Source organism: Priestia endophytica DSM 13796 (assembly GCF_900115845.1).
GTDB classification, from domain to species: Bacteria; Bacillota; Bacilli; order Bacillales; family Bacillaceae_H; genus Bacillus_I; species Bacillus_I endophytica.
This window is the reverse complement of record NZ_FOXX01000003.1, coordinates 1-57,671: the sequence shown is the minus strand read 5'-3', so window position 1 is coordinate 57,671 and position 57,671 is coordinate 1. Positions and strand designations below refer to the sequence as shown.

Annotated in this window: 59 protein-coding genes and 4 pseudogenes (1 of these 63 running past the window's edge); 28 read left to right on the top strand and 35 right to left on the bottom strand. The window is 35.5% G+C overall.

Annotated features, from left to right (window positions below; all coding sequences use genetic code 11):
• Positions 1-1,569, top strand: the 3' portion of a protein-coding gene (locus BM012_RS07110) for a TnsA endonuclease N-terminal domain-containing protein (RefSeq protein WP_061802781.1). Its footprint begins 1,050 nt before the window's first position; the window shows 1,569 of its 2,619 coding nt (coding positions 1,051-2,619); the start codon falls outside the window, past its left edge; the stop codon is at positions 1,567-1,569.
• 85 nt (positions 1,570-1,654) lie between these two features.
• Here BM012_RS07110 and BM012_RS07105 read toward each other — a convergent pair whose 3' ends face one another.
• Positions 1,655-3,148, bottom strand: coding sequence for an SIR2 family protein (locus BM012_RS07105; RefSeq protein ID WP_061802782.1), 1,494 nt, complete (start codon positions 3,146-3,148; stop codon positions 1,655-1,657).
• A 183-nt stretch (positions 3,149-3,331) separates the two neighbouring features.
• Positions 3,332-3,893 (bottom strand): annotated as a pseudogene (locus tag BM012_RS26740) (recombinase family protein).
• A gap of 474 nt (positions 3,894-4,367) precedes the next feature.
• On the opposite strand from BM012_RS26740, the gene BM012_RS07095 reads away from it, so the two are divergent.
• The gene (locus BM012_RS07095; protein WP_061802783.1) at positions 4,368-4,637 is read left to right on the top strand and encodes a SunI/YnzG family protein; all 270 of its coding nucleotides are present in this window, start codon (positions 4,368-4,370) and stop codon (positions 4,635-4,637) included.
• Between the two features lie 90 nt (positions 4,638-4,727).
• On the opposite strand, the gene BM012_RS07090 is transcribed toward BM012_RS07095, so the two are convergent.
• A complete protein-coding gene (locus tag BM012_RS07090; protein ID WP_061802784.1) occupies positions 4,728-5,417 on the bottom strand; it encodes an ArsR/SmtB family transcription factor in 690 nt (229 codons plus the stop codon).
• A gap of 95 nt (positions 5,418-5,512) precedes the next feature.
• Here BM012_RS07090 and BM012_RS07085 point away from each other — a divergent pair, with 95 nt between their 5' ends.
• Both BM012_RS07085 and BM012_RS26330 read left to right on the top strand, forming a co-directional pair.
• Positions 5,513-6,133, top strand: coding sequence for a flavin reductase family protein (locus BM012_RS07085; RefSeq protein ID WP_061802785.1), 621 nt, complete (start codon positions 5,513-5,515; stop codon positions 6,131-6,133).
• A gap of 395 nt (positions 6,134-6,528) precedes the next feature.
• Entirely contained in the window at positions 6,529-6,693 is a 165-nt protein-coding gene (locus BM012_RS26330; RefSeq protein ID WP_167360136.1) for a hypothetical protein, read from the top strand.
• Between the two features lie 195 nt (positions 6,694-6,888).
• On the opposite strand, the gene BM012_RS07080 is transcribed toward BM012_RS26330, so the two are convergent.
• The 4 genes from BM012_RS07080 to BM012_RS07065 all read right to left on the bottom strand — a co-directional run bounded on the left by BM012_RS07080 (position 6,889) and on the right by BM012_RS07065 (position 11,342).
• Entirely contained in the window at positions 6,889-8,349 is a 1,461-nt protein-coding gene (locus BM012_RS07080; RefSeq protein WP_061802786.1) for a DHA2 family efflux MFS transporter permease subunit, read from the bottom strand.
• Positions 8,350-8,364: 15 nt separating this feature from the next.
• On the bottom strand, positions 8,365-9,105 hold the full coding sequence (gene nfsA, locus BM012_RS07075; RefSeq protein ID WP_061802787.1) for an oxygen-insensitive NADPH nitroreductase: 741 nt from the start codon (positions 9,103-9,105) through the stop codon (positions 8,365-8,367).
• Positions 9,106-9,131: 26 nt separating this feature from the next.
• A complete protein-coding gene (locus BM012_RS07070) occupies positions 9,132-10,466 on the bottom strand; it encodes an NtaA/DmoA family FMN-dependent monooxygenase (protein WP_061802788.1) in 1,335 nt (444 codons plus the stop codon).
• A 450-nt stretch (positions 10,467-10,916) separates the two neighbouring features.
• A complete protein-coding gene (locus BM012_RS07065; RefSeq protein WP_061802789.1) occupies positions 10,917-11,342 on the bottom strand; it encodes a MarR family winged helix-turn-helix transcriptional regulator in 426 nt (141 codons plus the stop codon).
• Positions 11,343-11,676: 334 nt separating this feature from the next.
• On the opposite strand from BM012_RS07065, the gene BM012_RS07060 reads away from it, so the two are divergent.
• Complete coding sequence (locus BM012_RS07060; RefSeq protein ID WP_407719610.1) at positions 11,677-11,865, top strand: DMT family transporter; 189 nt, start codon at positions 11,677-11,679, stop codon at positions 11,863-11,865.
• A 145-nt stretch (positions 11,866-12,010) separates the two neighbouring features.
• On the opposite strand, the gene BM012_RS07055 is transcribed toward BM012_RS07060, so the two are convergent.
• A complete protein-coding gene (locus BM012_RS07055) occupies positions 12,011-12,370 on the bottom strand; it encodes a winged helix-turn-helix transcriptional regulator (RefSeq protein ID WP_061802790.1) in 360 nt (119 codons plus the stop codon).
• 225 nt (positions 12,371-12,595) lie between these two features.
• Here BM012_RS07055 and BM012_RS07050 point away from each other — a divergent pair, with 225 nt between their 5' ends.
• Positions 12,596-13,330 (top strand): NADPH-dependent F420 reductase, encoded by a 735-nt coding sequence (locus BM012_RS07050; protein ID WP_061802791.1) that lies wholly within the window; start codon positions 12,596-12,598, stop codon positions 13,328-13,330.
• Between the two features lie 129 nt (positions 13,331-13,459).
• Positions 13,460-14,356 carry a DMT family transporter gene (locus BM012_RS07045; protein ID WP_061802792.1) on the top strand — a complete coding sequence of 299 codons (897 nt, stop codon included), beginning with the start codon at positions 13,460-13,462 and terminating at the stop codon, positions 14,354-14,356.
• Between the two features lie 522 nt (positions 14,357-14,878).
• On the opposite strand, the gene BM012_RS07040 is transcribed toward BM012_RS07045, so the two are convergent.
• The 3 genes from BM012_RS07040 to BM012_RS07030 all read right to left on the bottom strand — a co-directional run bounded on the left by BM012_RS07040 (position 14,879) and on the right by BM012_RS07030 (position 16,678).
• Entirely contained in the window at positions 14,879-15,061 is a 183-nt protein-coding gene (locus BM012_RS07040; RefSeq protein ID WP_061802793.1) for a hypothetical protein, read from the bottom strand.
• Between the two features lie 306 nt (positions 15,062-15,367).
• Complete coding sequence (locus tag BM012_RS07035; RefSeq protein ID WP_061802794.1) at positions 15,368-15,658, bottom strand: hypothetical protein; 291 nt, start codon at positions 15,656-15,658, stop codon at positions 15,368-15,370.
• Between the two features lie 237 nt (positions 15,659-15,895).
• Positions 15,896-16,678, bottom strand: a complete 783-nt coding sequence (locus tag BM012_RS07030) for a hypothetical protein (RefSeq protein WP_061802795.1) — start codon at positions 16,676-16,678, stop codon at positions 15,896-15,898.
• Between the two features lie 199 nt (positions 16,679-16,877).
• Between BM012_RS07030 and BM012_RS26325 the strand changes: the two genes are divergently transcribed.
• The 3 genes from BM012_RS26325 (at position 16,878) to BM012_RS07020 (ending at position 18,868) form a co-directional block, all read left to right on the top strand.
• Entirely contained in the window at positions 16,878-17,042 is a 165-nt protein-coding gene (locus BM012_RS26325; RefSeq protein ID WP_167360135.1) for a hypothetical protein, read from the top strand.
• Between the two features lie 210 nt (positions 17,043-17,252).
• Entirely contained in the window at positions 17,253-18,518 is a 1,266-nt protein-coding gene (locus BM012_RS07025; RefSeq protein ID WP_061802796.1) for a Y-family DNA polymerase, read from the top strand.
• A gap of 14 nt (positions 18,519-18,532) precedes the next feature.
• Positions 18,533-18,868, top strand: coding sequence for a YolD-like family protein (locus BM012_RS07020; protein WP_061802797.1), 336 nt, complete (start codon positions 18,533-18,535; stop codon positions 18,866-18,868).
• Between the two features lie 142 nt (positions 18,869-19,010).
• Here BM012_RS07020 and BM012_RS07015 read toward each other — a convergent pair whose 3' ends face one another.
• Complete coding sequence (locus BM012_RS07015; RefSeq protein ID WP_061802798.1) at positions 19,011-19,562, bottom strand: TetR/AcrR family transcriptional regulator; 552 nt, start codon at positions 19,560-19,562, stop codon at positions 19,011-19,013.
• A 204-nt stretch (positions 19,563-19,766) separates the two neighbouring features.
• Here BM012_RS07015 and BM012_RS07010 point away from each other — a divergent pair, with 204 nt between their 5' ends.
• Positions 19,767-20,735: a poly(ethylene terephthalate) hydrolase family protein gene (locus BM012_RS07010; RefSeq protein ID WP_061802799.1), complete on the top strand. Its 969-nt coding sequence runs from the start codon at positions 19,767-19,769 to the stop codon at positions 20,733-20,735.
• A gap of 330 nt (positions 20,736-21,065) precedes the next feature.
• On the opposite strand, the pseudogene BM012_RS26320 reads toward BM012_RS07010, so the two are convergent.
• Positions 21,066-21,308: pseudogene (locus BM012_RS26320) on the bottom strand (hypothetical protein); the annotation flags it as partial.
• Between the two features lie 81 nt (positions 21,309-21,389).
• On the opposite strand from BM012_RS26320, the gene BM012_RS07000 reads away from it, so the two are divergent.
• Positions 21,390-21,857, top strand: a complete 468-nt coding sequence (locus tag BM012_RS07000; RefSeq protein ID WP_061802801.1) for a hypothetical protein — start codon at positions 21,390-21,392, stop codon at positions 21,855-21,857.
• Between the two features lie 126 nt (positions 21,858-21,983).
• Here the strand turns inward: BM012_RS07000 and BM012_RS25825 are convergent.
• The 7 genes and pseudogenes from BM012_RS25825 to BM012_RS06960 all read right to left on the bottom strand — a co-directional run bounded on the left by BM012_RS25825 (position 21,984) and on the right by BM012_RS06960 (position 26,813).
• Positions 21,984-23,332 (bottom strand): IS3 family transposase gene (locus tag BM012_RS25825; RefSeq protein ID WP_139210312.1). Its coding sequence is split into 2 segments (ribosomal slippage): positions 21,984-22,873 and positions 22,873-23,332, totalling 1,350 coding nucleotides; the frame shifts between segments, so codons are not numbered across the junction.
• Between the two features lie 286 nt (positions 23,333-23,618).
• The gene (locus tag BM012_RS06985; protein ID WP_061802804.1) at positions 23,619-23,957 is read right to left on the bottom strand and encodes a hypothetical protein; all 339 of its coding nucleotides are present in this window, start codon (positions 23,955-23,957) and stop codon (positions 23,619-23,621) included.
• Between the two features lie 29 nt (positions 23,958-23,986).
• Positions 23,987-24,250, bottom strand: a pseudogene (locus BM012_RS06980) (HPr family phosphocarrier protein).
• Between the two features lie 163 nt (positions 24,251-24,413).
• A complete protein-coding gene (locus BM012_RS06975; protein WP_061802805.1) occupies positions 24,414-24,782 on the bottom strand; it encodes a PTS glucitol/sorbitol transporter subunit IIA in 369 nt (122 codons plus the stop codon).
• A gap of 23 nt (positions 24,783-24,805) precedes the next feature.
• On the bottom strand, positions 24,806-25,849 hold the full coding sequence (gene srlE / locus BM012_RS06970; RefSeq protein WP_061802806.1) for a PTS glucitol/sorbitol transporter subunit IIB: 1,044 nt from the start codon (positions 25,847-25,849) through the stop codon (positions 24,806-24,808).
• A 27-nt stretch (positions 25,850-25,876) separates the two neighbouring features.
• Entirely contained in the window at positions 25,877-26,413 is a 537-nt protein-coding gene (srlA, locus tag BM012_RS06965; RefSeq protein WP_061802807.1) for a PTS glucitol/sorbitol transporter subunit IIC, read from the bottom strand.
• 16 nt (positions 26,414-26,429) lie between these two features.
• The gene (locus BM012_RS06960; protein WP_061802808.1) at positions 26,430-26,813 is read right to left on the bottom strand and encodes a transcriptional regulator GutM; all 384 of its coding nucleotides are present in this window, start codon (positions 26,811-26,813) and stop codon (positions 26,430-26,432) included.
• A 252-nt stretch (positions 26,814-27,065) separates the two neighbouring features.
• On the opposite strand from BM012_RS06960, the gene BM012_RS06955 reads away from it, so the two are divergent.
• The 9 genes from BM012_RS06955 to BM012_RS06910 all read left to right on the top strand — a co-directional run bounded on the left by BM012_RS06955 (position 27,066) and on the right by BM012_RS06910 (position 40,092).
• On the top strand, positions 27,066-28,049 hold the full coding sequence (locus tag BM012_RS06955; protein WP_061802809.1) for a thiamine pyrophosphate-dependent dehydrogenase E1 component subunit alpha: 984 nt from the start codon (positions 27,066-27,068) through the stop codon (positions 28,047-28,049).
• Positions 28,050-28,066: 17 nt separating this feature from the next.
• Positions 28,067-29,065, top strand: coding sequence for an alpha-ketoacid dehydrogenase subunit beta (locus BM012_RS06950; protein ID WP_061802810.1), 999 nt, complete (start codon positions 28,067-28,069; stop codon positions 29,063-29,065).
• 13 nt (positions 29,066-29,078) lie between these two features.
• Positions 29,079-30,434, top strand: coding sequence for a dihydrolipoamide acetyltransferase family protein (locus BM012_RS06945; protein WP_061802811.1), 1,356 nt, complete (start codon positions 29,079-29,081; stop codon positions 30,432-30,434).
• 12 nt (positions 30,435-30,446) lie between these two features.
• A complete protein-coding gene (gene lpdA / locus BM012_RS06940) occupies positions 30,447-31,844 on the top strand; it encodes a dihydrolipoyl dehydrogenase (protein WP_061802812.1) in 1,398 nt (465 codons plus the stop codon).
• 52 nt (positions 31,845-31,896) lie between these two features.
• A complete protein-coding gene (locus tag BM012_RS06935) occupies positions 31,897-32,850 on the top strand; it encodes a sugar-binding transcriptional regulator (protein WP_061802813.1) in 954 nt (317 codons plus the stop codon).
• A 155-nt stretch (positions 32,851-33,005) separates the two neighbouring features.
• Positions 33,006-34,286: an MFS transporter gene (locus BM012_RS06930; protein ID WP_061802814.1), complete on the top strand. Its 1,281-nt coding sequence runs from the start codon at positions 33,006-33,008 to the stop codon at positions 34,284-34,286.
• A 299-nt stretch (positions 34,287-34,585) separates the two neighbouring features.
• Positions 34,586-35,539: a sugar-binding transcriptional regulator gene (locus tag BM012_RS06925; protein WP_061802815.1), complete on the top strand. Its 954-nt coding sequence runs from the start codon at positions 34,586-34,588 to the stop codon at positions 35,537-35,539.
• A gap of 1,290 nt (positions 35,540-36,829) precedes the next feature.
• A complete protein-coding gene (locus tag BM012_RS06915) occupies positions 36,830-38,170 on the top strand; it encodes an NAD(P)H-dependent oxidoreductase (protein ID WP_061802817.1) in 1,341 nt (446 codons plus the stop codon).
• 341 nt (positions 38,171-38,511) lie between these two features.
• Positions 38,512-40,092, top strand: a complete 1,581-nt coding sequence (locus BM012_RS06910; protein ID WP_061802818.1) for an FGGY-family carbohydrate kinase — start codon at positions 38,512-38,514, stop codon at positions 40,090-40,092.
• A 285-nt stretch (positions 40,093-40,377) separates the two neighbouring features.
• Here BM012_RS06910 and fsa read toward each other — a convergent pair whose 3' ends face one another.
• The 12 genes from fsa to BM012_RS06850 all read right to left on the bottom strand — a co-directional run bounded on the left by fsa (position 40,378) and on the right by BM012_RS06850 (position 51,211).
• Positions 40,378-41,046, bottom strand: coding sequence for a fructose-6-phosphate aldolase (fsa, locus tag BM012_RS06905; RefSeq protein ID WP_061802819.1), 669 nt, complete (start codon positions 41,044-41,046; stop codon positions 40,378-40,380).
• A 70-nt stretch (positions 41,047-41,116) separates the two neighbouring features.
• Complete coding sequence (locus tag BM012_RS06900) at positions 41,117-41,623, bottom strand: hypothetical protein (protein WP_061802820.1); 507 nt, start codon at positions 41,621-41,623, stop codon at positions 41,117-41,119.
• A 117-nt stretch (positions 41,624-41,740) separates the two neighbouring features.
• Positions 41,741-42,187, bottom strand: coding sequence for a ribose 5-phosphate isomerase B (gene rpiB, locus BM012_RS06895; protein ID WP_061802821.1), 447 nt, complete (start codon positions 42,185-42,187; stop codon positions 41,741-41,743).
• Between the two features lie 23 nt (positions 42,188-42,210).
• Positions 42,211-43,923, bottom strand: a complete 1,713-nt coding sequence (ptsP, locus tag BM012_RS06890; protein ID WP_061802837.1) for a phosphoenolpyruvate--protein phosphotransferase — start codon at positions 43,921-43,923, stop codon at positions 42,211-42,213.
• A gap of 121 nt (positions 43,924-44,044) precedes the next feature.
• Positions 44,045-44,311: a phosphocarrier protein HPr gene (locus BM012_RS06885; RefSeq protein ID WP_061802822.1), complete on the bottom strand. Its 267-nt coding sequence runs from the start codon at positions 44,309-44,311 to the stop codon at positions 44,045-44,047.
• 36 nt (positions 44,312-44,347) lie between these two features.
• On the bottom strand, positions 44,348-46,351 hold the full coding sequence (gene tkt / locus BM012_RS06880) for a transketolase (RefSeq protein ID WP_061802823.1): 2,004 nt from the start codon (positions 46,349-46,351) through the stop codon (positions 44,348-44,350).
• 76 nt (positions 46,352-46,427) lie between these two features.
• A complete protein-coding gene (locus BM012_RS06875) occupies positions 46,428-47,366 on the bottom strand; it encodes a sugar-binding transcriptional regulator (RefSeq protein ID WP_139210311.1) in 939 nt (312 codons plus the stop codon).
• A 55-nt stretch (positions 47,367-47,421) separates the two neighbouring features.
• Complete coding sequence (locus BM012_RS06870) at positions 47,422-47,781, bottom strand: PTS glucitol/sorbitol transporter subunit IIA (RefSeq protein ID WP_061802824.1); 360 nt, start codon at positions 47,779-47,781, stop codon at positions 47,422-47,424.
• A gap of 36 nt (positions 47,782-47,817) precedes the next feature.
• Positions 47,818-48,822, bottom strand: coding sequence for a PTS glucitol/sorbitol transporter subunit IIB (gene srlE, locus BM012_RS06865; protein ID WP_074842804.1), 1,005 nt, complete (start codon positions 48,820-48,822; stop codon positions 47,818-47,820).
• 38 nt (positions 48,823-48,860) lie between these two features.
• The gene (gene srlA, locus BM012_RS06860; protein WP_061802825.1) at positions 48,861-49,388 is read right to left on the bottom strand and encodes a PTS glucitol/sorbitol transporter subunit IIC; all 528 of its coding nucleotides are present in this window, start codon (positions 49,386-49,388) and stop codon (positions 48,861-48,863) included.
• Positions 49,389-49,409: 21 nt separating this feature from the next.
• The gene (locus BM012_RS06855; RefSeq protein ID WP_061802826.1) at positions 49,410-49,832 is read right to left on the bottom strand and encodes a transcriptional regulator GutM; all 423 of its coding nucleotides are present in this window, start codon (positions 49,830-49,832) and stop codon (positions 49,410-49,412) included.
• Between the two features lie 95 nt (positions 49,833-49,927).
• The gene (locus tag BM012_RS06850; protein ID WP_061802827.1) at positions 49,928-51,211 is read right to left on the bottom strand and encodes an NAD(P)H-dependent oxidoreductase; all 1,284 of its coding nucleotides are present in this window, start codon (positions 51,209-51,211) and stop codon (positions 49,928-49,930) included.
• Positions 51,212-51,477: 266 nt separating this feature from the next.
• Between BM012_RS06850 and BM012_RS06845 the strand changes: the two genes are divergently transcribed.
• From BM012_RS06845 to BM012_RS06835, 3 genes are all read left to right on the top strand, one after another.
• Positions 51,478-51,948 carry an NUDIX domain-containing protein gene (locus tag BM012_RS06845; protein ID WP_061802828.1) on the top strand — a complete coding sequence of 157 codons (471 nt, stop codon included), beginning with the start codon at positions 51,478-51,480 and terminating at the stop codon, positions 51,946-51,948.
• Between the two features lie 85 nt (positions 51,949-52,033).
• Positions 52,034-52,363, top strand: a complete 330-nt coding sequence (locus tag BM012_RS06840; protein WP_061802829.1) for a hypothetical protein — start codon at positions 52,034-52,036, stop codon at positions 52,361-52,363.
• A 145-nt stretch (positions 52,364-52,508) separates the two neighbouring features.
• Positions 52,509-52,625 (top strand): HAD hydrolase family protein, encoded by a 117-nt coding sequence (locus BM012_RS06835; RefSeq protein WP_082802487.1) that lies wholly within the window; start codon positions 52,509-52,511, stop codon positions 52,623-52,625.
• A 281-nt stretch (positions 52,626-52,906) separates the two neighbouring features.
• Here the strand turns inward: BM012_RS06835 and BM012_RS06830 are convergent, their stop codons facing one another.
• The 3 genes from BM012_RS06830 to BM012_RS06820 form a co-directional block, all read right to left on the bottom strand.
• Positions 52,907-53,416, bottom strand: coding sequence for a GNAT family N-acetyltransferase (locus tag BM012_RS06830; protein ID WP_061802830.1), 510 nt, complete (start codon positions 53,414-53,416; stop codon positions 52,907-52,909).
• 709 nt (positions 53,417-54,125) lie between these two features.
• On the bottom strand, positions 54,126-54,323 hold the full coding sequence (locus BM012_RS06825) for an IDEAL domain-containing protein (RefSeq protein WP_061802831.1): 198 nt from the start codon (positions 54,321-54,323) through the stop codon (positions 54,126-54,128).
• A gap of 254 nt (positions 54,324-54,577) precedes the next feature.
• Positions 54,578-54,790, bottom strand: coding sequence for a helix-turn-helix transcriptional regulator (locus tag BM012_RS06820; RefSeq protein WP_061802832.1), 213 nt, complete (start codon positions 54,788-54,790; stop codon positions 54,578-54,580).
• A gap of 164 nt (positions 54,791-54,954) precedes the next feature.
• Between BM012_RS06820 and BM012_RS26315 the strand changes: the two genes are divergently transcribed.
• From BM012_RS26315 to BM012_RS06805, 4 genes and pseudogenes are all read left to right on the top strand, one after another.
• Complete coding sequence (locus tag BM012_RS26315; RefSeq protein WP_167360134.1) at positions 54,955-55,131, top strand: hypothetical protein; 177 nt, start codon at positions 54,955-54,957, stop codon at positions 55,129-55,131.
• A gap of 348 nt (positions 55,132-55,479) precedes the next feature.
• Positions 55,480-56,418 carry an FtsK/SpoIIIE domain-containing protein gene (locus tag BM012_RS06815; RefSeq protein WP_235606112.1) on the top strand — a complete coding sequence of 313 codons (939 nt, stop codon included), beginning with the start codon at positions 55,480-55,482 and terminating at the stop codon, positions 56,416-56,418.
• Entirely contained in the window at positions 56,402-56,974 is a 573-nt protein-coding gene (locus BM012_RS06810; protein ID WP_061802834.1) for a replication-relaxation family protein, read from the top strand. The genes BM012_RS06815 and BM012_RS06810 overlap by 17 nt, the downstream gene beginning before the upstream one ends.
• Before the next feature lie 458 nt (positions 56,975-57,432).
• Positions 57,433-57,671: pseudogene (locus tag BM012_RS06805) on the top strand (hypothetical protein); the annotation flags it as partial.

Sequence of the window (57,671 nt, the reverse complement as noted above, 5' to 3'; positions counted from 1 at the left end):
GGTACTCCTTATATTGGAAAAGAGGTATTCCCAGAAGTTGTTTATGCTTATGGATTAAAAGATGCTATAGAAAAGAAATACCTCAAGAATGTGACGGTAAATGGTTATTCTAATCCAAAGTCAAGAGAATTTCTAAATTTGGCTGTAAGAAATTTTTGGGATAAGTATAAAGATAATCGTTATGAAGGAATGCTTCCTAAACTCGCAATTTTCGCCAGTACTATAGAAGAACTTCAAAATGATTTAAAACCTGCCCTAGAAGAAATCTTAAATGATTTAAATATTCCAATTGATAAAATTCTAGTAAACGTGGGAGATAATAAGTTATCAACTAACGATGATATTAGGGAATTTAATCGTCTAGATACACCTACATCTGATAAACAATTTATTCTTCTTGTTAATAAAGGACGTGAAGGCTGGAATTGTAGATCTTTATTTGGCGTAGCATTATTTAGAAAACCTAAGTCTAAGATATTTGTATTACAGGCAACCATGAGATGTCTAAGAGCTATTGGTAATTTTCAAGAAAGAGCTAATGTATATCTTTCTGAAGAAAATATGGAGATACTTGAAGAGGAACTAGAACACAATTTTCGAATGAGTATCAACGATTTATCTCAAAATAAGAACCAGAGTGAAGAATATAATATTCACCTTGTACCACCCCCAGTCACAATTAGGGTTAATCGACGTAAGAAACTATATGAATTAAATGAAAAGCAATTGTCTAAGGATATTGATTTTGAATTTGATAAAGCAAATTTAGAAAAATATAAACTAGTTCATACAGAACAATCAGGATTAATAGCTGGTAAAGTAAACAGGAAGATTAGTGAAGATTTAACTGAGTTTCGCGATAAGCGAACATTCAGTTCACTTACATTAGTAGCTGAGATTTCTAGATATCTAAACCGTTCATGTGTAGAATTGAACAATATTCTTTCTAACTCTATACAAGGGTATAAAACAATCTTAGAGTATGTAAATACCTATAATGAACTCCTATATGATTGGATTATTCCAAAGTTATTTAATGAGATATATACTTTAGAAAGCTATGAAAAGAAAGAAACTAAAGAAATAAATCTAGTTAAGAAACCGAAGGAAGGTTATTATCAGGTTAATGCAAATCCAAAACTGACAGTAGAAATTAACGATGTGGCATTCAAAACTTTTATCGGTAAAAGTTTCCATTTAGATACCTACTGTTTTGACTCTACTCCCGAAAAAAGATTCTTTGAAGAAATTGTTAGACTCCAAGATATACGAAAAGTTTATTTTACAGGGATGCTAACTCATGGTCAATCTGATTTTTACATTCAGTATATTGATCCGAATTCAAACACCGTGAGAAGTTATTATCCAGACTTCTTAATTGAAAAAAATGACGGTAAGATGCTTATCGTAGAAGTTAAAGGTGATAACAAAATTGATGATCCAATAGTAAAAGCTAAAGAAAAGGCCGCAAAAGAGATTGCAATCGCAAGTGAAATGGGCTACCGAATTATAACTGGTAATCAAGTAATGAAAGGTCAATCAAAGTTAGTTTTAAATGAGGATAATTAAATAATAAAAAAGAGTCAGATTTTCTGACTCTTTTTTATTAAAAACTCGCTCTGAGTTTATGTTTACCTTGAAATCTAAAGCTATATTATTCAATTACATACTTCTTATAATCATATACGCATAATAATTTTTTATAATCAGTGCTTCGTTTATTATCATAATCTTTTAAATACCTTTCTACGTCTTCTAAATTAATTCTTCTAGAAAGAATACCTTTTACTATGGCCAAGGTTTTATTAGTATTTGCAATCCCCTCGTCTTCTAATATATTATCTATGCTGTAATGATTTGTAGCTAAGTCAGGTAAATTTTTCAGGTTGTTAATTTTCTTCATTTGTATGTCTTGTAACCTTTCGGAATTGGAAATATTCGGTTGGACCCTAATGAAACCAAATATAGGAAAAAATTGATTACTCTGGATTCTATGTTTTTCAATTAATCTTAGTAACTGATGGTTAGATTCCTCAATTAGTTTAAAATAATTAACCATCATTTCCTCAGCAGTATGATATTCATATTTTATAGTTTTTAACGAGCCGATTGCTAATACTTTTTCACCATTCTTTAAGCTATCAATATCTTCTGTAATACTAACTTTAATGTTTCCCCCAGCATAGATCTCTTTTACAACATTTTGGACTTTTCTAACATCCATTGCGGATACTGGCAGACTTAATGTTCCTAGATGCTCATATAATTTAATGAAATTATCAGTCTTAATTTTATTAATTCTAATAGTAGACATACCGTCTATATCAATGTCATGCTCCACTACTTCCAGGTTACCTGAATTTTCCTCATATTCAACTAATAAGAAATTACTTCTAATTTTTTCAGCTGTTTCTGAAGAAGGGTCCACATATGTAAATATTGTCTTTAAAATACTTTTTATATTTTTATCACCTAAGTTGTATCCTAAAAAGATAATAGGATTATGAATGAATAGTGATAATAATTGGGCTCTAATTAATTCGTATTTATTTTCAAATTGCTTATAGTCATAATTGGTGATTATTATTTTATCTGGGTGTTGTACACATCCATGTATCTTATATGCGGACCCATAGGGATTGCTTAATAGTATTTCATTACCAATTAAAGAATTAAACTCAAATATATCTTCTATAAAAGTATCATAGTTAGTTGTAATCACTGATCCAATATTTTTCCTTACTTTTTGTAATTCAGCTATTTCATCCTTTTTTTCTGGTTTTATCGAGTAATTACTTAATAATTCTGTAATAAATAATTTAAATCTACTTATACTAATATTATTTCCTATATTTTTATAGAATAGATCGTTTATTCTCTTGAATTTTCCATTTCTATCCTCTTGTAAAATTACATCAAATTCAGCTTCGAGCTCACTTGCAATCTGGGGATAATCATACTCTCCATTAGTTTGATACTTATATTTTAAATCAAAGTAAAATTCATTATTACCTTTTAATTCATAAGAAATATAGGATAATAAACCGTCCCAAGTAAATGTATTTTCTATATATCTCAAACTAATGCCTGTACCAATGAATAGTACGGGATGGTTATCAAATTTAGCTATAAACTCATTGATCCTCATATTAAAATCCACTCATTTCTTTTTAGTTGAATATAGTAATGTTAATTTTAAACTAACTAGAATATTTTTTACAATTAAATCATAAGTATGAAATAAATTCTTAAACATAATCAATCTTTATATCGGAAAATTGACTCAACTATATTAGTCTAAAATAGAAAGTAATTAGAATTACCTAATCTATTATTTATGATAATAACTGTATAATTCTTTACTATCTTCATATTTCTTTACTAACTTATAAAATGTTGTCTTTTTCACATTGGCTGTTTTCATAGCTTGTATAGCTATAATCTTCTTATTTCTCCACTAATTATAGGCTTCACTTCAATAAACTCCTCACTAATCTGAGCTTTAGGACGGACAAACGATATACCATTCTTCGGGGCAGAATCAATACCCTCCTGCTGACGTTTCCAAGTACAATTCCGTTCCTCTTGTGCAATCCAAGAGAGAATTTAAAGAACTAAGTCAGCAATAGAATTATTTAAACTATCCTTATATTGGATTGTATCCAATAAAGGTATATTCGTCACTACGATGTGCGCCTTAACCTCTTTTGAGATATTACTCTATTAATGTAAAATATCTTCTTTATTACGACCTAAGCGATCTAAGAAATGAATATAAAGAATATCTCCTTTACGGATCATCTGTTTCATCAATTGATCCTGTTCTTTATTGAAATTTTTCCGTTTTACTTATCGATGAAAATGTCTCGAAAGAAATTTCTAAATTCATCCATTGATTAAAGTTGATGACCTTCATTTTGATTTTGACTACTTACTCGTATCCAAATTTTATATTTTCCATTTTTATCGCTATTTTGTATTTTTATTCCTATTATTCTATTAAAAACGTCCGTAAAAGTGTATGTATTTCAGAGGACGTTCGTAATTAAATTTTAAACTTAAACGAACAATAAAAATGCTAGATTTCTTATAAAAAAGAATCGTCCGTAAAAGTAAACTTTTACAGACGTTCACTTTGCGAACTATTTGGGTGTGTTCACTTTTTATGAAGTGGAAAGGGAATTAATGGATGTGTGAATTATGCTCGTTCGTAATGAAAAAAAGTTTTAACTCGCTTTTATTAAACAGGTTTGCGCTTTTTACTATATTTAACATATTTTGTATAATCTGAAATCTTATGTAGTATCCAGAATGAAAAAGTATAATTTTTGTTAAAATGTAATTACGAGGTAAAAGGGGTAGGTAAGATGTTTACAGTGGAAATCGATGTAAAAAGAACAAAAGAAGAATTAATTGTTAAATGGCAGCTTGCTAAATTTAATATTGCATTAGAGGATATTATTGAAGTTACAGACGATGATACATATGGAGGTAAAGATATTGATGCAATTCGTATAGGATCACCATATGGAACAACTGATCGAATCTTTATTAAAACTAAGAAAGAAAACTACATACTTTTTACTACAAACAAATCAACTCTATTAAAAGAGATAAATTCATACTTTCAAGTATGAATAAAGCCTTTGCTCATCAGCGAAGGCTTTATTTTTCTTCGATAATCAACATTATGGTAACTAAATTTGAATCTAATGCCTGAAAGTTTTTTAACTAATATCAATAGAAAATATTTCTTTTAACCCTCTTTTTCCCTCAGAAGTAATTTTTATAGCTCTTGTGTTAGGTAAACGTTGAATCCAATTTAGCTCTAACAGCCTTTCTAAAATTACATTTCCTAAGGATCCTGCAAGATGATGACGCCTTTCACTCCAATCTAAACATTTAGGTGAAAAAGAACGACGTTTTTTTCTGGCCTTTCCCATATCAATTTGAAGTTTCTTGAAGAATTCATGCCCTTCTTCAGTGACCAGAAACTCATTTTGTTCTTCTAATAAAAAGCCTCTTTCAATTAAAGAATCTTTTAGTTGTATACCTAAATTTCCTGCAAGATGATCATAGCATGTCCTTGCGAAACGAATTTGTTTATCCTCGGTAGCTTGTTTTAGGGACCTTACTTCGACTGGTGGAGCTAAAGATAAAAGGGATTCCATAACTTGGGCTACTTCTTCATTAAGAATCCCATAGTATCGGTGTCTCCCTTGTTTTTCAACGGCAACTACATTGGCATTCATCATTTTAGTTAAATGAAAACTAGCTGTTTGAGGCTTTATTCCAGCCATATAAGCAAGTTCATTGACCGGATGAAATCGACCGTCCAGTAAGACGGTTAAGATGGCTGCACGTGAAGATTCGCTTACAAGAGTAGCAATCTTTGCTACATTAGGATTTACGTTCATTTTTACTCCTCCCCTATGTAATCCACATTTCGATGAGGATTGAGATGTTTATATTTTACAATAAAAAAGAGCCTACAAATAGAGGAGAGATAAAGATGAACGGCATAAATCAACTTCCATCTACTAAAATAATCAAACCTAAAGTCTTATATTATGGGACTTCCGTTATTTTACTCACTACACTAAATGAAGATCAAACCGTCAATATAAGCCCTCTGTCATCTTCTTGGGCATTAGGAAATTACATTATATTAGGAATTGCAGCAGGAGGAAAAGCGCTAGAGAATTTGCAACGACATCCTGAATGTGTCATTAATATTCCCAACGCTTCGCTATGGGGAAACGTTGAGAAAATAGCTTCTTATACAGGAAAAGATCCTGTTCCGGACTATAAAGAAAAACTAGGGTTTACCTATCAAAAGGAAAAGTACCTCCATAGTGAATTAACGCCTATTCCATCACAATCCATTAAGCCTACACGTATTGCAGAGTGTCCACTTCAAATTGAAGCTAAGGTGAAACAAGTTAGAATCCCTGACTATTCAACCCATTTTGCCATTGTAGAGACAGAAGCTATACATGTTCATGCTCATAAAGACATGATTATAGGAGAGAATCATATTGATCCAAACCAATGGAATCCATTAATTTATAATTTCCGTCATTATTTTGGTCTTGGTAAGGAGTTAGGAAAAACCTATCGTTCAGAAATCTAAACCTTTTATACATCTTTAAGATTTATAAACTTTGATTTAAAAAGCCCTCTTTTTTAATAAAAAAGAGCTTTCTTAGTTTCCTTATAACCTGTTTGGTATTGATGAATCCTATTTGAATAGTCTTTACACATAAGAAAATTCTTTGCTCAGTACTAGCAAAGAGTTTTCTTATAGGTATAGATAGGGGAATACATTAATAGCTTGTCCAGTTTTATAGACTCATATACATATATAGCATAAAAATTCCTCTGAGTAGTTTATGTCCGATAATGTGTGTTATGTAAACTAGTGATTGTTAAATAAAAAGAAACCCTTTGTTTAATATTAACAAAGGGTTTTTACATATAGGATAATATATTAATGGAAGAAACTTTTGAAAAAGAGGAGTAAATCCTATGACCCTGTATCAAGAATATACATTACCTGATGGAAAGATAAAGATTAGAAAAGTAGTAAAGGGTCGCTATATACAGGAAGAAATGAAATTGTTATATACTTCAGAGCGAGATATTCTTTCTATTCAATTGTTAGATAAAAATTTCTTACAAAAACCTAAATAAACAAAGAATAAAACAGCCCTTACCTATATTAGGTAAGGGCTGTTCGTATAGCTATCCTATATATTTTGGGATAACCTATAAGAGGTCCTGCCGACAAAATGCGGATATTATAAGCTAAGCAAATTTTAACCTGGAAAGTCGAATTCCTCTAAGGTGCTTTGGCTTGTTAAGCTAAAGCACCTTGCTGGCAAAACATTAATGAGGCATATTCATCACCTTGTGGTTGACGATGACACGGCGGATGAAGAACGCTATGACCAAGCCAATCAGTGCTATGATCATCGTGAACAGGAACACGTTTTGTGATCCAGCTGTCATCGCGTTTGCAATTTCGGCCTGTTTGGCCGGAGTGGAGGAGCGATGCAAGTATTCCTCCATACCGCCCGTAAGGATACTGATTGCGACCGCCGTTCCAATCGCACCCATCACCTGCTGAAGTGTATTCATGACTGCCGTGCCGTGCGGGTATAACTCCGGCGGTAATTGATTTAACCCGTTCGTTTGGGCAGGCATCCATATCATCCCTACCCCAACCATGAGCCCGATATGCAAAGCCACGATAAAGGCCACTGATGAAGCAGGAGACAGGGTTGTAAAGAACCATAACATGACTGCCACGATTACGAGACCAGGAATAACGAGCCATTTCGGCCCATATTTATCGAACAAGCTCCCCATACGTGGAGAGAGGATACCGTTCAGCGCGCTACCCGGCAAAAGCATGAGTCCTGCAGTGAACACAGACAATCCTGCACCCGTCTGCAAAAACATCGGTAGGATAATCATGCTCGACATAATGATCAACGTACACGACATTACCAGGAGCAGCCCAACGACGTACATTGGGTACTTGAAAACGCTCAGATTCATCATCGGATCGCGTTTAGAGTTCTGCCGCAGTATGAACAGTACCAGCGCGACGAGCCCAACAATGATTGAAGTGCCCACAACTGCGCTTCCCCATCCTTCAGCTCCTTCGCCTGCCTTACTGAAGCCGAAGACAACTCCTCCAAAGCCGATCGTTGACAATGCGACAGACAGCATATCGATTTGGGGCTTCGTGACATCGGTGACATTTTCCAAATACTTCAGCCCTATCAACAATCCAATAACCAAGAACGGCAGTGAAAACCAGAAGATATAATGCCATGTTAAATACTCGATTAATAGACCGCCTATGGTCGGTCCGGTTGCTGGCGCAAACATGATAACAAGTCCAACGAAGCCCATCGCCGCCCCTCGCTTTTCCGGCGGGTATATGACAAGAACCGTATTGAACATGAGTGGCAGCAATAATGCCATGCCTGCTGCCTGTAAAACTCGAGCAACCATCAACATCTCAAAATTAAACGCGAGCGCCGCAATGAGGGTACCTATGATTAAGCTCATGAGAGAACCTGTGAACAGCTGTCTCGTTGTAAATCTCTGCAACAGCAGGCCGCTTATCGGCATTAAAATGCCAAGAGTCAGCAGGAAACCGGTTGTTAACCACTGTGCGGTTGCGGCTGAAATTTGGAACACTTCCATTAAATTAGTCATTGCTATATTTAGAGCCGTCTCGCTAAACATGCCTACAAAACCGCACATAAGCAGCGATGCCAAGATGACACGCGTATTGTATTGCTTCTTCATTTCTATATCTCCTTGTAAATCCATTTAATTAGTAACAGTTTATTTTTTAGCAAATCCTTGTTTGTTTAAATACTCAAGCATGAAGGGTAATTTGCTTCTTTCAAGATGATCCTCAATATGATCTTTCCATCCCTTTACTTTCTTTACTGTGAAAGGAGCTTTAACAGGACGATCTTGGTAATACTCACGCATCTGTTGGTCATAGGTTGCTAATTTTTCTTCATCTAGTGCTTGATACTGATTATTAAACATGACCATTGATTGAGGTAAACGTGGTTTTAGTCCAGGTTTCTCTCCAGCAGGGTGGCCTATGCATAGCCCCACTAAAGGAACCACATGCTCTGGCAAATTTAATACCTCAGTTAATTCTGTAATATTAAGTCTTACTCCACCGATATATACACCACCGAGTCCCATTGATTCAGCTGCCGTTAAAGCATTCTGAGCCATGAGCCCCGCATCGAATGTACCGATTAAAAGGTATTCAATATAGTCAAGGTCTACCTTGGGGGCAATTTGATGATTTCGGTTAAAATCTGCACAAAAAATCCAAAACTCTGCTGCCTCTTCAATATAAGGCTGATTCGCAGAAAGCTGCATTACTTTTTTGCGAAGATCTGAATCTGTAATTCTAATGATAGAAACGGCCTGTAAAAGGCTGAAAGATGAAGTCTGATTAGCAGCCTGAAAGATTGCCTCTCGTTGTTCCTCTGTTAATGGTTGATTTGTATAAGAACGAATGGACGTATGATTATGAAGTAATTTAAGGGTATTATTCATTTGAATTCTCTCCTCTATTAATTATTTTAATATTTTAGTCTTCTGTATTGATAAGGAACTCCCATATTCTCGCGCAGTGTTTTTCCTTCATATTCCCTGTGGAACAAACCGCGCTCCTGCAAAATGGGGACAACCAGATTCACAAAGTCAGCAACTCCATCATAGGCTATATCCGGAACAACCGAGAAGCCGTCACATGCACCAGCTAAAAACCATTCTTCCAAGAAGTCAGCAACTTGTACGGGGGTACCTGCAACTACTGGATGATAGTTAATGACCCCATGGGCAAGAACATCTCGAATGGATAGCCCTTTTTTCAACAGCTCTAAAGCTCTGGGGGAACGTGGATCCATTGGGTTGGCATATGCCTTTTTCAACATATCAGCTGCTAATGGTTGATCAATATCTACCGAATTCACCGATAGTGGTAAACCAACCATGGAACCAAGGTAACTTACCCTTCCTGGAATCTCCTCAGGATTAAAACTCATAAGCTGTCTTCGTCGTTCTAAACCTTCTTCTTCAGTTGAACCTATGGAAAACATAAAACCTGCATACATCTTGATATCATCGGGATTTCGGCCAAAACGAGCTGCACTTTGTCGAAGCGCTTGTCTATGTTCACGAGCAGACTCAATGTCGTAAGGGTTAGCATAGACACCAGAAGCGTACCTCCCTGCTAATTCCAATCCTTCTTCCCCTCCGCCTGCTTGGAAAATAACTGGCTGACCTTGCTCAGAAGGGGGGATTGGTAAAGGACCACGAGATGCGTAATACTGCCCTTCAAGGTTGATAGGCTGAATTTTGTCCATGTCCGCAAATTTTCCTCCATCTACATCTAACGTCCAAGCGTCTGGTTCCCAACTCCCCCATAATGCTTGAACGATTTGTATACTCTCATGTGCCTTACCATATCTTTCTTTGCGATTGGCAACCCGAGCACCAAAATTTGCTGCTGCTAATGGATGGGATGAGGTGACCGCATTCCATCCTACACGTCCATGACTTATAACATCTAGTGCTTTGAACTGACGTGCTATGTTATATGGATAATTGAATGTCGTTGATAGGGTAGCAACAAGCCCAATATGTTTCGTTTCTCTAGCTACAGCCATTAGCGCTAACATAGGATCCATAGGGAACATAGGAGTCTGAGGACCTAAGTCATTGTATAATGCAGGAGTATCCGCGATGAAGATCATTTGAAATTTTCCTTTTTCAGCTAATTTAGCTCGCTCCACATAACTATCCGTATTTGTGTAGGCTGCTGGGTCGGTACCAGGCATTCTCCAAGCGCTAAATTCGGCTCCATATCCAGAAACCATTTGTAGTGCTAGTTGCATTTCTTTTCTTTTTTTCATATATCTCTTCTCCTTAGTGAATTATTTCCAATCAAGTTTTAGTAGCTCGGAGAAAATTCAATATTATTTAGCTTGCTAACTAATCTACTGGTTATTCCCCAGCAAAGACAAGACTTCTTTTGACTTCCTTACTGAATTGTAACGTATAATACTCATATCCCTTGGGTTTGAGTACGTCATAGTTGTAAAAGGCTGGTGCAATGATTCATCAAAATGCTGGGTCCCACACTTCCAAAAAAAAGCTTCCCTGTTGAGAAAGGCTATTATTCAATGTACGTCTTTAAAAATATATTCTCCTATGAAATTAAGCCAAAGCATTTTAGAAAGTACGGATATCATTGTTTTTGGCTAGACGCATCCTCTTCAGTGGATCCATAACCTTTTTGTTAGTAAATAAACGATATAGAACTGTTAAATATTTAGCATGCTAAATATCAATATAGAGAAAACTTAGAACAAGTTTCTCTCCATTCGCTTCATAAGTTGCCTTAATAGTAAGCGTTCTTCCGGTAAGATTGAATGGAGTAACTTTTCTTGCTGCTGTTTCCATTTGAACTCAACCGGTTTCTCTAATTCTTTGCCTTTGTCCGTTAGATAAATTCGCATAACCCTTGCATCTTGTTCATCACGTTTACGGTATATAAATCCGTTTTGCTCCAATGATTTAACCATATTTGTTACCGTAGGCGGTTCACATTTTAAATGTTCACATAGTTGCCTTTGTGTTACCCCATCGCCTAACCACAACCGAGAGAGTAAATTATCTTGGCCAACATAAAGATTAAGTTCTCTTAGACTCTCATTATAATCTCGACGCATTTGAAATGAAATTTTATCTAATGACTGACGAATATCGCAATCAACATTATCGTTCATAGATATGCCTCCACTACCACACTATATTTAGCAAGCTAACTATACCACGATGAAAATTTAGTTGTCAATTTATCCTAAGGGACCTACTCACATTTTATCGGGCTATGGAGGGCAAAAGTATGGATCCAACCATAAGATAGAACCCATGATCCACATCAGCTGTTTCACACTCAAATGTCCAAATTCTGTTTATTACACCGTTTGCCTATCAACTTGTTGTATGGAGTAATTTTGTTACATATCCTAGAATAAAACCAATTCTCATTTTTTAAAAGAGGGCAATAAAAATTGCCATAGTACATTTTTTTGTACTTAATAACAAAAAGCTGGAGTTATTGCAACCCATATTACCATGATCATTGGTCAGCTTGTAATCGGCATTGTTATTGACAATCTCGGCTGGTTCAATAGTTTAGTCATTCATTTAGATATAAAACGTTATTCTGCATTACTATTTATGATAGTTGCTTTTTATCTTATCTATAAAGAAAATAAACACCCTAGTGAAGAAATATCTGCATAATATAGTAAAATAATTCAAAACGCTGCAATCTAATTTTAACGATTGCAGCGTTTTGAATTAGATAGAATAACCCTATTGAACTAAACCCGTTAGTACAATACTTCACAAATTCGGTCCAATTGATAAAAAATATCATTTTATTATTTCACTCAGGTTTCTCTCCGAATTTTTTGCCGAAATTCTCCATCATATCAAGTATGGGGATAAATTCACATCCTTTAGTTGTTAATGAATATTCAACACGTGGAGGTACCTCAGGAAAAACCTCTCGCTTAATTAATCCATCTGCTTCTAATTCTCTCAACTGTTTTGTAAGAGAACCCTGTGAAATGTCCCATAAAAAAGCTTTAATTTCGCTATAACGACGTTCTTTGGTTTTTAAAAACCAAAGAATAATATACTTCCAGCGTCCTGAAAGCATATTCTGGGTATAGGCAATACCATATACTTCTCTTTGTTCCTTTATACACTCTGGGTCAAATCCATCCTTACATATTCTAGACACCTTTTCACCTGCTTTCTATTGTTAAGTACAAAAAAATGTACTATGGCAATTTTAATTGCCTACTTCAAAAAGATGAGAAATGATTTTATTCTAGTATATGTAACAGAAGTATTCAATACGTTTTTTATATCTAATGAATATATGTTTACGGTTTGATAAATATATGATGGTGTAACTTTAAGCAGAATAATGCTTTTATATACAAATTCTTGAGGAGGAACAATCATGAGATTTGGAATTATAGGTGCAGGACCAATTGGGTCAATTATTTCTAAAAAATTAGTTAAGAATGGGCATGACGTCAAAGTTGCAGATGCAAGGGGAATTGAACATTTAGAAGGAAAAGAGCTTGCTGGAACAGTTGTGCGCGTAGAGGATGTAATGGAAAATATTGAAGTTCTTATAATATCTCTCCCTACTAAAGCAATGCAAAGCATTCGGAACATTATCGATCAAGTCGGGGAGGAAGTAATCATTGTAGATACTTCAAATTATTATCCTTTTAGAGACGACAAAATTGAAGAAATCGAGAACGGGATGGTTGAAAGTGTTTGGGTTTCAAAACAATTAGGCAGACCTGTCATTAAAGCTTTCAACAACTTATTAGCCTATACGTTAGAAAATGAAGGAACATCTGAAGAATCTAGTGGACGAATTGCGATGGCGGTTGCTGGTAATGATCCATCACAAAAACAAGTAGTCATGGACATAGTATACGAGCTAGGCTTTGATGCAGTAGACAGTGGTTCTTTAAGTGACTCTTGGAGACAACAACCAGGAACTCCTGCTTACTGCACAGAGCTAACAAAAGATGAACTTACGGAAGCGTTGAAAAAGGCAAATAAAGAAAAAGCACCATTACTACGGGATAAGGTGATCGAAAGGTTTACAGAAAAAAAGGAAGTTGAATTTTCACATAAGGATGTTGTGAATCTAAACAGAAAAATATACAATTCATAAAAACAAAAGGTGCACTCAGTTAGAGCGCACCTTTTGTTATATAAAACACATCATAATCGTCTACTTTCTGGAAAATGACTATTTAAATTAACTTTTTATCTAGTAAGTATTTGAAGGAGGGAAAAGGAAATGTTTTTTGGCATTTTATTTACGATTCTATGGGCATCTGGGGCGGTTTCTGTTAAATTTGGTCTTTTATCGGCCCCACCATTGATAATGGGGACTATTCGCTTCCTTTTAGCTGGGAGCTTATTGTTATTATATATTTATTTATTTAGGAAAGGTAAATACCGCATGCCCAAAAAATATGAGTGGAAACCCCTGATACTATTAGGTTTATTTAATACTTCTCTGTATCTTGGTTGTGGTTTTTGGGCACTAAAAACAGTATCATCTGGCTTTTTTAATTTAGCAGTCGTTGTTAATCCTTTTCTTGTTGCAATTCTATCCTCCATTTTCATGAATCGTTTCATTCAAAAGAAAGAGTGGATAGGGATGCTTGTTTCAGCCATTGGCTTAGTAATTGCTACATATCCTTTATTACAAGATGGACATTCTACATGGAGTGGAATTATCTTGCTACTAATGGGCATGATATCCATGGCAGTTGGCAGCGTTTATTTTCAAAAACAAAAGTTGCAACTACCAAGCCTAGTAATTAATGCCTGGCAGGTTTTATTCGGGGGGATTATTTTAATTATACCTTCTATTCTTTTAGAATTAGATGAACCTGTTGTATTGGATATAAATCTGATCCTATATCTCGTGTGGTCGGTTTTAGGTGTTTCAATCTTTGCCATGATTTTATGGTTTTATTTACTTAAACAAGATGCTGTTAAAGCAAATATCTGGCTATTCCTAACCCCCATCGCAGGTTACCTTTTAGCCTCTATCTTATTAGGTGAAAAGATTACAATATACGATGCCATTGCTTCCCTTTTTGTTTTTACTGGGTTATATTTATCAGGTAATTTACGACTGAATAAAACACCTAAACCTCCATTAGAGAAAAAGGTAGAAGCCTAAGAAAACCCTTGACTTTATCCCTTTAAGGTTTTAAAACAGAAACAAATAACCGTCCGTCCCGACTAAACTAATTTAGTTCTAAATTCCTTTTAATAAAAAAGAAGCCTTTGCTCAGTACTAGCAAAAGCTTTTCACATATGGGGGAATACATTAATATTATGAACAGTTTTGTAGATTAATATACACGTATGTTTATATATCTTATTCTTTATTCAAGGTACGACAAGGGGGCTTATGGTAGGTGTGGGGGTGTTTTCCTTTTAGAAAGAAGGTTTCAAAATAAATAAAAGCTTTCTTTTGATATGAGAGAGAAGTAAATGATCAACAAGGGGATTTGTGGCAGATGTAGGGAATACTTCCACAAGCATTAGTTGTTATATTGAAAAAAATGGGGATGAAAATGTAACGATTATTTTAGGAAATTTATTTAAACGAAATACAGGCCCGAATTTTGCATTTATCTTTTAGTTGTTGGGTAATCCCCCACTAAATAAAAATGAAGCACTAGTGATGGGTGAGCCACTAGTGCTTCATTGTTTCATGTTCAGAGTAAAGAAGGAGAGCCGTATCACGCCATTGATCTAACTTTTGGTAAAAAAACTTTTTTCTCTCAATGTTTTGTTTTCCTGTGACAAGCTTCTCTATAAGGGCATCTAGATAAAGTTCTCTCTCATTGCGGAAATATATAAATTCTTCTTGAGTCACAATTTATCATCCTCAACTTTCCTTAATATGTAGATCTATATGCTACCACAAGATCTAAAAATTGGGTTGTCTTACAAATGACATTTATAGGTGTTTTAGAGAAGACTAAAAGAGGATTTTAAATATGCGAAGTAAGTATATCTCCTTGAAAGAACTCTAATCAAATTGTGTTTAAGGATATTCTGTGTATTAAAAAGACGTCCGTAAAAGTGCACTTTTGTGAACGTACACTTTACGAACCGTCTGGTTGTGCTCACTTTTTATAGAGTAAAAAAGCAACGAAGTTTAAATATCGTTGCTTCTGGTTTATGGTATAGGATTCGAAAACCAAAAAATGAGCGTTATGATTGGTATTACAAAAGTTAATATGATAATTAAAAGATTCCCATAGATACCTACATACTTTAAAAATCCTCTCTCGCTGAAAAAAGAAGCAAGAAAACCAAGGAAAGGTAGTACATAGTTTAAAAAGATTGCAACAAATACACCACCATACGGAATCCATCCACCCATTGTCGCATAGCGTCCAATTGTAAGAATGAAGGAAACGATGAAGCAAACAACTGAGATAATACCTATTATCTTTTTTCTTTCCACTTTACATTTCTCCTTATCCTAACCTTATAGCATGTTAGACGAGGAATAAGATAGGTATGTTTGGCATTATCATATTAAATAGGATATGTAGATTCCACGGGACGGGCTTGTCTTTTATCTCCTATGACGTACATTATGTCTATCCTTCGTTAATTTTCCGAGGATAAGAGTAAAATACATTATTAAACTCTTATCAAGCAAATCAATGGTTTTTCTTTTGGTAACAATCATTTATCTTTATTCTTCTTTTTTTTTCTGTAATTCAGCTTTCAATTGATTAAATAGTTGCTCCTTTAAATCTTGAATATCTTTTTTCAATTGCTTATTCTTTTTGTCCATTTTAGGAATGTAATCTGGATCCCTTGTAGGAACCTCCTCTGGAGAGTAATTTATCCAAAGCTCACGAATAACATCCAACAATTTCTGGGATATTGAGCTAACTGTATCAGAAAAGAACAAGATATTTAATAGACGGAAATTATTTGCTTCTAAGTATGAGATTTCTGCTTCATTGTATTCGATCTTTCTCAATCTATTCTCCAAGATATTTATTGCTTTTTGTCTATTATCCTTCCAATTCTCTTCAATCAGTTTTCGATCCAAGTTCGTAAAGTTTTTGAATTCCATAAGTGACTTGATATCTTCTATATCAGCATTCGTGTAAATGGGACTCTTTCGGGATCCTCTTAGACCTGTTATCTTTCCTATGCTTACTAAGATTTGTTTGTATAACTCAGGATAATACTCATGCCTTTTAGTAACGTATAGCTCATAATCTTTCAAAAGTATATTCTGTCGGTATTTTAATTCTTCAAGCTTCTCGCTCAGTTCAGCTTTTTGCTTATTAATTTCTTTTTGAAAAGTGGTTTTAACTTCCTCCTGCTTCTTAGTAATTTCTCCAATATCCGTTTTAGTAGCAAGATTTCTTCCCTTTTGCCTAAAAAAACCTGCTATAAAAAAGGTAAGTACAGAGAGAGCTACATTGATTAGAGTAATAAATAAGTAATCCATTCCATTCATTAAAACTCTTCCCTTCCCTTGTTAATAGCTATATCTAAATTATGCTACTAAATTATACATCAATAATTAGAAAAATTTTCATTAAAGAGTTTAAATAAAATATTTTGTATATCCAGAAATCAGGTTGTGTATCAGTTCCCTTTTTTTTATAAAAGTTATGATATTATAGAAACAATCTTAAATTAGAGGAGTAAGTTGTATGACAATGTATCAAGAATATACATTAAGAGATGGAACCATCAAGGCTATAAAAGTAGTAGAAGGTCGCTCTCATAAAGAAGAAATGAAGTTGTTAGGGATCACAGAACGAGACATTTTTTCTATGCAGTTATTAGATAAGAAATCACTACAAAAACCAAAGTAAGCGTTCATACAAAAAGCGTTGTCGGATAGCGACAACGCTTTTTTGTGTAAATCGGGGCATTCATATCATTCATCGTAGTCTTTCTTTTTATTCTTAATTAATTACTTATCTTCAAATATTATGGAATACGTCCATTTTTAATATATTGAATAAAGAACATTAGTTCGTATATAATAGAACAAACGTTCTTTTTTTAGAGAGGTTATTTCAATGGATTATGAGCAGCTTCCAAACCGAATCGTTATGTGTATAGATATGAAATCTTTTTTCGCTTCGGTTTCAAGTGTAATAAGAAGACTAGATCCCTTAAAAGTAAGGCTTGCGGTTGTAGGGGATACCACACGGCCAGGATCGGTCGTATTGGCTGCTACGCCCTTATTAAAGAAAGAAGGGATCAAGACCGGAAGTCGACTTTTTGAGATTCCAAAAAGAAAAGATATTTACATCGTAAACCCTTCTATGGAGCGATATGTGAAAGCGTCTAATTATGTTTCAAGCCTGATGTTACAGTACGTAGCTCCTGAAGATTTTCATGCCTATAGTATTGATGAATTTTTCATTGATGCCACAGCTTCTTTACATTTATTTGCTCAAACACCAGAAGCATTAGCTCATAAAATCATTCATGAAATTTATCAAAAAACAAGACTGACAGCAACAATAGGAATGGGTCCTAACCTTTTAATGGCTAAAGTTAGTTTAGATCATGAAGCAAAACATAGCTCAGCAGGAGTCGCTTATTGGCACTATGAAGATGTACCTCATAAATTATGGTCGATCTACCCTATGAGAGATTTCTGGGGAATTTCATCAGCTACGGAAAGGCGATTAAATGGCTTGGGGATACACTCTCTTAAAGAATTAGCCCTATCATCTAAAGAGCTATTACAAAAAGAATTTGGTGTCTTAGGTAACGAGCTTCATCAACATGCGAATGGCATTGATTATAGCCGTATTTCGGATGTATATATTCCCGACTCTCGCTCATTTGGGAAAAGTCAAATTCTCCTTCGAGACTACACGAGCCGAAAAGAAATTGAATTATTACTATTAGAATTATTAGATGATATTTGCTTTCGGTTACGCATGCATCAAGTGGTTGCTCAAACGGTCCATTTATCCATTGGATATAGCAAACAAACCGGTAAAGGATTTTCTAGACAAAAGAAAATGATTCGAGCCTCCAACTTAAGTCAAGATATCTTTCCTTATTGTTTAACCATCTTACATACGCATGACAACGGAATGCCTATTCGTTCCATAGGCATTTCTCTATCAAATACAACCATTCAAGAGGAGGAACAAATGAGCCTGTTTGAAGATATTGATCGACGTGAAAAAGCCTATACACTTGTAAAGACGATAGATGAGATTCGTCTTCGCTATGGGAAGAATAGTCTTCTTCGGGCTTCAAGCGCTCTCGATTATTCCACAGCTCGTTATCGAAATGGCTTAATGGGAGGCCATAAATCGTAAAGGAGGATGATGATATGCAAGAAGATAGAGGAATGAAAAAATGGAGGGCTTTTGTTACCATGCCGGAGCAATACATAGGATTACAGAAAATCATAAACAAACAATTAGAAATATCAAAGTCCCATTTAACAGAAGAGCAAATGGAACAAATGAATTACATATTACTAGAAGCTTTACATATGCTTAAAACCGTACATATAACCTACTATAAGCAGGGCAGACATATCACCGAAACAGGTGTGATTGAGTTCGTTGATTCCTCTAAAGATGTATTTGTTTTTATAAATGAAGCAGAAGAAGAAATAAGTAAGGTAAGGCTAAGCGACCTGATTGACGTTTCCTTTATTTAAAAATAAAAGCTACTCTTTAGTTATATTTAGAGTAGCTCAGATATAAATACATTTATATTGTTAGACCTATTATAGATTCTTAGTCAATCCACAAGTGGTGCATTTACGTAAATATTGACCATCCTTTTCTGCAGTTTCGACTTTAACAATCAGGACTAGCAGGATTTGAATTGGCGTTCTGATTTTTCATCCCTAACGAAAACGTATCAAAAATATGCTTTTGCACCTGCTCAGGTGTCTCATCAAAATTGTATTTTATCCATTGATAGATAATACCAAAATACCCATAGGAAAAAAAGGATATTAGATAAGAGTGGCTTTTGTCGTAGGGTTCGCCAGCAGGTATCAGCTTTTCAAATACCCGCATAATTGTCACAACCAATCCGTTGTTATTTAACATAGTAAACAGTCGTCTGTTTTCGTAAATATAGTTTAACATGGCAAAGCCCTTGTCTTTCTTTACATCCTCCTCGTGCTTCTGGGCATAACACTCCCACTCGTAATTGAGCTTAAAAATTAATAATTCATCTTTGCTATTTTTGCGACCGAGGTGTCTGTAAAAGGTTGTTCTTCCAACTCCCGCCAAATTGCAGATCACATTCACATTGATCGTATCATAGTCCTGCGATTCCATAAGTTTTATAAGAGCGTCTGCTAGACATAATTTTAGAAATACCGTTTGATTCTTTTTCATAGAGGTACAAATTCTCCTTTTTGTTCCGCATAACGTGTTTGCAACAAGTTTCAAGCTGTTTGGTATTGCTAATCAAGAACTCAACTGTTATAAATATAATGCGATTGAAACAGATGTACCGAATTAGGGCATTTGTTTCCTGTTGACTTTATTCTAATATAAGTCATTTCTTTGTCAACGGAAAGGAAAACGGAGGGTGGAAATATGAAAAAGGTGCTAAAAGTAATTGGGATTACGGTTTTAAGTTTTATCGCTTTAATCATAATCTTGTTATCATTTTTACTAATCAAGAATTACTTGGATTCTAAAAAGCCGATTATCGAGGATACCTATTATAAGAATTTTCAATCTGACGCTACATTAGAGAAAAAGTATGCGGGATTGGGGAGTTATGAAGTATCGCTCGTTAAATTGAAATCAGAGGATGATACGATAAAGGAGTACAAAATTTGGTATCCTACAGAACTCAAAAGCAAAAGTCAAGCGTATCCACTCATCGTCGTGACAAATGCAAGCAACACAGCTGCTTCCGTTTATGAGTCGTTTTTTGAAAGACTTGCTTCATGGGGATTTATTGTGGTAGGCAATGAGGACAAGCAGGCGGGGACAGGTTTAACGACTTCAAAAACACTGGATTATGTATTGGAACTGAATAGCGATTCCGACAGTATATTCTACGGGAAGGTAAGTCAGGACAATATCGGCGTTATCGGCTATTCTCAGGGAGGCGCAGGAGCGATAAGAGCCGTCACGGAATATGATAACAGTAATAAATATAAAACGATATTTACCGGAAGCGCCGCATATTCGCTGCTTGCCAAAAATATGGGTTGGGAATATGATATTTCAAAAGTTGCGATACCTTATTTTATGTCAGCAGGAACAGGCAGCTCTGACGACTCAGGTGAAGATTCGAAAACCAGTTTTGGAGGCGTCGCACCGCTTTCATCCCTAATTGTTAACTATGACGGAATCAGGAATGACGTGTTTAAGGTCCGTGCAAGAATCAACGGAGCAGAACACGGGGATATGCTTACAAGAGCAGATGGATATATGACTGCTTGGATGTTATATCAGCTACAAAATGATGAAGAAGCGAGGTTGGTGTTTATTGGAAAGTCGGCGGAAATACTAAGTAATTCTAACTGGCAGGATATTGAAAAGAACAACTAATACGAGTTTGGAGAAGTTACAATTTAATTTAAGAGAAAGCAGAAACGGCTCAGAAACGCTATCTGAACCGTATCTCATTTGTTTCAGAAGCCCACGTATTTACCTAACTCTAGGAATTTTGTTGGTAATGGTGTCAGCAGGAATAATCATTAAAAAGATAATAAAAACAAAACCTTTAAGAGAAATCACTGGTATTTAACCAGTGATTTTTTTATTAATTTAGTTTTCCTTTTTCCACGAACCTGTCCCGATAGTTTAAGTGAATTTTTTCACAACCTTTAAATTGTTGTTCAACAATCTGGCCCTATTCTTGAATAGTCAACTAAAACTTTATCCTAAAAACTCATGTGCTTGTTTTAGAACTTGTTTATGATCTTCATACTTAAATAAGTTTAATGCATCGGTAAATGTAACCCATTTATACACTGCAATTTCACTTTTTTGAATGGTCACAGAGTTACTCGTGGGTGTCCCTAAGAATAAAATTACTTGTTTTCTATTATTTGTTTCTGAAATTGTATATTCCATACTTGTCTTGAAACCTTCATGAATTAGAACATCTAGACCTGTCTCTTCTTTAACTTCGTGGTACTCTTTTCTTTTACAATAAAATAATAGTTAACTTGTAATGAAAGATAAGAAAGGGGAAAGCGTATGAAAAAGTTAAAACTAATAACTGTCTGTCTTGTTTTAATAGGCATAGGTTCATTGTCTTATTATATATTTGGTCAAGAACATAGGTATGCTAAGAGATACGCACATCAACTCTTTGATTATCCGTTACCTCCAAAAACAAAAATAATGGAACAGGATTTTGATCATGGAGTTTTATACGGTGGAGGGCCTTCAGGAAGTGGAGGGTATCCAACTGTTGCAGCATACATGAAATTATCCTCTGAATTAAGTGAAAAAGAGATATTCGATTATTATCATAAGAAACATTTTGAGATATACTTTGAGGGCGATGAAACAATGGAGAAGGATAGTAAAGGACGAATATGGTATGAAGGTAAAAATGCAGTGAAAGAAAATCTGAGTATCGAAAATAATAAAGGAAGACCCATCAAATTCATTATTCAAAGTAAAAAAGAATTTAGTTATCCATTCTTTATAAGTTTTTAATAAAGTTCGTATGCCCTTTTACTACCTAGAATCAACATTATGCGAACTAAAAATAAGTATCTTATACAGCGTAAAAATAGAAAAAACTACTGATTGTGAAGTGAACCCAAAAAGTTAGACATTTATTTAAGCAGTTAATGAGGATTGATTTCTGTATTCTACAGGAGTCAATCCTTTTAATTTGGTTTTAATTCTTTTGTGATTGTAATAGAAAATATAAGACTCTAACTCTTGTTTAAAGTGCTCTATACTATTAAACTCTTGAAGATAAAATAACTCTGATTTTAATAAACCGAAGAAATTTTCTATCACCGCGTTATCTAAACAATTACCCTTACGGGACATACTTTGGGTAATGTTATGCTCCTTCAATAAATGCTGATATCGTGTCATTTGATAATGCCAACCTTGATCGGAATGTAGAATAGGGTGATCTCCTTCATTCAAGTGTTCAAATGCTTCATTTAACATCGTTGTCACGAGTGAGAAAGCAGGTCGTTTATCAATATGATAGGAGATGATTTCTCCATTAAACAGGTCCAGAATTGGGGATAAATAAAGCTTTTCTCCACATAAATGAAACTCTGTGACATCCGTTACCCACTTTTCATTTGGTTTAGTAGCTTTAAAATCACGTTTAAGAATATTTGGAGCGATTCTCCCTGCTTTTCCACGATAAGAACGATACTTTTTAAGTCTTACAAGGCATTTTAAACCTAATTCCTGCATTAACCGATAGACGGTCTTGTGGTTAATCAGGTAGCCTAGACGGCGTAACTCGATTGTAACACGACGATAACCATATCTACCTTTGTGTTCATGAAAGATACGCTTAATCATTTGTTTTATTTCTTTATATTTATCGGGACGTTTAAAGGTTTTCATCCAATAATAGTACGTACTACGGGCGATTCCAGCTACCTTGATAAGATCGGCGACCTTATACTTATGCTTTAATTCAACGATTACTTGAGCTTTTTCTCGTTCTTTGATTCCCTTGATGTCTGAACTAAGGCGTTTAACTTTTTTAGATAAACATTTTCCATTCGCAAACGTTCGATTTCTTTTACTAACTCTTCATTTGTTTTCCTGGCATCCTTCTTCTGATTTAAATTCTTTTTCACTTCTGGAGTCCTCCTGCTTTTAGGATACAAACCATCCAGGCCCTGTTCTTGGAAATTCCTTCTCCATTTTACAACGGTTGAGTAGGAAGGAATATTAAATACAGAAGAGGCTTCACGAATAGACGCCCCCGTTTTTTCAATATAGATTAATACCTCCATTTTAAACTCGACAGAGTACTTTGTATATGTTGACTCTAAGCCTGCTTCTCCATGTTTTCTAAATAAAGCTACCCATTGAATCACATCTGATCTATTCGCCCCAACTAGCTCAGCTGCTTCTTTATAGGAATACTGTTTATGAATATAAAAATCTATAGCTGTTAATTTTGTTTTAAGTGTGTGTTTTGACATAAAAAAACTGCACCTCCGATTGTTAGATTGTGTCTAACAATCGGGGTGCAGTTCAGAACGGGTTTGCGCTTTTTTTACTTCCTAGAATAAATTTTATATAAACTAAGTTTATATAAAATTTGTTAGAGGTAGTGTTTATAAAAACTATATATCATAGTTTTACACTTAAAGTATTAGTAAAGAGAACTTACAAATAGAGATAAAAAACACAAGCAATCCCTTTTGACAAAGAATTGGCAAAAGGGATTGCTTGTTAAGAGTTCAGGTTCTTTTGTTTTCACCTTATTTATCTTTCTTCCCTTTTAAATCGTCTAATAACTTTACGTGACTCGTTTAAATCATTCATAATTCGATAAGGTTTGCTAATCATACGAATTGGAACCTTATATAAAAATCCACTTAGATCTTCTTTATATTCTTTTGTAATTCTTGATGGTTTCGTTGAGATACGATTATAAACTTCCTTATAAAATTCTTTCATAATATCTCTTCGTATTTTCATTCCACGTTTACAATCTTCACATTGAACACTTTCAATTTTATGATTAATGTAAGTAATTAAGTGAGGGGTTTCTTCATTACAAGTAATACAGTATAAATTAGCTTCCATTTTAGAACTTTTCATGTTGTTCCTCTCCTTAACATAGTTGTTATCTAATTGTTTAGTTTATGTTCAATAAAGTTAACCAAGGCGTCTATGGCCTGTTGTTCATCAGGTCCCTCTGCTTCTATTTTAATTGTCATTCCCTTTGGAATAGCCAGACTCATAAGCCCCATAATGCTTTTACCACTAACTTTTCAATCACCTTTTATGACTGAAATCTCAGAGTGGAATTTATCAAGTACTTTTATAAATTGCGTTGCATGTCTTGCGTGTAATCCACTTGTATTCATAATTCTTATTTCAACAGAATTCATGAAAAGTCCTCCAGCTTCCTTTTAAAGTACTTTATTAGTTAGCTCTTGGTTACTTAAATAAAGAGGTGATTGCAACTTAATAATTCTCGTCTACCTTTGCAGTCTATAATCAATTTTCGAATCCTCATTGTTCATAGTCTAATATCAACACATAATTGGCTTTCTAAGATAACTGTCTAAACATAAGTTGGGATGAGGATGTAATGGTTGGAATCTCTTTTTCTTCTACACAAATCATTCCAGGCATTTCGGATTTCGAGGAACCATCAAAAGTGATAGTTGAATGTCCTAAATCTCTCATTGTTTCATTCACTTTGTTTCCAACAAAGGTGACTTTAAAAGATTGGTTGTCTATTACTAATTCATCACCTATTTTAATATCTTCTTCTAATGAACAACGCTTATGCACAACAGAAATATCTCGTAAATCATCTGGGGCAGAATCATTAAATAAAATAATCATTTTTTCCTGTAAGAATAGTTCTACTTGTGAACCTACTTCGGTAACAATAGATTGATAAATTGTCTTCATAATGATCATCCTCCAGTTATTTGTTATTCGTATAAACCAAAACTAAATACATAAGCAATAGCTACAGATAGTGGACCTGTAATTAATCTTGACATTAGTACAGCTGGTACACCTACTTCAACTGTCTCAGAATCAGCTTCACCAAGGGTTAGTCCTACTGGAACAAAATCACATCCAGCTTGAGGATTGATTGCAAATAAAGCTGGTAAAGCTAAGTTTGGTGGAATATTTCCTCTACCAATCTCCACGCCAATTAATACGCCTACAACCTGAGCAATAACAGCTCCAGGACCTAGTAGTGGCGATAAGAGGGGCACTGCACAAATAACTGATAGAAGTAGAAGTCCTAAAATATTTCCAGCCAGTGGAGATACAAATTTAGCGATTAAATCTCCAATTCCTGTATATAAAATAATGCCAATAATGGTACTAACTAGGGCCATAAAAGGCAATATATTTTTAATAACCTGTTCAACAGTCTCACGTGCAGCTTGATAGAATATGCCGACTATTCCACCCATACTTCTCCCAAGTCTTTCAATAAGTGATGTCTTACCTGTCTCTTTTGAGGTGTACTGAGCAGCTTTTTTCTTAGCTTCTTCTTTTAGTAGTTGAGGTGTTTGAGTAGCTGTCTGTTGTTCTACTTGAATCGGGACAGTATCTTTAGATTCTCCTGAGAGGAATTCAATATTATCTTCCTTAACACCTGATACAAAGTTATGTTCTTTAATAAAATTCATTAAGGGTCCTGACGGAGACGTGGGCATTAAATTAATTGTCATTACTCCCATTTTGGGATAGACACCACAGCGAGCAGTTCCTCCACAATCTATAATGACACAAGCCATTTGGTTACTCTCAATAGATGTTTTGAACCCATCTATAGCTATGCCACCTGTTAAATCGGCAATTCGTTGGGCGGTGGGGTGTATCCCACCGCCAGTGACTGATACAATATATTTTCGTACTTCATTCGGTTTAATAAATAACGGGCCTCCCCATCCACCATTTCCTTTGGATATTTTAACTTTCTTAAATGAAGTTAGAACAGCCTGACTTTGACTCATAAATTTTCCTCCTTTCTTTAAATTTGATTAGTTAGACGCCGTTTTTAGTTCCTTGTTTTTCATCATTTTTATCGTAATCTTTTCTGTTATAATCCCTCTAATTAAAATTACGATCATCCCAACAATAAAGAAACGAATCGCTAATGGACCCAAGGATAGATTTAATTGAATAATCCCTGCTGATATACCAGTATAAACAAATAATTCAGCTGCATTTGCATGTGGAAATAGTCCAGTTATTGGATGGACTAGAGAAACAGCTGAATCATAAAATGCAGGTTTTTGTTTTTCAGGTAGAAACTTTCCGAACGTGTAGGCCATTGGGTTTGTTAAGAAAAAAACAGCTAATAGGGGAAACAAAGTGTATCTTAAAATAATATTTTTAGTGCATTTTAGTGCAAACCTCTGAATTCTATTTTCACCAACCAACTTAATAAGGGCATTAACAGCCGTAATTAAACATAGGAGGGTGGGAACAATTCCTGTTAACATTCCAACAAATGTTTCTCCCCCTTTTTCAAACATACCTATAAACCCTTCTGCCAATTTTACAAACCACTCCATCATTTTCCCTCCCTTTTCATAACATAGGAACTGTTTCTTTCATTTGTTGATATATTTTTTCAATTGCCATTTTTAAAGAGGATTGGTACTTAGCTTCGTAATCTAAAATATTTATATCTAAAATATCAAGATCTTTAAAACGCTTACATTTTTTGAATCTTGCAAAGACTGTAACTCCCGACATCATTCTACAATCAACAATAATCCCTTCTGAATTGGTTACCACTATTAAAACAGTTCCAATCCCTAGTCTTTTTTTATCAACTCCTACTCCTAGATAACCAGAAAATCGATTGCTCATTTCCTTTATGGTTTGATGGTAGTGCTTTAATTGCTTCCTTGTCATAAAAGATTGTAATAGCCAAAGAGTTATAAAGATTACAATGAATATCCCCCACATACTCACACTCCTTAACAAAGGTTCATTAATATTACTTTTGTTAAGTATAATTTCCCTTCTGTTAGGTTGTCAATAAAATTAATCTGAATAGTCAAAAAACTATTTATGTAACCTTGATTTAAATGTAATTTTTATTGTTTATTCAATTGATATATTGAAAAGAAGTTTTTGTACTTGACGAATTGTCTGAAAATAAATATGATGTTAACAAAGGTAACTTAATTGAACAAATGTAAATAAGGAGGAAAAATCATGCTCAGCACATTAAAATTGCCTTCTCATATAACAGAGAAGAAACTTAAAAATCTTTATAAAGAAATGTGGCTCATTCGATACTTTGATGAAAAAGTCGATCAATTTTTTGCAAAGGGAATGATTCATGGTACTACTCACCTTTGTGTAGGACAGGAGGCATCAGCGTCTGGATCAATTGCAGCGCTTCAAAGCAAGGATAAAATTATCAGTACTCACCGAGGTCATGGACACTGCATTGCAAAAGAAGGTGATGTTAATAAAATGATGGCTGAATTGTTTGGTAGGGTAACAGGCTATTGTAAGGGAAAAGGCGGTTCAATGCACATTGCAGATGTCGAAAAAGGGAATCTGGGGGCAAATGGAATTGTAGGTGGAGGGATTCCACTTGCTGTAGGTGCTGCATTAACATCTAAAATGAAAAATCAAGGTTATGTAGTCTTATGCTTTTTCGGGGATGGTGCTTCTAATGAAGGGAGTTTCCATGAAGCATTAAACTTAGCAGCTATTTGGGAGTTACCAGTGGTGTTCATCTGTGAGAACAATCAATATGGAATGTCCGGTCCTGTAAAGGAAATGACAAAAATTGAAAATATCGCAGATCGTGCAATTGCTTACGGAATTCCTGGAGAAGTGGTAGATGGAAATGACATGATTGAAATCATGAATACTGTCCACGGTGCAGTAGAGAAGGCGCGTGATGGTAAGGGACCAGCTTTAATTGAAATGAAAACCTATCGTTGGAAAGGTCATTCTAAAAGTGATGCGAAAAAATATCGTACGCGTGAAGAAGAAAAAGAGTGGAGAAAGAAAGATGGTATTAAACGATTTAAGGATTTATTGATAGGAGAGAAAATATTGACTGAAAATGAAGCAAATAAATTACAAGAAACAGCAAAGCACGAAATTGAAGAAGCTGTGAAGTTTGCTGAAAATAGTCCAGAACCACCGTTAGAGAGTCTCTTAGAAGATGTTTATGCTTAAAGTTGGGAGGAATTAATATGACGGAAATTAAAACAAGAGAAATTACGTATTTAGAAGCAGTTAGGGAATCTATGAGTCAAGAAATGCGCCAAAATGAAGATGTATTTATACTAGGAGAAGATATTGGGGTATATGGCGGAGCATTTGGTGTGACGCGCGGAATGATTGAGGAATTTGGACCAGAACGAGTTCGTAATACCCCTATTTCAGAAGCAGCCATTGCAGGTGGGGCGGTTGGAGCTGCTCTTACTGGTATGAGACCAATCTTAGAATTGCAATTTTCAGATTTTATCACTATTGCAATGGATCAACTAGTAAACCAGGCAGCTAAAACACGTTACATGTTTGGTGGAAAGGGAAAAGTTCCGATGGTTGTAAGGACACCTGCTGGTTCTGGTACCGGAGCAGCAGCACAACATTCGCAAAGTTTAGAAGCTTGGATGGCTCACATTCCTGGTTTGAAAGTTGTTCAGCCCTCTACTGCCTACGATGCTAAAGGTTTATTAAAGGCTGCAATGGATGATGACAATCCAGTTATTTTTTATGAACATAAATTATTATATCGGACACAGTGCGACGTACCGGAGGAACAGTACTCTATTCCATTAGGAAAAGCAGATATTAAACGTGAAGGAAAAGATGTCACGATTGTAGCTACAGCAATTATGGTACATAAAGCATTAGAAGCAGCAGCAGAATTGGAGAAAGAAGGTATTGAAGTAGAAATCATTGATCCTCGCACAATTGTCCCTTTAGATGAAGAAACTATTATAGAATCTGTAAAAAAGACTGGCCGTCTTATTGTCGTCCATGAGGCAGTTAAACGTGGGGGCTTTGGTGGTGAGATTGCTAGTATGATTGCTGAAAGTGAAGCATTTGATTATTTAGATTCTCCAATCAAACGATTAGGAGGATTAGCAGTGCCGATTCCTTATAATCCAACATTAGAGAAGGCTGTGGTTCCTCAAGTACCAGATATTATTGAAGCAGTCAAAGAAACAGTTCGTTTTAAATAAGGAGAGTGAAAATATGGCAAAAGAGATTTTTATGCCGAAATTAAGTAGTACGATGGAGACTGGTACCCTCCTTGAGTGGTTTAAAGAAGAAGGAGATAGGGTTGAAATAGGAGAACCACTTTTTGAAATCCTAACAGATAAGATTAACATTGAAGTTGAAGCATATGACGATGGTGTTTTATTGAAAAAGTATTTTGATACTGACGATCAAATTCCGGTTAATCATGTAATTGGTTATATTGGTCAAGCAGATGAACAAGTACCTGAGGAATCGCCAGGTGAGTCGGGTGAGTCAAATGAATCAAATGAATCAAGTGAGCAATCAGTTCAAGAAGAAACGGAAACTGAGAAGGACGAAAAACGATTAGTAGCCACCTCAGTTATTTCTAGCACAAAACCACGTGCTACTCCAGCAGCAAAAAGGATAGCAAAAACAAAGCAAGTGGACTTAACAAACGTAGCCGGAAGTGGTCCAAATGGAAGAGTTCATGTAAAAGACGTTAATCAGTATGTAGAGGAAGGTCAAGTGCATTCGAAAATCACACCACTTGCTAATAAAATAGCTCAACAAGAGAACATAGATGTAACTACAATTTCAGGAAGTGGCCTGAACGGAAAGATTGTTAAACAAGATATATCTACAGCTATTCAAGAAAAAGGTATAAAAGAATCAGATTCCTCTAAGAAACGAAGAAAAATTGGTGGCATGCGTAAAATCATTTCAGATCGTATGTCTCAGAGTGCTTTTACAGCGCCTCATGTTACGTTAACGAGTGAGGTTGATATGACGAAGGTAAAAGAATTACGCACTCAACTTTTACCTATTATTGAAAAGCAAACAAGCCTGCGTCTATCATATACAGAAGTAATCATCAAAGCAGTAGGATTAGTATTATCACGTTTTCCAGCAGTTAATGCATCTTTTATAGATGATGAAATTATATACAATGACACTGTTCATATTGGTTTGGCGGTTGCTGTTCCAGATGGATTGATGGTACCTGTTCTTAAAGATGTAAACCAAAAGGGCCTAGCAGACTTAACGATGGAGGCAAAAGATATTGGGAAACGTGCAAGAGAACAAAAATTATTACCTGATCAATTAAAAGGTTCCACATTTACAATTAGTAACCTTGGTATGTATGCAATAGATGTATTTACACCAATTATTAATCAACCAGAAACAGCTATTTTAGGAGTAGGGAGAATGCTAGAAAAACCGGTTGTTGTAAACGATAATATTAAAATTCGTCCGATGATGACATTAAGTATGTCGTTTGATCATCGTGTAATTGATGGTGCTCCAGCAGCAGAATTTTTAACGGAACTTAAACGTGTCCTAGAAAATCCGTTTGAATTGCTAGTATAAGAGGTGAAAAGTATGGTAAATGTTTATGAAGTTGTAGTGATAGGTGGAGGACCAGGTGGATATGTAGCCGCATTACACGCGGCAGAGCTTGGAAAAAAAGTTGCTTTAATTGAGGCTGACTTCTTAGGTGGTACGTGCTTAAATAGAGGTTGCATTCCTTCTAAAACATTATTGAAACATGCTGAGATAATTGAATCTATTGAGAAAGCACAATCATGGGGAATTGAAACAGGGGAACTCTCTTTCTCATTAGGCAAAATGAAAAAACGCAAAGATGATGTTATTCAGCGTTTGCGTCAAGGAATTTCTTATTTACTAAGTCAAGGAAAGATAGATGTCTACGAAGGTTTTGGCAAGATTGAAGAAGGAAAAGTGATTAAAATTGAGTCAAAAGAGAAAGAAGAACGAATTCAAGCTGAACGTATTATTATAGCTACAGGATCATCCCCTATTGTCCCACCAATAGAAGGCTTATCCTCTGTTGATTTTGATACAAGTGATACAATCTTTGATATTCAAGAGATCCCTAAATCAGTTGTTATTATTGGTGGGGGTGTCATTGGAGTAGAGTTTGCCTGTATTTTTGCTAGTTTGAAAGCAGAAGTAACAGTGATTGAAGCAGCAGATCGTATTATTCCAAGTGAAGATATAGACGCTTCTAAGATATTGAACAAACTCCTTAAGAAAAAAGGAATTCGTTTTTATACAAGTACGAAAGTAACCAAAGTCCAAGAACAAAACACGCAAAAAGTTGTGACATGTATAGATGCAAAAGGGAAAGAACATCTCTTTGAAGCAGAGACTCTTATTTTGAGTGTAGGGCGAAAACCTAATCTTTCAGCTATTCAGAATCTAAATGTTGGAATGGAAGGACCGTTTATCAAAGTAAATGAAAAAATGGAAACAAGTGTTCCTTCAATTTATGCAGTTGGTGATGTGGTTGGAGGTTATCAATTAGCGCATGTTGCGAGTGCAGAGGGGATTATAGCTGCTAATAATGCAGCTGGATTTAATGATAAAATTGATTATAAAGTAGTGCCTCGTTGTATCTATACATTACCTGAGGTAGCAAGTGTAGGAATCACAGAAGAAGAAGCAAAAAAACAGGGGATATCTGTTCGAGTCGAGCGCTTTGATCATGCTGGAAATGGAAAAGCTCTTGCTTCAGGAGAATCAGATGGTTTTGTCAAAATAGTGTATGAAGAAAATTATGGAGAAATCATAGGTGTAACAATGGTTGGTTCGCATGTTACCGAAATGATTTCTGAAGCTTCTGCTTTTATATATTTAGAGGGAACGGTTGAGGAAGTTTCAAAGATGATCCATCCTCATCCAGCTGTTGCTGAATCATTCTATGAAGCAGCGATTAATAGTATAAACTCTATGAGAAAGAAAAGTGTTCTTGTCTAATAAAGGATATATCTTTGTTAGGAGATACATTTAGCTAAAAAGAGGCGATGACATGGTAGTAGGTTGGGAAGAAAGAAGGCAGCTGGTTAAAGTAGCTAATTTGTATTATATGGATGGTTGGACACAAGAACAAATCGCTAAGAAAGTGGGTGTGTCCAGGCCTATTGTTTCAAGGATATTGCAGAAGGCAAGAGATTCGAAAGTGGTTGAAGTTTATATTAAGGATGAAAATATTCATACCGTGGGATTAGAACAACAATTAGAGAAATGTTATGGATTGAAGGATTCGATTGTTGTACCTACTATAGGATTGACAACAGACATGATTAAAAAGGCGGTAGGCCAAGCAAGTGCCTATTATCTTTCTAAACATTTAAAGAAAATGAATGTAAGCCAACTTGGTATTTCATGGGGCTCTACTTTAGCTGAATTAGTGAAGGAATATCCGTTTGAAAGAAAAGAACAGATGAACATTGTACCTCTTGTAGGTGGTATGGGAACGCAACGTGTAGAAATTCATGCTAATCAATTAGCTTATGAGTTAGCTAAAAAAATGAATTGTACGTGTTCCTACTTATATGCTCCTGCCATTGTAGAAACTAAGGAATTAAAGGAGCGTCTAGTAAGTATGAGGGAAATTTCCTCCGTCCTTGAGGAAGGAAAAAAGGTAGATGTGGCCTTGATTGGATTAGGGAACCCTTATAGAGGCTCCATGCGAAAGCTTGGTTACCTAAAAGACAATGACCTAAAACAATTACGAAAATTAGGTGTTGTAGGCGACATCGGATCTCGTTTCTTTGATGAATCAGGAGTTGTTGTTAACCATTCGTTAAATGATAAAGTAATTGCTCTGCCACTGGAGCAATTGAAGAAAGTAAAAGAAGTCATAGGGGTGGTTGAAGGGACTCATAAGATGGAAAGCACCCAAGCTGCCTTAAAAGGAAACTATTTAGACGTGCTTATTATAGATGAACAAACTGCATTAGCGCTTTTAGAAGCGAAATAATAGAGCTGACTCAAAGGTCATTTTATAAATTTCCTTTGATGTCAGCTCGTTTATGTAAAACCTAATAAATTTAACAATCTTGATACGTATTGAAAACAATTCTATCTGAATTTTCTGATCATAAATTTCTATAAAGGAAAAGAGGGAAGAGAAGTATGCAGAGAGTTTTAAAAAGGTTGGGCATGGACTCTAAGATGGCTTTGGGTTACTTAGGAGTTATACTTTTTATGATGGGAGATGGCCTTGAGCAAGGATGGTTATCATCCTATTTAACTGATAATGGTTTGAGTATTCAACAGGCTGCATTGTTATTTAGTGTTTATGGAGTTGCTGTTGCCGTTGCCTCTTGGTTTTCGGGAGTATTGGCTGAAATATTAGGAACTAAAAAGGCTATGATATTGGGAATAACATTATTTTTGATAGGAACGATTGCTTTTTTAACAATTGGTTTACCATCTATGAATCTTTGGATTGTGATACCAACATATTCTCTTAGAGGATTGGGTTATCCCCTATTTGCTTACTCCTTTTTAGTTTGGCTTACATACTACACGCCAGGTAATAAACTTGGAACGGCTGTAGGTTGGTTCTGGTTTTCGTTTGCAGCTGGCTTAAATGTATTAGGAGCTTATTACTCTAGTTTTATGCTTCCTGTTTTAGGGGAAATCCATACTTTATGGAGCGCTGTAATCTTTACGGGAATAGGTGCCCTAATTACAATTATCACAAATAAAAATGATTCCAGCAGCAGAAAAACTTTTGAAACGAGACAAGAAATGGTTAAATATTTATTAAAAGGTATTACAATTGCATTTGAAAAGCCTAAAATTGGTTTGGGTGGTATCGTAAGAACCATTAATACGACTGGGGCATATGGTTTTGTTGTTTTTATGCCTGCTTATATGATGGAAGTTGGCTTTACAAGAACAGAATGGTTACAAATCTATGGAGCGCTTTGGACCAGTAACATTTTCTTTAATTTAGTCTTCGGAATTGTAGGGGATAAACTAGGGTGGCGTAATACAGTTATGTGGTTTGGTGGGGTAGGATGTGCAATTTTTACAGCAGCATTTTACTATGTTCCAGCCTTTTTAGGAACAAATTACATCTTTATAACTATTACAGCTTGTTGCTTCGGAGCTTGTTTAGCTGCATATGCTCCCTTATCTGCATTAATTCCTTCATTAGCAGGAAATAACAAAGGAGCTGCTATGTCAGTGCTTAATCTTGGGGCAGGACTAAGTACATTTCTTGGACCTGCAATTGTTGGCGCTTTCATCGGTGGTGTAGGTACATTAGGTATTATATGGATTTATACCATTTTGTATCTCCTTAGTGCGTTTTTAATGAAATTTATTCGGCTTCCTAAAAAGGAAGGAGAAAATCCTTCTGCTGATTTTACTGACTTAAAAGATACAGTAGGTTCTTCGAATTAAGTATTAAAGTTTGCGAATTATTAAACATAAAAAAGGATGTCTTTTAAAAGGACATCCTTTTTTTATAACTAGCCATGCTCTAGATGAAAAACAATATCTAAATAATTTAAAGGTAATAAGTTGGAATAAATTACACGTATGTAAGAAAAGAACATTCTAAATTAGTTTTAGAGGGAATTTCATTATTACCAAACTTTCCTATTTATCTAAAATTCATTTCTGTTTAGGAGTAGGATGTTCTCATTTGATATAGTTATTGCTATACTAAAAAGCATATGAACAGATAAAGAGGCGATTGTATGTTAAATTGGGAAGAAAGAAAGCAGATGGTGAAAATAGCTAATCTGTATTACATAGATGGTTGGACACAACAACAAATTGCTAAAAAAGTGGGTGTATCAAGGCCTATTATTTCTAAACTCTTACAAAGAGCAAAAGACCTTGGGATTGTAGAGGTTTATATCAAAGATGAAAGTGCTCATACTGTGGATCTAGAACTGCAACTTGAAAAGAAGTATGAATTACAAGATGCCATTGTTATATCGACTGTTGGATTAACACCAGAAATGACTAAAAGAGCAGTGGGACAGGCGGGCGCTTATTATCTCTCTAAGTATTTAAAAAGAATGAACGTAAAAAGGCTCGGTATTTCATGGGGTTCTACTTTAGCTGAACTGGTGAAAGAATATCCGTTCGAGCGAAGAGAAGAAATGAACATTGTACCTCTTGTAGGTGGTATGGGAACGCAACATGTAGAAATTCATGCTAATCAATTAGCTTATGAGTTAGCTAAAAAAATGGGTTGTAAGTGTTCCTACTTGTATGCTCCAGCGATCGTAGAGACAAAAGAACTAAAAGAACACATAGTAGCGATGAAAGAGATTGCTTCTGTTCTTGAAGAAGTGAAAGAAGTAGAGTTAGCTCTTGTAGGTATAGGTAATCCTTATAGAGGTTCTACGATGAAAGAACTTAACTACTTACAGGAAGATGATTTACAAAACCTTCGTAAAACGGGAGCTGTAGGTGATATTGCTTCTCGTTTTTTTGACGAGTCGGGAGAAACGATTAATCACCCTTTAAATGATAAAGTAATTGGCTTGTCGTTAGAAGATCTAAGGGGAATTAAAGAAGTCATTGGGGTAGTCGAAGGCACACATAAATTAGAAAGTGTGTTGGCTGCTTTGAAAGGAAAATATTTAGATGTGTTAATAGTAGACGAACAAACAGCTTCAGCACTTTTAGAAGAAAGATGAAAAGTTGATTAAATAGATATTTAAAATACTCTTAGGTAAGATGAGGTATAATTTTATTCTATTTTAAAAATTTTTACATTTTACAAAATAATGTCCCAAAAATAAAGTGTTTTCATTTTATTTTTGGGACATTATTCATTTCCATTTTTATACTTCTAAGCACCCTTTCTGAGATTTGAGGCCATAGTATACCTCGAAACTCGTCTCCTAAGCATTTGAGGTTCGCAGCTGTTAATACATCCAAGCATAATATCGATTCCTATACCTTCAAAGGTTGTATTAACTGGTATTACTACGTCGCTATCTAAAACAAGTTTAACTTTTGTGCCAACTTCCTGTATATCTTCAATATTTTTATTTTTACCTTTAACACACAATTAAATTTCTAGCTTTTTTTGTGAAATACTTACTCACATAGTTACTGCTAAAACAGTTAAAGCTTTACTGATACGAGCTGAAACAATATTGATACCTTCTAAGGGGACAACAGTGACATCGACTCGTGTAACACCCTCATGCCTACTTTTTCCTTAATATGTAGCATGGTTACTCTATTCATTTCTCCCTCACTAATTACTAAAGTACCCTCTATGGAATTTGTTTTAAAAATATCATGTCTCCCCTATGTTGCTGCATTATTGATCTCCTTTTTTCTTTTCTCATCTATCTTACTGAATCTAAATCGGCCACTTCTGTTACGCGAACAAGTTATAGAAAAAGATTATTGTTCATCTTCCCATTCTCTTTAATTTTTCCAAAAAGCCTTACGAGATGTTCTTAGGATAAACCTTGAACAATGATAATAATAAAAAGGTCTTAGTTAATATATCCTCTTATTTATAGCCTCTTTATCACTTAACTTGTATAAGGTTAAATAATCACCTTTATCATCTTACCGATCGTTCGTTATTTTTACATTTGTAAAAATAATGGTGAATTTTTTGGGGGAATCAAACTGAAAAATAAGTTTAATATTGATATAAACCCTATATATTAGACTTTAAAGTGATTTTTTTGAAAATTTAAACATTGACATCACCTATATAAAATTCTATAATTTTAACAAAAGTAAACTATCAGAACCTTTGTAAACGCCATCTAATTATACTTGAGATCTTTTAGTAATAACTATTTCAACTTTTTCCTCTTTATATTTAATGAATAACAGTATGTAATCTTTTCTAAAACCGCAATGCTTAGAGTAAGTGATCGTTATAAAAGAGAAAGGAGTTCACTTATTATCGATGTATTACAAATTCTACTCACAAATTCTGTTAGGAGGCTTAAAACATGTTGGGATTAAACTATAAATTAAGAGATTTAGAGAAATTAGGCAGAGAAATACATGTTGGCTTAATTGGCTGTGGACAAATGGGGAGAGGAATGATTTCTCAAATTGAAAGTATGAAAGGTATGCGTGTTGTTGCAACAGCAGATCTTCATCCTGCATTAATTCAACAAGCTTATTTAAAAGCTGGCATCAACGAACATTCAATAGTTTTAACAGACCACCTTGAAGAAGCCGAGAAAGCTATTGAACAAGGGAAGACTATAGGCACAGCTTACAGTGATTTAGTTACAAGTTTACCAAGTGTTGATGTTATTGTAGATGCAACTGGTGTTCCTAACTTAGGAGCTGAAATCGCATGGAAATCTATTTTAAATAAAAAACATATCGTCATGTTAAATGTGGAAGCTGATGTAACAGTAGGACCACTTCTAAAGCAGATGGCAGATGCAAGTGGAGTTGTTTATACAGGATCAGCAGGTGATGAGCCTGGAGCAGTGATGGAATTGTATGACTTCGCGGATGCGATTGGATTTGAAATTATCGCATTAGGAAAAGGAAAAAATAATCCGTTAAATCATGGAGCAAATCCTTCCTCTGTTGAAGTAGAAGCTAAAGCAAAAGGTGCTAGCCCTAAAATGATTGCTTCGTTCCAAGACGGAACGAAAACCATGGTAGAGATGAATGCAGTCGCAAATGCTACTGGTTTTTTACCAGATATACCAGGTATGCATGGTATATCTGGGACTGTGAAGGAGTTACCTTCCCTATTTCAACTTGTGGAAAGAGGTGGAGTGTTAGCTAATAAAGGAATTGTTGACTATGTAAATGGAGTTGCTCCAGGTGTATTTGCCATTATTTCTTCGGATAAAGAAGAAGTTCATCATGAAATGAATTATCTAAAAATGGGGGATGGTCCAAACTATGTGTTATACCGTCCTTACCACTTGACGAGCCTTGAAACTCCACTTTCAATCGCGCGTGCCTTTTTCCATAAGGAAGCAACAATTGCACCATGGCAAGGTCTACAAGCTGAAACAGTAGCTGTAGCAAAGAAGGACCTAAAACCAGGAGATCATCTTGATGGAATTGGCGGATATACCGTATATGGAAAACTACTAACTCAAGGGGATTCTGCTGCAGTAGATGCTCTTCCTATTGGATTGGTTGATCAAAATGTAGTAGTAACTCGCCCGATAAAACAAGGAGAAATTATTAGATATGGGGATATTGAACAAGAAAGGGAATCAATGATTTGGAAATTACGATCCTTACAGAATCAGAGTAGCAATAATTCATCCCCTAAAAATAAATTAGAACAGCCAAGGCCCTTTTTAGTCTAAATAAAAGATTTATAATAATCTTGTAGTAACTGAAGAACTAACTAGACAGTATAGTAAATATGTAATAAATAAAATGAAGAAAATCAGGTCAAAAGCTTTTCACTTTGGTCTGGTTTTCCCCTATTTGTATGAAGACTAAAAATGTTGATAGATTTACAATTTATAGTCTGTATTTTTGTTTAGATTCATGAGTTAATATAATAAGAGTTATAGGATTTCTCTATATTAGGCAAGGAGATAAGGACCATATTTTTTTACATTATTCAAATTACGAATTTATATAAGATAATAAAAGTAAATTGTGACTTAAGCAATTTAACTTTTGAAGGGGAGAACGAACAGTGAAAAAGGAATTAGTTATAGGGATAGATGCGGGAACAGAGAGTGTAAGGGTAGGTATATATGATTTATATGGGAATCAGGTTGGTTTAGGTGTTACTGGATACAAAACCTATCATCCTCAACCGGGTTGGGCAGAACAAGATCCAAATGAATGGTGGTTGGCTTTAGTCAGTAGCGTAAAAAAGGCGATGAATCAGTCTAGAGTGAATAAAGATCAAATTATTGGATTAAGTTTAGATACAACGTGTGCTACTATTGTCCCTTGTAAAGAGGACGGAACGCCTTTAAGACGTGCTCTATTATGGATGGATCTCCGTTCTCAAAAGGAAGCTCAGTTTATTTCATCTACTAAAGATGAGGCTCTAAAATATAACGGGTATGGAAAAGTTTCACCAGAGTGGATGGTGTGCAAAGCTCTGTGGCTAAAGAGAAATGAACCGCACATTTATGAAAGCGCAAACAAAATCATAGACTTTTCTGATTGGTATACGTATAGACTTACAGGAAGATACACTGGAAGTATTAGTACAACAACGTATAGATGGCATTACAATAGAGAAGAAGGAGATGTTCCAAAGTCTTTTTATGAATCAATTGGTTTAGGTGATATTTTTGAAAAACTTCCTCAAGACATATGTGCATTAGGTGAACATATTGGAGGGCTTACACAAAAAGCAGCAAAAGAATTAGGGTTAAGAATAGGAACACCAGTGGCTCAAGGTGGTGTGGATGCCCTTAATGGCATAATTGGTTTAGGAATAACTCAACCTGGAAAGCTAGCTCTTATTACAGGTTCCTCACATAACATTTATACATTAACAACTAAACCAATTCATGCAAAAGAAATATTAGGTGCTTTTCCCGATGCAGTTATTCCTGGTTTAAGACTTGTAGAGGCAGGACAGTCGTCCTCTGGTTCAACAATTAAATGGTTTAGAACAAACTTTTGTAAAGATTTAGAGATGTTGGCTAATAATAAGAATATGAGTGTGTATGACTTATTAAATCAAGAGGCTATTAACATACCACCAGGTTCTGAGGGATTGGTTGTTTTAGATTATTGGCAAGGAAATCGCTCACCTCATGTAGATCCAAATGTTAGAGGATTAATCTCCGGTTTGTCCTTAAAACATAGCAGAGCTCATATTTACCGCGCTGTTATGGAAGCGATTTCTTACGGGACAGATTGTAACATTCGCAACTTTAGAAATAATGGTATTAACGTTACAGAGGTATATGCAGCTGGAGGAGCAACAAACAGTAACCTATTTTTACAGATTCATGCCGATGTAAGCAATGTCACTATAAACGTACCAGAGGATAATCAGGTAGCTTGTTTAGGTTCCGCAATTCTAGCTAGCGTAGCCGGAGGAGCGTATAAAAATATTAAGGAAGCTACGGCTAATATGGTGCGCTTTAAAGAGGAGAGAATAGAACCTAATAAAGAAAACCATGAGAAATATCAATTATACGCTGAACAATATAGAAAAGCATATCCTCAATTTCATGAATGGATTGGGGAAAATACAAAAATTAATCAGAATCAGTCAATCAGTATTCAGAAAGAAATCTTGGTTTAATTAAATATATTGTAATTTGTTAAGCTTTCCTTTGGAGATTACTCAAATATATGTAAAAACCCTTTACTATTCCTAAGCAAAGGGTTCTTTTTTATTGGAAGGAATTTAGAGTTAATTTAGTTTACATAAAATATGTGTAAGGAAGTAAAAAAGCACAAACCCGTTGATTAACAACAGGTTTGTGCTTTTTATTTTTTCCCTAGATAGATATACTTTTCGAGAAGGGCTTACTCTATTTAAAGATGTCCTTCTTTATTTTTAATTGTTCAATTGCTTTAGGTAATGTTAGTTTTTAGAAGCTTTTTCCCAATCAGCAGCGAATTTTTCCATACCTTGATCTGTTAGTGGATGCTTGGCAAGCTGTTCAATAACGTTATAAGGGATAGTTGCAATATGAGCACCAGCCATAGCTACACGGGTTACATGATCCGGATGTCGAACAGAAGCTGCAATGATTTGTGAATCCAAGTTTTGCACACGGAATAATTCAGCAATTTTCGTTACTAATTGGACACCATCCTCGGAAATATCATCTAAACGCCCTAAGAATGGAGAAACATATGTGGCACCTGCGCGAGCAGCCAAGAGTGCTTGATTCACAGTGAAAATAAGTGTAACGTTCGTTTTAACACCTTTTTTGTTAAGATAGCGACAAGCCTCTAAACCAGCTAACGTCATAGGAAGTTTAATAGTTACTTTCTCATCTCCGCCATTAATTTTAATGAGTTCTTCTGCCTGTGAAATCATCTCTTCAGCTGTTACAGCGTCAGGGGTTACTTCTGCAGAAACAGATTCAACCTCTGGTACTGATTGGCAGATTTCCGCAATCCGATCCTCGAATGTAACGCCTTCTTTAGCAACCAACGAAGGATTTGTTGTCACCCCAGCTAAAATACCAACTCTATATGCTTTTTTGATATCCTCAAGATTTGCAGTATCGATAAAAAATTTCATGATAATTGCCTCCGGTTTCTAAAAATCTAAATTAATAATCAGCTGTACAGCCTTGAATAGTCTATTTTCTTTATACCATAGCTGTATAATATCTTTGCTGTATAGATGCATTTTGTATATCTTCAACTTCAAGTTGAAGTGACTTTTTCAAGAACTTTATAGCATTACTTCGTTTTTTTATATCGTCTTCAGTTTGAATATTTACATCTTCTTTTAGGTTTTGTATCTTTTGAGTAACTGCATAATTAAATGCATCGGTTTTAATCAGCCACATTCCAATTAAATTCTTTGTCGCTTCTCTTTCAGCTTCATTTTTAACAGCAAATAGGCTTTCTATATTTGATTCAATTAGTGTAATTAAATCGGTATGTTGATTCCATTTAATCCAAAAATAATTCTTTTTATCTTCAAAGTTTCTATCTCTTAAAAGAAAGTAACTAATTCCCAATTTAATCTCGCACAGAGAAGTATCTCTAGCAGAAGTATAAATAGTAGTAATTTCTACATTGTTTCTCTTATCAATGTAAGCCTCTAATCCATATTGTGTCTCTATTAACTTAGCATCTAATAGATTCATTATTTATCCCTCTGTTTCTTAGTTAATGAAATACGTTCAATATTGCCTTCATTGGTAAGCTTTTATCCATTAAACTTTTTTATGGGGAAAGGTTCAGAATTATTACTTCTTCGCATATCATGGATGAATAGATTCATATGTGGTTATTTTATTAACACGCGATCCATGTCTACCACCTTCAAATGGTGTTTTTAACCATAGATTTACTATATCACGAGCTAAACCTGGGCCAATGACACGTTCTCCCATAGCTAATATGTTTGTATCATTATGTTCTCTTGTTGCTTTAGCACTAAAAGTATCATGTACAAGCGCACAACGAATTCCTTTTACTTTATTAGCTGCAATGCTCATTCCAATACCTGTTCCACAAATTAAGATACCACGGTCTACTTCACCACTTACTACCCTTTCAGCTACAGAGATGGCGTAATCTGGATAATCAACAGAGTTATTACATTCACATCCTAAATCTATATACTCAATATTCATTTCTTCCAACAATGAAATAATTTCTTTTCGGATATTCATGCCTCCATGATCAGATGCAATAGCTACTTTCATCTTTGTTCTTCCTCCCCCCTTACTTAAAAGTGGCTCTTCACAAATGCTACGACTTCTTCTGTTGTAGACATGGAGAGTATAGTCTCTATGTGCTGCTCCATTTCTATTTTTGATAAATGTCGGATTTGGGAGCGTGCCCTTAAAATCGAAGTGGCACTCATAGAGAATTCGTCTAATCCTAATCCAAGAAGGATTGGAATCGCAATTTCATCTCCTGCCATTTCCCCACACATTCCTGCCCATTTTCCTTGTCTATGAGCTGCATCAATGACCATTTTTACGAGACGGAGAATTGCCGGATTATATGGCTGGTAAAGGTAAGAAACACGTTCATTCATACGGTCAGCTGCCAGCGTATACTGTATTAAATCATTAGTTCCAATCGAAAAGAAATCAACCTCTTTTGCGAATAAATCCGCATTTATTGCCGAAGAAGGGATTTCTACCATCATACCAACTTCAATATTATCAGACACCTCTATACTTTCTGATTGAAGTGCCTCCTTCTCTTCCAACAAGATGGCCTTCGCCTGACGTAATTCATCAAGGGTTGCAATCATCGGGAACATGATTTTTAAGTTTCCATATACGCTTGCCCGAAGTAATGCACGAAGCTGCGTACGGAACATATCCTGCATTTTAAGGCATAGACGTATCGCACGAAATCCTAAGAATGGATTCATTTCTTTTGGGAGGTCCAAATATGGAAGCTCCTTATCGCCACCGATATCGAGTGTACGAACGACTACCGGTTTCTTTTCCATACGCTCTAGTACTGTTTTGTAAGCTTCAAATTGCTCTTCTTCAGTCGGAAGCGTATCACGTCCCATGTATAGGAACTCTGTGCGATATAATCCAACACCTTCACTACCGTTTTCAAGTATACTCTTTACATCGTTTGGAGTCCCAATGTTGGCTGCCAATTCTACATGGTAATCATCAGCTGAGACCGTCTTTTCATTAACGAGCTTTGCCCATTCTGCCTTTTGAGCCTCATAAGCCACTTTCTTCTCTTCATATGTCTTGACAACGTCCCTAGTTGGGTCAACAATGACTTGTCCATCTAGTCCATCTACAATAACCAGTACACCATTTTCGATGTCGGATAGTACGGTTTTCGCTCCTACAACAGCTGGAATTTCCATAGAGCGAGCCATAATGGCAGAATGAGAAGTACGCCCACCAATGTCTGTTGTAAAACCTTTTACATATTGACGATTTAATTGAGCTGTATCAGAAGGCGTTAAATCTTCCGCAACGATAACCACTTCTTCATCAATGAGGCTTGGATTGGTAATCTTTACACCTAAAAGATGGGTCAGCACACGTTTCGTTACATCACGAATATCGGCTGCACGTTCTTTCATATATTCATTGTCCATTGATTCAAACATACTTACAAACATTACCGCCACTTCATTTAAGGCAAATTCGGCATTTACTTGTTCATTTTGAATCTTCTCTTTGACAGGATCAATTAATTCTGGATCACTCAGTACCAGAAGATGGGCATTGAAAATATCTGCCTTGTCCTCGCCAATCTCTTTACGAGCATGTTCTTTAATAACGTCTAGGTCTGATTTAGATCGTAAAAGCGCCTCTTCAAATCGCGATAATTCTTTATCTGTATCCTTTACTGAGATTCTTTCTACAGTAAGATCTGGATTCTCCAGTCGGAAAGCCTTAGCAATGGAAATTCCCGGTGAAGCTGCAATTCCTTTGATTACTGTAGACATTGTTTCAATAGTCATTACCTTCCCCACCCCTCACTTTTATAGTTTTTAAGATTGACCAGAGTTACATCTTATTCTTCTGTCATTTCAAGATATACCGTGTTCCCCTGGTCTTTTATTAGTCTTATTTAGCAAGACCTTCCTTTTTCATGACTACATCAATACTTTCAATGACTTGTGATTCATCATCGCCTGTTGCAATTACCTTTACACTCGCTCCTTTAGGAATTGCCAATGACATAACTCCCATAATGGATTTTAAGTTTACTTGTTTCTCTTTATATTCAATCTTTACATCTGATTTAAAAGGTGTAATAGCACTGACTAATGCGGTCGAAGGACGCGCATGAATTCCTGCTTCATCTATTATTGTGTAACTTTTTTCAATCATCTCTGATTCCTCCACTCTATATTTTGAATATTCAAACTATTTAAGTAGGTTTTTTACTTTTTCTACAATATTATCTACTGTAAATCCATATTTCTCGATAATTTCTTTACCAGAGGCAGAAGCACCAAACTGATCAATCCCTAATACTTCTCCTTCTGTTCCTACGTAACGGTACCATCCAGAAGAAGCGCCCATTTCAATGCCAAGACGTTTTGTTACAACTTTTGGTAATACAGATTCTTTATACTCAGCAGATTGAACTTCAAAGCGATCCCAAGCAGGCATACTAATAACAGAGACATCAATCCCCTTTTGTGCTAATACTTCTTGTGCTTCCACTGCAAGACTAACTTCGGAACCCGTTGCTAAAAGAAGCGCATCAGGTGTTTCTTTCTTACTTGGGGAAACGATATAGGCCCCTTTAGACACTTTCTTATAGGTATCTTCTTTTGCTCCTCCCAATATCGGTAAGTCTTGACGAGATAATACTAATGCCGTTGGCTTGTCTGTAGATTCTAATGCTATTTTCCAAGCTGCACTTGATTCATTTCCATCAGCCGGGCGAATAACAGATAAATCTGGCATTGCACGCAATGCTGCTAACTGTTCAATTGGTTCATGTGTAGGCCCATCCTCACCAACTGCAATACTGTCATGTGTTAATACATAGGTCACAGGCAATTTCATAAGTGCTGCAAGACGAATAGCCGGACGTAAATAATCCGAGAATACAAAGAACGTCCCTCCATAAGTTTTCAAACCACCGTGTAAGGCTATTCCGTTCATGGCCGCTCCCATTGCAAATTCACGCACGCCATACCAAATGTTTTTACCACTGTAATTTTTCCTTGAAAAATCTTTTTCATTTTTTATATAGGTTTTGTTAGAACCAGCAAGGTCCGCAGAGCCGCCAAAGAAAAATGGGACTGTTTCCGCAATAGCATTAATAGCATCTCCTGAAGATGAACGGGTAGCAATGGCTTTGCCTTCCTCATATTTTGGCAGATTACTATCCCAATTTTCAGGCAGACGTCCTTCCATTGCCATCTTCAATTCAATTGCTAATTCTGGATAAGCCTTTTTATATTGTTCATACAAGCTATTCCACTCTGATTCTTTCCTTTCACCAGCTTCTTTTACAACTGAACGGAAATGCTCATATACTTCTTCTGGTACATGAAACTCTTGATTAAAATGCCACAAATATGCTTGTTTTGTTAATGTAGTCTCGTCTTTACCTAATGGAGAACCATGAGAATCAGATTTCCCAGATTTATTTGGAGAGCCAAAACCAATGGTTGTTTTTACTTCAATTAAAGTTGGACGGGTTTCTTCTATTTTAGCTTCCTCAATGGCTTTCATAATCTCTTCCATATCATTACCATCTTCTACCCGAAGAACTTGCCATCCATACGCATTGTAACGTTCTTCCACGTTTTCGGAGAAGGAACGGTGCAAATCTCCATCAAGAGAAATATCATTTGAATCATATAATACAATTAAACGGCCTAAGCCTAAATGGGCAGCTAGAGAAGAAGCCTCTGCTGAAACACCTTCCATTAAATCTCCATCTCCACAGATTGCATATGTATAATGGTCCACTATTTCATAAGAGTCACGATTATACTTCGTAGCTAAATGTCTTTCAGCCATTGCCATTCCAACAGCCGTTGCAATTCCCTGTCCCAAAGGACCTGTCGTAGCATCAACACCTGGGGTATGTCCATATTCCGGATGTCCTGGAGTCTTACTTCCCCATTGGCGGAATGATTGAATATCGTCCATGGTGACGTCATAGCCGGACAAATGTAATAAACTATATAAGAGCATAGATCCATGCCCAGCTGAAAGAACAAATCGATCACGATTAAACCAATTTGGATTTTTAGGATTTTGATTCATACATTTTGTCCATAGTGTATACGCCATTGGAGCAGCCCCCATTGGCATTCCTGGATGGCCTGAATTCGCTTTTTCAATTGCGTCTATAGAGAGTGTTCGAATGGTCGAAACAGATAACTGTTCAATAGATAGATTCATTTCTCATTCTCCTCTTTCCTATTTTTCAAAAAATACTGGGACGATTCTAAGAATGTCTCGCCCCAGTATTGTTGATTTAATCTAATAAAGCCTGTGCTGTTTGTTCATCTGTCACTAATACATCTACCAACTTGCCTTCTAACGCTGCTTGTATTGCCTGTACTTTTTCTAATCCGCAAGCCACTCCAATGACAAGTGGGATTTCCCTTAATTGATCTAATTCCAATGTAATTATTTTTTCATTCCAGGAGATAAAAGATGATTGCCCATTTTTATCGATGAAATTATAACAAATGTCTCCAACTACATCGCTATGATTAAAATACTCTTGATGTGCTTGACCTAGATAGGACTTCACCATAGTTGAATGTTCAGGAGTTCCTCCAATTCCTACAATTGCTATATCAGATTGGGCAGATACATTAAAAATGTCTTGAATAGAAGTTTGCCTCATAAATATTTCTTTTGCCTCTTTGGAATCCACCATTACTGGAGCATGAAGAAGCTTGTACTGAGATTGTAGACTCTCAGCGAGCTTAGCTACAATATGATTAGCATGTATATCTACTCGTTCATTTCCCATTCCTCCAACTAGAGGAACGAATGTAGCAGAAGGATAGGGGTGATTAGAGTTCATAGCCTTAGCTACTTCATACATGGTTGTTCCTGCAGAGACTCCAATCGTTTGTCCGTCTCTCATTACGCGTAACAAGTATTTACAAGCTGCAGCTCCTAATCTACTTTTTGAGGATTCTCCTCCAAGGTTGGGAACGCATACTACTTCACGTAATCCATATAAACGTTCAATCTTTCCCTCTAGTTTTCTATAAGGATGAATCGTTTCATCATGAATAATAATTTCAACGATTCCCAGGTCCCTAGCTTTTGAAAGGTATTTAGAAATAAGAGAGCGACTTACACCAATTTCCTCAGCAATCTGAGATTGATTAAGTCCTTCCTCATAATACATATGAGCTACTTTAACAAACAATCTATTGTCTTCAGGTAAGTTCAAATTAGTACCCCCTTTTTTCTTTGTATGTGATTTAATATCTAGGAGGTCCTATAAATCACGATTTAAATTCAATGATACTACCATTTTTAACTTTCGGAAGCATATGCGGGCTAGCAAACACAGCACCAGGAAGAACTTCCCCAGTAGGCTCGCTGAAGTAGATAGAAATATGCCCTAGTTCCTTTAAATTGTTGTTAGCTGCAGACCCTACAGCTGTAACAGTAAATTCCTGATCATCAATTTTGAAAGTATTCCCTTCTTTAATTGGACCCTCTGACTGATCTTCCTCAACTTCATGAATTACAGCCATTTCACGCAATCCTTCTGGTGTTTGAGGACCAAATAAAATCATAATCTTTTCTTCCTCAAATGATAAAGCTAATTCTCCGATTTCTTTTACAATTGACTTATACATTCTAATACCCCCATTTGTTTTATAATCATTTCAAATTTATTGATATAACCCAATACTTGCAACATAAGCAATTATAACAGCAAGAACCCCAGTGATAAGACGACTATATAAAACGGCCGGTACACCATATTGTACCGTTTCTGCTTTCGCTTCGCCAAGTGACAGACCAACTGGTATAAAATCAGCACCTACTTGAGCATTAATAGCAAATAAAGCAGGTAACGCAAACTGAGGTGGAATATTTCCTTTTGCTATTTCAGTACCAATTAAGACACCTATGATTTGAGCTATAACAGAACCTGGTCCCAACACTGGTGATAAGAATGGTAAGGAACAAACAAATGCTAGAATTATTAATCCCCACAAAGAACCAGCAAGAGGTGATAAAAAGGTAGCCATCGCATCGCCAATACCTGTGTAGTTAATGATTCCAATAAGCATACTTACGAAGGCCATGAATGGAATTATATTCTTTATAAGCATGTCAATTGAATCTCGTCCAGCCTGATAAAAGGTACCTGTTACTTTTCCGATGCCTTTTGAAAACCTCATTAGGAAGTTATCTCTGTCTCCCTGATCTTCTTTTTTCAAATCTTCATTATTTATGTTAGAGTTTTCTTTGTTACTTGTGTTGAGTTGACTAGTTTCTGAATGGCTCTCTATTTGCTCATCAGCTAATCTGATTTCTTTTTCTGTAACACCAGAAACAAAAATATCCTCTTTAATATGCTTAGCCAGTGGACCTGAAGGTGAAGAAGGAAGGACATCCACTGTAGGAATACGTTTCATAGGATAAAGTCCAATTCTTGCTGTTCCTCCACAGTCAATTACAACGCACATCATTTCATCTTCCGGAACTGAATTTTTAAATCCGTCTATAGCTTCTGTTCCTGATACCTGAGCTATCTTTCTTGCGACTGGATGAATACCTCCCCCTGTAATAGAAACAACCTTTGTCTTTTTTCCTTTAGGTTCAATTCTTAGACCTGTTCCCCAACCACCAGAACCTTTATCCACAAAGATTGCACGCTGCTTATTCATGATTGTTCCCCCTCGAGTCATGGTGATTCCTCCTTCAATTAAGAATTCGCTTCCATTCTTTTAGCTAGATATTTTGTGATAAGTTCAGTAATCACTCCGCGTAAAAGCATAATGACAATTGCTATCAGGAAATAGCGAACAGCAAGATCAGACATAGGGTAACCAGCCTCTTTTATACCATTAGCAATTCCTAAATAGACGAAAAGTTCTCCTGCATTTGCGTAAGGGAATAAAGCTGTAACAGGATGAAAGAAAGTAACTAGAGAATCAAAAAAAGCTGGTTTTTGTTTCTCTGGTAGAAATCTTCCAAAAGTATAAGCCATTGGGTTTGTTAATAATAAGATTGATAGGATAGGCATTAATGTATATCTTAATAGTGTATACTTTGCTGCGAACTGAATGACCTTATTGACTCTTTCCTCTCCAATGAACTTAATCATTGCATACGTAAATGTGAGTAACACAACTAGAGTAGGAACAATTCCAGTCATTAAATCCATAAACTGTTTACCACCAGCATCAAACATTCCTATAAAGTGTTCGCCGAACCATTGAATCCATTCCATGGAAATCAACACTCCTTTCCATTAAAGCATAGAGATATTTTTTGTAGAGATTGACAATAAAGCATTTTCAGCAGCCTTTGAAAGAGCTGTATTAATAGCTGGTAATCGTCTATAATTCCTATTTGTTTTAAATTCTTGTAACTCATCTAGTACAGTTCCTAGAGGTTGTCCCTTATATTTGCTCATCTCCTTAAACTTAGATAAGACTGAAAAACCATTGACTACATGGCATTCCTGAATTATATAGTTACTATCAACAACTATCATAGCAATGGCTCCAGGACGAAATTTTCTTCTTTCTGTACCAGAAAACAAATAATACCCTTTTTTTCCTCTGTAAGTGCTTACAACATCATTTGTACTCTTTCTGTAATAACGGACTTGTATGAAGGTAAATACATATTGAACTACTAGCAAAAAACAGAGAATCATAACAAATTTCATATGAAGTCATGCCCCCTTTAAGTTCTTTTTGAGGAAGAAAAAGGGTGCGGGCAAAACTCTTATTTAACAAAGAGTTTTGCTGCACGCCTATGAGCTTACAAAGTAGTTACAATTTTACTCTCAGCTATCTCTGTAGGGAATAGACTATCTTGAAGCGATCTTAATTTCCAGACCGTTGTTGTAGGGTCTAATTCTACATCGTCAGTTGTTAGGAATTGCCCTTGACGAATATCCTTTTTCGCCACTACATTTCCACTGATTAAACCAATTGGAATATGATTATTTCGCTTCATATCTTGATGAGTTTCAAGAACCCCACGTACAGAATAACCTCCAATACCATCTAGGGTTTCTCCGGCTTTAATATCACGTTTTGCAACGGAAACCGTATCAGAAATAGGTGCCCCTAGTGGTTGAATAGAGCTTTCATTCTGTAAAACGGCTTTTGCAATAGTAATAGGCGTTTCTAAACTAGCTAAATGATATGGTCGAAATAAAATGTGATGATCTCTTTCACCTTTTTTCAATAGATAATCCAGCTCATGTGCTACAGCATCATTTTGTCCTTTTACAATGACAAATACTCCAGGTGCAAGTCCATCCACATATTCAACTACACCAAAGTTATTTAACACTCCGCCGTTTTCTTTAAGGTCTAAGTCTTTAATAACTGAATCTAGATCTCCAGAAACTCCATGCATCCCAACTACATCAGGTACAAATCCAATAGCATTCGACAATAAGTTCATTTCAGCCATTGTTTTAGTACCATCTTGGAAAGCAGCAAGCATATGAGAAGCCATCTTCTTCTTATTTGCCTCTTCTTGTGCAGTAGTAGGGTTTGCTGTGACGTTTAATTTATTATTTTTCCCTTTACCAGCAACTAGAACTTCCATTCCCATTGTTTTGGCAAATTCAAATAATTCAAGTGTTGCTGCCGGCTCATCCCCAGCAGATCCACTATAAACTAATCCAGAGTTAGTAAACATTTGATGCATTACGGAACCGATTGTAATATCTACTTCAACATTTAATAAAACAAGATGTTTTTTAGATCTTAAAGCTTCAAGTGAAATGTTAGCTCCTACTTCGGGAACTCCCGTCGCATCAACGATAACTTCTACATTCGAAGATTGAATAACTTCACGAAAATCATTTGTTACGATAATAGATTCTTTTCTAGATGCCTGTGAATTATAATAATTTGCAGCTCTTTCTGCTGCCTCAATATTTATATCACTAATTCCAGTTACACTCATACCAGGAATGTGAGAGATTTGACCAATCATTCCAAACCCCATTTGTCCAGCACCAATAACCCCTACTTTAATCGGTTCGTTTGCACGTTCTCTTTCTAAAAGTTGTTGATAAATTGACATGTGTTCCATCCCCTTTATGAAAATTCTTAAAATTAATTCTACTAAACGCTTTCATACAAAAGTAAAAAAATAGTCTGCAGACCTTAATATCGTAAATTAACAATTAACATTATTTACTGTTGTTATCAAATGAAACGTTTTTGTAACATTTTCTACACCCTTTAACATTTGTTAATTGCTATGGACTTATTGTAGAATGAGATGAAAGGGCTGTCAATAAAAAATAATAAAAAATCAGAAAAATACGAAAGGACAGATGTCATAAAATGAATAGAATAGACTATTATTACAGTGATAATGCGCCAAAGCCACAAAAGATTGTTCCTGCTGTTTCAGCTGTTGTTCTTCAGGATGTAAAAAAAATTTTATTGCAGGAACGTTTTGATAATGGAAAGTGGTCTTTACCTGGTGGCAATGTGGATCCGGGAGAAACAGTGGAAGATGCTATAAAAAGAGAGGTTAAAGAGGAAACTGGTTTTGATGTAGAAGTAAAACAACTAGTTGGCGTATACAGTGATCCTAATCATGTTATAGCATATGAGGATGGAGAAGTTCGTCAACAGTTTTCCATTTGTTTTTTATGTGAGAAGATAGGTGGATCACTAGCAACTAGTAGTGAATCAAAAAGAGTAGAATTTATTTCATTAAGTAAGTTAGATACTATAAATATTCATGTCACTCAGAAGATACGAATTCAGGATGCTCTTAGTGGAAATAGTAAAGCCTTTATACGATAGTCCAATTAAGAATTAGGGAAATTGTGAAGCTAAAAGTATTTTTTAGAAATCATCTTGTCAATTTTTCGGAGGGAGAGGATGGATTTTGAAAGGATCTAAAATGGAGGCTAATCTATATTGCATTCGATGCCGGGATGAGACTCCCCATATTATTTTTTATATCAATAATAAAATTAACACTATTGAATGTGAAGAATGCCATCGTATACAAGGAATTAAGATAGATATTATGAAAGAATTTTATAAAGAAATTTATGAGAGAATTTCAACAAAGCCAGTCAGAATTACACAGGAATATAAACAAGATTTGAATAAATTCCTAGTAAGACTTCCGGCTCGAGCTATTACTAAGCCTTATCGACTTATAAGAGACTTAAATGATTCACGTAAATTCATTAAACGATTTAAGAATTAAGTAGGTAACTATCTTACAGGTTCTGTTGCAAACATAATTGGACAGGCTTATCCCCTTGAGACGTGTTCATAGTTTCAATCCTCGCAATAAGCCGTCTAGTAGACCAAAAGGGCTTTAAACTAAGAACTTTGCAAATTTTGTTGGGATGGGAATAGCGATGGGAAATGCACACGATGACGTGAAACCTTTTGCCGAATTTACAACCAAACATATCGATGAAGATGGAATTTATTATGGATTAAAAGAAATCGGACTTATTTGATATAAAATTACTTAACATAATGTTGATTATCAGAAAGGTCGTTATTCAACTCATCATAGACATCAATTTTAATTCCATGGACATCTACAATATGATTATCTATTCACTTAATTTGAGAATCATCCTTGTAATGAAAAAATATAAAAGACCGTCTCAAAATAAGATAACAAGAATACCAAAGAGCAGCTTACTTAATCAGTTATAAAGTACTGCTCTTTGGTATTTCTGTATTCTGTATGTAAAGTATGAATGGTTACGACTTTTCGTAAATATTGATATGGTTATAAATCAATAGATAGTCGATACGCTTTTACAATAATTCCGTCATCGGCAGGTTGAAAATCAAATTGTGGTATTCGTATAAAGTTCATACGCTCGTACAGTCTCATAGCCGTTTTCATAAAGTCTCCGGTATGTAAACCAATATACTTTGAACCACTTACTTTTGCTCGAAGAATACATTCTTTTATCAATAATTCAGCCACACCTTTTCCTCGTGCATGTGGTGTGACAGCAAGCATTCTTATTTCAGGATAATCTAACATATCAACAAGTCCTTCATAAGCATCTGTTTTTGCGGGGAACAAAGCAACACTACCTACTATTTCCCCATCTAATTCGGCAACTAGATGTTCAACATGGATTTGTTCATCAGAATCTGACGATATGGCCTTTTTAAGAGCATTCCAATGTCCTTCTGGGATGATTTGTGCATGTTCCTCATATGCCTTCACTCTTTGTTCTCGAATTATTTCTTTTTCATTATCTAAAGCCTCACGGATTTTTACCATTTAACTAATCTCTCCTCTTATCTCTTTATACTTTTTACTATAACTCCGCACGTTGATTAATCCAATTATTGAATATAACTGCCAGCTAGATATTGAGCAAAATATAAAGTCAACAATCCCATTCTATAAACCTTTTCTTCTAGGAATACCCTTGCGAGGTAATATTTTTATGTTTATACCCCAATAGAATTTTGTATTTAGTAGACTATTACTCACCAAACAGAAGATAAATGCAAAATACAGCCCTATATTACTTTATTTTCATGGCGACAACTACTATATGCTTGTGGGGATATTCCCTACACTTTCCACAAATCCCCTTGTTGCTCATTTATTTCTCTTTTATATAAAAAGAAATCCTTTTATGCTATTTTCATGCTTTCTTTTAACATGGAAAACGTCCCCCCACCTACCACAACCACCCTTGTCGTATTTTTAATAAAGGGTAGGATATACAAACATACATGTATATCAATCTACAAAACTGTTCATACTGCTCATGTATTCCCCCATATGTAAAAACCCTTTGCTAGTGCTAAGCAAAGGGTTTCTTTTTTATTTGCTATATGAAGGTTGGTGAAGTTCTACCTATGCTTACTCTAGCCTTTAGATAATGGCGACAGATACTGAGTCATGGTTGAAGTCCTTATTTTTTAGATATGAAGTAATATGTTATTTGAGGAGTCTTTTGTATACTAATAAGTTCTTATCAAAAAAACAATTGAAGTTCTTCCGTTAAGCGTAAAAAAGTTTCTTTATCTTTATTTTTTAATGATTGGTCAATTTCCTCAAGGATCTTACCTTTTTTGAAATCCTTCACCACTTGATTCAAAAATAATTCAGCCACTACCTCGTCCTCTATATTTATTTCAACTTGGTTCATTTCATTAGACACGTTATTTTCCATCCAATGTCAACCCCTTTATCTCTTCTCTTTGGTAAAAAGTATTCCCCTTTTACACTCTTTTAATACGAGATTGATAGATAAAATTTTTAATGTCATATAGCCTTAAGGCTATAGACAAGGGCTTGAGCTTTTTTAAAATCATAAGCATACCCATAACAAAGACCGCCCAGTATCCATAGTGTATAAGGCGGTCTTAAGTATATTTATGACATATAACTATTCGCTTTTTCACGACAATATTCCAATCTATAATTCTAGATATCAAAAAAATCTTCTGCTTTGGCGCTCTTGTTAACTTTCCTAATGGCAGACATAATCTTCTTCACTGTAGATATAGTGGGGTCTCGTTTACCTGTACAAATTTCACTCATTGCTGTACTTGAGATTTTGGCGTTCTTCGCTAGCCATTCTTGCGAACGTCCTTCTTTCACTAACCAATTCTTCAGCTTCGTTCTTTTGACACCCATTCTTTACACCTCTATATTACGTTTTTATAACTCCATTTATGTCCACTTTTTAACGTCCTTATACAAAAAGTATTAAACCCCCGTAAAACTTTTTTTATGGGACAAGATAAAGTGTGCAAGCCATACAACATACACTCCACTATACCAACTTAGGAGGCGTTCAAATGGTTACAGTCCTGGGAACAAGCCTAGTGTTGTTTACGGTGATTTATGCGGAGAAAAAAGGATGGGTCGACAAATCGAAAGTGAGAGTGATTATGCAGATTGGAATGAATGCTGGTATATTGGGGAGCTTGCTCTATTTTTTATATACCTTGTCTTCTTTCCTTCCTTTCTTATGACCAACGTTCCAACCAGGCTAGTATAGAAAAAGGAATAGGTTCATCGTGATCAGAACAACATTTGGAAGCTTCCTTTTGTAAGGAACTATCTAAAGAAGATAAAAAGAAGGAGGAAGAATCATGTGGGAACTCATGGCGATTCCGGTTTTAACAAGTGCCGCAGCTTTATGGTTTGGAAGGAATACATCGAGTGAGGAACATCGTATCGTTCAACAGACCTTTGAGCACTACCATATCCATGTGAAAGACGGTAAAAACAACCGATATCCTCAGCTTGTTCGGGAGTATAAAAGTACGAAAAGAATTAAGCTCATTTATCGCACACCTTTAGCTTTAGAAGAAAAAACCTTGCGAACGTTACAACAGATTTTATCCGTCACTTTAGATCAAGAAGTAAACGTATCGTTCAAGAAGTGGCTCATCATTGAAATTTCAAAGCATAAAATGCCTTCCTATGTGTCGTATGAAGAGGTTCCCTATCGTAAAGGATGGATGGTCCCATTAGGGAAAAACCGTCAAGGGTGGCATTTCCACCATTTTGACCGTACACCACATACCACCATTTCGGGAACGACTCGCTTTGGGAAAACAGTCATGATGAAAGTTATGATGACCTATCTCATTGAGCATCATCCTTGGGATGCCCAATTCGTTATTATCGATTTAAAAGGTGGATTAGAGTTTGATCGGTATCAAAACCTTCAACAAGTCAAGCGTATAGCCAGTAATCCCATAGAGGCCTTATACGCCTTGAAACAAGTCCAGAAGGATATGACGGAACGAATGGACCGTTTTAAGCGTCAAGGATGGTCTAATATTGTAGACACTCCCCTCTCCCAACGTCTGTTTGTTTTCATTGATGAAGCCGCCCAACTCACGCCTGAGAAATTTATGGAGAAAGAAGAAAAGAAGACGTTAGCGCAGTGTCAATCCATCCTCAGTGAAATTGCACGTCTAGGAGGCGCTCTAGGCGTTCGATTGGTGTATGGAACCCAATACCCTACCTCCAATGTATTGAATGGCTCTATCAAGCAAAATGCGGATTTAAAGGTGAGTTTTCGCCTGGGAAGTGATTATGCGTCCAAAGTAGCCCTGGATGCGTATGGAGCTGAAGCGTTACCGTCGGACATTAAAGGGCGTGCGTTGATTAAAACGCATGAAGTGAAAGAAGTGCAAGTCCCCTACCTCAATCATGAGGAAATCTGGAAACGGATTGGAGGCTATGAAGTTGCAAAACAAACAGTTGTGCCAAACGAGACAGGAGAAGATTATGTACGCCTTGGATAAGTTGGAGTGTATGAGTCGGTCCCAACTTCAAACTCTCTTTCAGTTGAAAAGTGTCCGCAATGCCAATCGTGTTCTTTATAATATGAGTTCCTTTTTAAATCACAAGCGTCTCCATGAAAATGTCTACTATTTATCGAAGAAAGGACGTCAACACATTGGATCGGAGAAGAATAAACCTCATTTAACACAGTTAGAACATAAAGTGAGACGGAATGATATTTACTTGTATTATGGGTGTCCGAAGGATTGGAAAGTGGAACGACCGAATGAATGGAGGATCCAAGGAGAAACCTATAAGCTCATTAGTGATGCTCGCTTTTCCCTTCACGGTGTCATTTGTTTTGTAGAAGTGGATCTCAAACAGAAGATGCTCGAAAATAAAAAGAAAATTAAACTGTATCGTTCCCTCTTTCAAGCTTTAGGCCATCAACAAGCTTTACTCATCTTTTATACGACCACTTCAGTGAGAAAAGAAAGGATTCTAAGCTGGTGTCAGGAATATAAAGTCAATGCAGAAATTTTAACGACAGAGGATTTTGAAAATTATTTTTTATAAATTTATAAACGGTATAGATTCTAATATGGACAAAGTGCAACCAGGCAGCCCTTATGAGAGTCAATTTATCTTTTAGAACTATGTTCTAAAAGATAATATTTAAACAAAAAAATAGTAACTCATTTAAGCGAAATCTATAAAAATAGGTCGAATATACATTGTGCACATTGGTAGAGTTTGCTATAATAACAGCAATTAGACAGTTCGGAATAGAAAAAAGGTTCAAGGCAATCGTAGCGATGTTGGTAGCATCCTACGACGGCTCACCGTGCTCACCCACGGTAAACACTTACCTCAAACCTTGTTCACAATAGTTAAAGTTTCTATCTGCATTTTACAGTAAAACTTTAATTATTGCAAGGGTTTATTGTACTCTCTTTCGTAAAGGGTGTGTTTACCGAATTTTTAAACGGTAAACACACCCTTTTTCTTTTCCTACAGAAAAGAGGAGAGAAAATATGTTAATTTTCAGTGATGATTTTGCCCGTATGCAAAACTATGAATCTTATACGAAAACACAACATGAACAGAAACAAATGAAGTATAAATTATTAAGTATGGTAGAGTCTGTATTTGGAGATTCATATGCTCGTTTAAAACCCGAAACACGTAACGCCATTGATATGATTTGCTTTCTAGCAACAGATAAAGGCTTTGTTTATGCGAAAGATACTTATTTTGCTGAGAAACACGATAT

What these genes read in the sequence shown, in the direction of transcription:
- BM012_RS07105 (WP_061802782.1), bottom strand. Translation starts at nt 3,148, where the DNA reads ATGAGGATCAATGAGTTTATAGCTAAATTTGATAACCATCCCGTACTA.
- BM012_RS07095 (WP_061802783.1), top strand. Translation starts at nt 4,368, where the DNA reads ATGTTTACAGTGGAAATCGATGTAAAAAGAACAAAAGAAGAATTAATT.
- BM012_RS07090 (WP_061802784.1), bottom strand. Translation starts at nt 5,417, where the DNA reads ATGAACGTAAATCCTAATGTAGCAAAGATTGCTACTCTTGTAAGCGAA.
- BM012_RS07085 (WP_061802785.1), top strand. Translation starts at nt 5,513, where the DNA reads ATGAACGGCATAAATCAACTTCCATCTACTAAAATAATCAAACCTAAA.
- BM012_RS26330 (WP_167360136.1), top strand. Translation starts at nt 6,529, where the DNA reads ATGACCCTGTATCAAGAATATACATTACCTGATGGAAAGATAAAGATT.
- BM012_RS07080 (WP_061802786.1), bottom strand. Translation starts at nt 8,349, where the DNA reads ATGGATTTACAAGGAGATATAGAAATGAAGAAGCAATACAATACGCGT.
- nfsA (WP_061802787.1), bottom strand. Translation starts at nt 9,105, where the DNA reads ATGAATAATACCCTTAAATTACTTCATAATCATACGTCCATTCGTTCT.
- BM012_RS07070 (WP_061802788.1), bottom strand. Translation starts at nt 10,466, where the DNA reads ATGAAAAAAAGAAAAGAAATGCAACTAGCACTACAAATGGTTTCTGGA.
- BM012_RS07065 (WP_061802789.1), bottom strand. Translation starts at nt 11,342, where the DNA reads ATGAACGATAATGTTGATTGCGATATTCGTCAGTCATTAGATAAAATT.
- BM012_RS07050 (WP_061802791.1), top strand. Translation starts at nt 12,596, where the DNA reads ATGAGATTTGGAATTATAGGTGCAGGACCAATTGGGTCAATTATTTCT.
- BM012_RS07045 (WP_061802792.1), top strand. Translation starts at nt 13,460, where the DNA reads ATGTTTTTTGGCATTTTATTTACGATTCTATGGGCATCTGGGGCGGTT.
- BM012_RS07030 (WP_061802795.1), bottom strand. Translation starts at nt 16,678, where the DNA reads ATGAATGGAATGGATTACTTATTTATTACTCTAATCAATGTAGCTCTC.
- BM012_RS26325 (WP_167360135.1), top strand. Translation starts at nt 16,878, where the DNA reads ATGACAATGTATCAAGAATATACATTAAGAGATGGAACCATCAAGGCT.
- BM012_RS07025 (WP_061802796.1), top strand. Translation starts at nt 17,253, where the DNA reads ATGGATTATGAGCAGCTTCCAAACCGAATCGTTATGTGTATAGATATG.
- BM012_RS07020 (WP_061802797.1), top strand. Translation starts at nt 18,533, where the DNA reads ATGCAAGAAGATAGAGGAATGAAAAAATGGAGGGCTTTTGTTACCATG.
- BM012_RS07015 (WP_061802798.1), bottom strand. Translation starts at nt 19,562, where the DNA reads ATGAAAAAGAATCAAACGGTATTTCTAAAATTATGTCTAGCAGACGCT.
- BM012_RS07010 (WP_061802799.1), top strand. Translation starts at nt 19,767, where the DNA reads ATGAAAAAGGTGCTAAAAGTAATTGGGATTACGGTTTTAAGTTTTATC.
- BM012_RS07000 (WP_061802801.1), top strand. Translation starts at nt 21,390, where the DNA reads ATGAAAAAGTTAAAACTAATAACTGTCTGTCTTGTTTTAATAGGCATA.
- BM012_RS06985 (WP_061802804.1), bottom strand. Translation starts at nt 23,957, where the DNA reads ATGAAAAGTTCTAAAATGGAAGCTAATTTATACTGTATTACTTGTAAT.
- BM012_RS06975 (WP_061802805.1), bottom strand. Translation starts at nt 24,782, where the DNA reads ATGAAGACAATTTATCAATCTATTGTTACCGAAGTAGGTTCACAAGTA.
- srlE (WP_061802806.1), bottom strand. Translation starts at nt 25,849, where the DNA reads ATGAGTCAAAGTCAGGCTGTTCTAACTTCATTTAAGAAAGTTAAAATA.
- srlA (WP_061802807.1), bottom strand. Translation starts at nt 26,413, where the DNA reads ATGGAGTGGTTTGTAAAATTGGCAGAAGGGTTTATAGGTATGTTTGAA.
- BM012_RS06960 (WP_061802808.1), bottom strand. Translation starts at nt 26,813, where the DNA reads ATGTGGGGGATATTCATTGTAATCTTTATAACTCTTTGGCTATTACAA.
- BM012_RS06955 (WP_061802809.1), top strand. Translation starts at nt 27,066, where the DNA reads ATGCTCAGCACATTAAAATTGCCTTCTCATATAACAGAGAAGAAACTT.
- BM012_RS06950 (WP_061802810.1), top strand. Translation starts at nt 28,067, where the DNA reads ATGACGGAAATTAAAACAAGAGAAATTACGTATTTAGAAGCAGTTAGG.
- BM012_RS06945 (WP_061802811.1), top strand. Translation starts at nt 29,079, where the DNA reads ATGGCAAAAGAGATTTTTATGCCGAAATTAAGTAGTACGATGGAGACT.
- lpdA (WP_061802812.1), top strand. Translation starts at nt 30,447, where the DNA reads ATGGTAAATGTTTATGAAGTTGTAGTGATAGGTGGAGGACCAGGTGGA.
- BM012_RS06935 (WP_061802813.1), top strand. Translation starts at nt 31,897, where the DNA reads ATGGTAGTAGGTTGGGAAGAAAGAAGGCAGCTGGTTAAAGTAGCTAAT.
- BM012_RS06930 (WP_061802814.1), top strand. Translation starts at nt 33,006, where the DNA reads ATGCAGAGAGTTTTAAAAAGGTTGGGCATGGACTCTAAGATGGCTTTG.
- BM012_RS06925 (WP_061802815.1), top strand. Translation starts at nt 34,586, where the DNA reads ATGTTAAATTGGGAAGAAAGAAAGCAGATGGTGAAAATAGCTAATCTG.
- BM012_RS06915 (WP_061802817.1), top strand. Translation starts at nt 36,830, where the DNA reads ATGTTGGGATTAAACTATAAATTAAGAGATTTAGAGAAATTAGGCAGA.
- fsa (WP_061802819.1), bottom strand. Translation starts at nt 41,046, where the DNA reads ATGAAATTTTTTATCGATACTGCAAATCTTGAGGATATCAAAAAAGCA.
- BM012_RS06900 (WP_061802820.1), bottom strand. Translation starts at nt 41,623, where the DNA reads ATGAATCTATTAGATGCTAAGTTAATAGAGACACAATATGGATTAGAG.
- rpiB (WP_061802821.1), bottom strand. Translation starts at nt 42,187, where the DNA reads ATGAAAGTAGCTATTGCATCTGATCATGGAGGCATGAATATCCGAAAA.
- ptsP (WP_061802837.1), bottom strand. Translation starts at nt 43,923, where the DNA reads ATGTCTACAGTAATCAAAGGAATTGCAGCTTCACCGGGAATTTCCATT.
- BM012_RS06885 (WP_061802822.1), bottom strand. Translation starts at nt 44,311, where the DNA reads ATGATTGAAAAAAGTTACACAATAATAGATGAAGCAGGAATTCATGCG.
- tkt (WP_061802823.1), bottom strand. Translation starts at nt 46,351, where the DNA reads ATGAATCTATCTATTGAACAGTTATCTGTTTCGACCATTCGAACACTC.
- BM012_RS06870 (WP_061802824.1), bottom strand. Translation starts at nt 47,781, where the DNA reads ATGTATAAGTCAATTGTAAAAGAAATCGGAGAATTAGCTTTATCATTT.
- srlE (WP_074842804.1), bottom strand. Translation starts at nt 48,822, where the DNA reads ATGAATAAGCAGCGTGCAATCTTTGTGGATAAAGGTTCTGGTGGTTGG.
- srlA (WP_061802825.1), bottom strand. Translation starts at nt 49,388, where the DNA reads ATGGAATGGATTCAATGGTTCGGCGAACACTTTATAGGAATGTTTGAT.
- BM012_RS06855 (WP_061802826.1), bottom strand. Translation starts at nt 49,832, where the DNA reads ATGAAATTTGTTATGATTCTCTGTTTTTTGCTAGTAGTTCAATATGTA.
- BM012_RS06850 (WP_061802827.1), bottom strand. Translation starts at nt 51,211, where the DNA reads ATGTCAATTTATCAACAACTTTTAGAAAGAGAACGTGCAAACGAACCG.
- BM012_RS06845 (WP_061802828.1), top strand. Translation starts at nt 51,478, where the DNA reads ATGAATAGAATAGACTATTATTACAGTGATAATGCGCCAAAGCCACAA.
- BM012_RS06835 (WP_082802487.1), top strand. Translation starts at nt 52,509, where the DNA reads ATGGGAATAGCGATGGGAAATGCACACGATGACGTGAAACCTTTTGCC.
- BM012_RS06830 (WP_061802830.1), bottom strand. Translation starts at nt 53,416, where the DNA reads ATGGTAAAAATCCGTGAGGCTTTAGATAATGAAAAAGAAATAATTCGA.
- BM012_RS06825 (WP_061802831.1), bottom strand. Translation starts at nt 54,323, where the DNA reads ATGGAAAATAACGTGTCTAATGAAATGAACCAAGTTGAAATAAATATA.
- BM012_RS06820 (WP_061802832.1), bottom strand. Translation starts at nt 54,790, where the DNA reads ATGGGTGTCAAAAGAACGAAGCTGAAGAATTGGTTAGTGAAAGAAGGA.
- BM012_RS26315 (WP_167360134.1), top strand. Translation starts at nt 54,955, where the DNA reads ATGGTTACAGTCCTGGGAACAAGCCTAGTGTTGTTTACGGTGATTTAT.
- BM012_RS06810 (WP_061802834.1), top strand. Translation starts at nt 56,402, where the DNA reads ATGTACGCCTTGGATAAGTTGGAGTGTATGAGTCGGTCCCAACTTCAA.